Origin of the sequence: Pseudomonas sp. D4002 (assembly GCF_013385665.1) — a bacterium.
In the GTDB taxonomy this organism is placed as follows: domain Bacteria; phylum Pseudomonadota; class Gammaproteobacteria; order Pseudomonadales; family Pseudomonadaceae; genus Aquipseudomonas.
Genome location: NZ_JACAPN010000012.1, coordinates 77,466 through 131,710, shown reverse-complemented (window position 1 = coordinate 131,710; position 54,245 = coordinate 77,466). Strand labels below are relative to the sequence as shown.

At 60.9% G+C, this 54,245-nt stretch carries 58 protein-coding genes (1 of these 58 only partly in view); 27 read left to right on the top strand and 31 right to left on the bottom strand.

Annotated elements, in window-relative coordinates; translation table 11 throughout:
- Together HX824_RS05375 and HX824_RS05370 are read left to right on the top strand one after the other, a co-directional pair.
- On the top strand, positions 1-250 hold the final stretch of the coding sequence (locus HX824_RS05375; RefSeq protein WP_003212602.1) for an AzlC family ABC transporter permease. The gene continues 446 nt to the left of window position 1, outside the view; the window shows 250 of its 696 coding nt (coding positions 447-696); the start codon falls outside the window, past its left edge; the stop codon is at positions 248-250.
- Positions 247-558 carry an AzlD domain-containing protein gene (locus HX824_RS05370; RefSeq protein WP_008432487.1) on the top strand — a complete coding sequence of 104 codons (312 nt, stop codon included), beginning with the start codon at positions 247-249 and terminating at the stop codon, positions 556-558. The genes HX824_RS05375 and HX824_RS05370 overlap by 4 nt, the downstream gene beginning before the upstream one ends.
- 152 nt (positions 559-710) lie before the next feature.
- Here HX824_RS05370 and HX824_RS05365 read toward each other — a convergent pair whose 3' ends face one another.
- On the bottom strand, positions 711-971 hold the full coding sequence (locus HX824_RS05365; protein WP_003212600.1) for a hypothetical protein: 261 nt from the start codon (positions 969-971) through the stop codon (positions 711-713).
- A gap of 109 nt (positions 972-1,080) precedes the next feature.
- Between HX824_RS05365 and HX824_RS05360 the strand changes: the two genes are divergently transcribed.
- Entirely contained in the window at positions 1,081-1,434 is a 354-nt protein-coding gene (locus tag HX824_RS05360; RefSeq protein WP_087693907.1) for a hypothetical protein, read from the top strand.
- Positions 1,435-1,575: 141 nt separating this feature from the next.
- Here the strand turns inward: HX824_RS05360 and HX824_RS05355 are convergent, their stop codons facing one another.
- The 7 genes from HX824_RS05355 to HX824_RS05325 all read right to left on the bottom strand — a co-directional run bounded on the left by HX824_RS05355 (position 1,576) and on the right by HX824_RS05325 (position 8,182).
- Positions 1,576-2,280 carry a YoaK family protein gene (locus HX824_RS05355; RefSeq protein WP_087693906.1) on the bottom strand — a complete coding sequence of 235 codons (705 nt, stop codon included), beginning with the start codon at positions 2,278-2,280 and terminating at the stop codon, positions 1,576-1,578.
- Positions 2,281-2,357: 77 nt separating this feature from the next.
- Entirely contained in the window at positions 2,358-3,386 is a 1,029-nt protein-coding gene (locus tag HX824_RS05350; protein ID WP_003212597.1) for a DNA topoisomerase IB, read from the bottom strand.
- 91 nt (positions 3,387-3,477) lie between these two features.
- Entirely contained in the window at positions 3,478-4,557 is a 1,080-nt protein-coding gene (gene modC, locus HX824_RS05345) for a molybdenum ABC transporter ATP-binding protein (RefSeq protein WP_177054232.1), read from the bottom strand.
- A gap of 5 nt (positions 4,558-4,562) precedes the next feature.
- Positions 4,563-5,243, bottom strand: a complete 681-nt coding sequence (modB, locus tag HX824_RS05340; RefSeq protein ID WP_003212595.1) for a molybdate ABC transporter permease subunit — start codon at positions 5,241-5,243, stop codon at positions 4,563-4,565.
- Entirely contained in the window at positions 5,244-6,011 is a 768-nt protein-coding gene (gene modA / locus HX824_RS05335; protein ID WP_102604918.1) for a molybdate ABC transporter substrate-binding protein, read from the bottom strand.
- Positions 6,012-6,128: 117 nt separating this feature from the next.
- The gene (locus HX824_RS05330) at positions 6,129-7,193 is read right to left on the bottom strand and encodes a nitronate monooxygenase family protein (protein ID WP_177054231.1); all 1,065 of its coding nucleotides are present in this window, start codon (positions 7,191-7,193) and stop codon (positions 6,129-6,131) included.
- A gap of 110 nt (positions 7,194-7,303) precedes the next feature.
- Positions 7,304-8,182, bottom strand: coding sequence for an alpha/beta fold hydrolase (locus HX824_RS05325; protein WP_102604916.1), 879 nt, complete (start codon positions 8,180-8,182; stop codon positions 7,304-7,306).
- Positions 8,183-8,358: 176 nt separating this feature from the next.
- Between HX824_RS05325 and HX824_RS05320 the strand changes: the two genes are divergently transcribed.
- A complete protein-coding gene (locus HX824_RS05320) occupies positions 8,359-8,943 on the top strand; it encodes an ABATE domain-containing protein (protein WP_087693903.1) in 585 nt (194 codons plus the stop codon).
- Positions 8,944-8,949: 6 nt separating this feature from the next.
- Here the strand turns inward: HX824_RS05320 and ada are convergent, their stop codons facing one another.
- The 5 genes from ada to HX824_RS05295 form a co-directional block, all read right to left on the bottom strand.
- The gene (ada, locus tag HX824_RS05315; RefSeq protein WP_102604915.1) at positions 8,950-10,014 is read right to left on the bottom strand and encodes a bifunctional DNA-binding transcriptional regulator/O6-methylguanine-DNA methyltransferase Ada; all 1,065 of its coding nucleotides are present in this window, start codon (positions 10,012-10,014) and stop codon (positions 8,950-8,952) included.
- 76 nt (positions 10,015-10,090) lie between these two features.
- On the bottom strand, positions 10,091-10,771 hold the full coding sequence (gene alkB, locus HX824_RS05310; protein WP_008432502.1) for a DNA oxidative demethylase AlkB: 681 nt from the start codon (positions 10,769-10,771) through the stop codon (positions 10,091-10,093).
- Positions 10,761-11,477: a 2OG-Fe(II) oxygenase gene (locus HX824_RS05305; protein WP_177054230.1), complete on the bottom strand. Its 717-nt coding sequence runs from the start codon at positions 11,475-11,477 to the stop codon at positions 10,761-10,763. Before HX824_RS05305 ends, alkB begins: the two co-directional genes overlap by 11 nt.
- 82 nt (positions 11,478-11,559) lie before the next feature.
- A complete protein-coding gene (locus HX824_RS05300; RefSeq protein ID WP_166742130.1) occupies positions 11,560-11,724 on the bottom strand; it encodes a hypothetical protein in 165 nt (54 codons plus the stop codon).
- An 11-nt stretch (positions 11,725-11,735) separates the two neighbouring features.
- The gene (locus HX824_RS05295; RefSeq protein ID WP_003212586.1) at positions 11,736-12,038 is read right to left on the bottom strand and encodes a DUF1883 domain-containing protein; all 303 of its coding nucleotides are present in this window, start codon (positions 12,036-12,038) and stop codon (positions 11,736-11,738) included.
- Between the two features lie 212 nt (positions 12,039-12,250).
- On the opposite strand from HX824_RS05295, the gene HX824_RS05290 reads away from it, so the two are divergent.
- From HX824_RS05290 to HX824_RS05275, 4 genes are all read left to right on the top strand, one after another.
- Entirely contained in the window at positions 12,251-12,601 is a 351-nt protein-coding gene (locus tag HX824_RS05290) for a hypothetical protein (protein ID WP_003212585.1), read from the top strand.
- A gap of 195 nt (positions 12,602-12,796) precedes the next feature.
- Positions 12,797-13,447, top strand: coding sequence for a c-type cytochrome (locus tag HX824_RS05285; protein ID WP_250884653.1), 651 nt, complete (start codon positions 12,797-12,799; stop codon positions 13,445-13,447).
- Positions 13,444-14,367 (top strand): c-type cytochrome, encoded by a 924-nt coding sequence (locus tag HX824_RS05280; RefSeq protein WP_003212583.1) that lies wholly within the window; start codon positions 13,444-13,446, stop codon positions 14,365-14,367. Before HX824_RS05285 ends, HX824_RS05280 begins: the two co-directional genes overlap by 4 nt.
- 63 nt (positions 14,368-14,430) lie before the next feature.
- Positions 14,431-14,661, top strand: coding sequence for a hypothetical protein (locus HX824_RS05275; protein ID WP_003212582.1), 231 nt, complete (start codon positions 14,431-14,433; stop codon positions 14,659-14,661).
- Here HX824_RS05275 and HX824_RS05270 read toward each other — a convergent pair whose 3' ends face one another.
- Complete coding sequence (locus HX824_RS05270) at positions 14,662-14,946, bottom strand: hypothetical protein (RefSeq protein ID WP_003212581.1); 285 nt, start codon at positions 14,944-14,946, stop codon at positions 14,662-14,664.
- A 144-nt stretch (positions 14,947-15,090) separates the two neighbouring features.
- Positions 15,091-15,276, bottom strand: a complete 186-nt coding sequence (locus HX824_RS05265; RefSeq protein ID WP_003212580.1) for a hypothetical protein — start codon at positions 15,274-15,276, stop codon at positions 15,091-15,093.
- A 307-nt stretch (positions 15,277-15,583) separates the two neighbouring features.
- Here HX824_RS05265 and galU point away from each other — a divergent pair, with 307 nt between their 5' ends.
- Positions 15,584-16,423, top strand: coding sequence for a UTP--glucose-1-phosphate uridylyltransferase GalU (gene galU / locus HX824_RS05260; RefSeq protein WP_003212579.1), 840 nt, complete (start codon positions 15,584-15,586; stop codon positions 16,421-16,423).
- Positions 16,424-16,478: 55 nt separating this feature from the next.
- On the opposite strand, the gene HX824_RS05255 is transcribed toward galU, so the two are convergent.
- Entirely contained in the window at positions 16,479-17,246 is a 768-nt protein-coding gene (locus HX824_RS05255) for a helix-turn-helix domain-containing protein (RefSeq protein WP_102604912.1), read from the bottom strand.
- 133 nt (positions 17,247-17,379) lie between these two features.
- Between HX824_RS05255 and HX824_RS05250 the strand changes: the two genes are divergently transcribed.
- Both HX824_RS05250 and gorA read left to right on the top strand, forming a co-directional pair.
- Complete coding sequence (locus HX824_RS05250) at positions 17,380-19,518, top strand: TonB-dependent siderophore receptor (protein WP_102604911.1); 2,139 nt, start codon at positions 17,380-17,382, stop codon at positions 19,516-19,518.
- Between the two features lie 56 nt (positions 19,519-19,574).
- A complete protein-coding gene (gene gorA, locus HX824_RS05245) occupies positions 19,575-20,933 on the top strand; it encodes a glutathione-disulfide reductase (RefSeq protein WP_177049509.1) in 1,359 nt (452 codons plus the stop codon).
- Here gorA and HX824_RS05240 read toward each other — a convergent pair whose 3' ends face one another.
- Entirely contained in the window at positions 20,934-21,941 is a 1,008-nt protein-coding gene (locus HX824_RS05240) for a DNA-binding protein (protein WP_177054229.1), read from the bottom strand.
- Positions 21,942-22,102: 161 nt separating this feature from the next.
- Between HX824_RS05240 and HX824_RS05235 the strand changes: the two genes are divergently transcribed.
- From HX824_RS05235 to ahpF, 3 genes are all read left to right on the top strand, one after another.
- Positions 22,103-23,029 carry a site-specific integrase gene (locus HX824_RS05235; protein WP_102369017.1) on the top strand — a complete coding sequence of 309 codons (927 nt, stop codon included), beginning with the start codon at positions 22,103-22,105 and terminating at the stop codon, positions 23,027-23,029.
- Between the two features lie 149 nt (positions 23,030-23,178).
- Entirely contained in the window at positions 23,179-23,742 is a 564-nt protein-coding gene (gene ahpC / locus HX824_RS05230; RefSeq protein WP_003173835.1) for an alkyl hydroperoxide reductase subunit C, read from the top strand.
- 127 nt (positions 23,743-23,869) lie between these two features.
- Positions 23,870-25,435 (top strand): alkyl hydroperoxide reductase subunit F, encoded by a 1,566-nt coding sequence (gene ahpF / locus HX824_RS05225; protein ID WP_003212573.1) that lies wholly within the window; start codon positions 23,870-23,872, stop codon positions 25,433-25,435.
- A gap of 63 nt (positions 25,436-25,498) precedes the next feature.
- Here ahpF and gloA read toward each other — a convergent pair whose 3' ends face one another.
- On the bottom strand, positions 25,499-26,020 hold the full coding sequence (gene gloA / locus HX824_RS05220) for a lactoylglutathione lyase (protein WP_008432524.1): 522 nt from the start codon (positions 26,018-26,020) through the stop codon (positions 25,499-25,501).
- A gap of 193 nt (positions 26,021-26,213) precedes the next feature.
- Here gloA and HX824_RS05215 point away from each other — a divergent pair, with 193 nt between their 5' ends.
- Entirely contained in the window at positions 26,214-26,750 is a 537-nt protein-coding gene (locus HX824_RS05215; RefSeq protein ID WP_177054228.1) for a DUF4946 domain-containing protein, read from the top strand.
- A gap of 170 nt (positions 26,751-26,920) precedes the next feature.
- Here HX824_RS05215 and HX824_RS05210 read toward each other — a convergent pair whose 3' ends face one another.
- The 3 genes from HX824_RS05210 to HX824_RS05200 all read right to left on the bottom strand — a co-directional run bounded on the left by HX824_RS05210 (position 26,921) and on the right by HX824_RS05200 (position 30,024).
- Positions 26,921-27,286: a histone-like nucleoid-structuring protein, MvaT/MvaU family gene (locus tag HX824_RS05210; RefSeq protein WP_003212570.1), complete on the bottom strand. Its 366-nt coding sequence runs from the start codon at positions 27,284-27,286 to the stop codon at positions 26,921-26,923.
- Positions 27,287-27,482: 196 nt separating this feature from the next.
- Positions 27,483-29,027: an EAL domain-containing protein gene (locus tag HX824_RS05205; RefSeq protein ID WP_177054227.1), complete on the bottom strand. Its 1,545-nt coding sequence runs from the start codon at positions 29,025-29,027 to the stop codon at positions 27,483-27,485.
- A gap of 124 nt (positions 29,028-29,151) precedes the next feature.
- Positions 29,152-30,024, bottom strand: a complete 873-nt coding sequence (locus HX824_RS05200; protein WP_003212568.1) for a LysR family transcriptional regulator — start codon at positions 30,022-30,024, stop codon at positions 29,152-29,154.
- 77 nt (positions 30,025-30,101) lie between these two features.
- On the opposite strand from HX824_RS05200, the gene HX824_RS05195 reads away from it, so the two are divergent.
- The 3 genes from HX824_RS05195 (at position 30,102) to HX824_RS05185 (ending at position 33,742) form a co-directional block, all read left to right on the top strand.
- Entirely contained in the window at positions 30,102-31,025 is a 924-nt protein-coding gene (locus tag HX824_RS05195; protein ID WP_177054226.1) for a DMT family transporter, read from the top strand.
- Positions 31,026-31,274: 249 nt separating this feature from the next.
- Positions 31,275-32,351: a 4-hydroxyphenylpyruvate dioxygenase gene (gene hppD / locus HX824_RS05190; protein WP_003212566.1), complete on the top strand. Its 1,077-nt coding sequence runs from the start codon at positions 31,275-31,277 to the stop codon at positions 32,349-32,351.
- Positions 32,352-32,509: 158 nt separating this feature from the next.
- Complete coding sequence (locus HX824_RS05185; protein ID WP_256346920.1) at positions 32,510-33,742, top strand: dermonecrotic toxin domain-containing protein; 1,233 nt, start codon at positions 32,510-32,512, stop codon at positions 33,740-33,742.
- Here the strand turns inward: HX824_RS05185 and rarD are convergent.
- The 3 genes from rarD to HX824_RS05170 all read right to left on the bottom strand — a co-directional run bounded on the left by rarD (position 33,711) and on the right by HX824_RS05170 (position 36,719).
- Positions 33,711-34,592 (bottom strand): EamA family transporter RarD, encoded by an 882-nt coding sequence (rarD, locus tag HX824_RS05180; RefSeq protein WP_023658818.1) that lies wholly within the window; start codon positions 34,590-34,592, stop codon positions 33,711-33,713. The two genes, HX824_RS05185 and rarD, sit on opposite strands and share 32 nt — an antisense overlap.
- A gap of 137 nt (positions 34,593-34,729) precedes the next feature.
- Positions 34,730-35,740 carry an aldo/keto reductase gene (locus tag HX824_RS05175; RefSeq protein ID WP_008432538.1) on the bottom strand — a complete coding sequence of 337 codons (1,011 nt, stop codon included), beginning with the start codon at positions 35,738-35,740 and terminating at the stop codon, positions 34,730-34,732.
- Between the two features lie 76 nt (positions 35,741-35,816).
- Entirely contained in the window at positions 35,817-36,719 is a 903-nt protein-coding gene (locus HX824_RS05170; RefSeq protein WP_008432540.1) for a LysR family transcriptional regulator, read from the bottom strand.
- 100 nt (positions 36,720-36,819) lie between these two features.
- On the opposite strand from HX824_RS05170, the gene HX824_RS05165 reads away from it, so the two are divergent.
- Entirely contained in the window at positions 36,820-37,524 is a 705-nt protein-coding gene (locus HX824_RS05165; RefSeq protein ID WP_003212561.1) for an SDR family oxidoreductase, read from the top strand.
- A 65-nt stretch (positions 37,525-37,589) separates the two neighbouring features.
- Here the strand turns inward: HX824_RS05165 and HX824_RS05160 are convergent, their stop codons facing one another.
- The gene (locus tag HX824_RS05160) at positions 37,590-37,943 is read right to left on the bottom strand and encodes a hypothetical protein (RefSeq protein ID WP_023658819.1); all 354 of its coding nucleotides are present in this window, start codon (positions 37,941-37,943) and stop codon (positions 37,590-37,592) included.
- 254 nt (positions 37,944-38,197) lie between these two features.
- On the bottom strand, positions 38,198-39,508 hold the full coding sequence (locus HX824_RS05155; RefSeq protein WP_003212559.1) for an MFS transporter: 1,311 nt from the start codon (positions 39,506-39,508) through the stop codon (positions 38,198-38,200).
- Positions 39,509-39,669: 161 nt separating this feature from the next.
- Here HX824_RS05155 and HX824_RS05150 point away from each other — a divergent pair, with 161 nt between their 5' ends.
- The 3 genes from HX824_RS05150 (at position 39,670) to HX824_RS05140 (ending at position 42,604) form a co-directional block, all read left to right on the top strand.
- Positions 39,670-40,776 carry a sugar diacid recognition domain-containing protein gene (locus HX824_RS05150; protein ID WP_003212558.1) on the top strand — a complete coding sequence of 369 codons (1,107 nt, stop codon included), beginning with the start codon at positions 39,670-39,672 and terminating at the stop codon, positions 40,774-40,776.
- A 91-nt stretch (positions 40,777-40,867) separates the two neighbouring features.
- On the top strand, positions 40,868-42,013 hold the full coding sequence (locus HX824_RS05145) for a glycerate kinase (RefSeq protein ID WP_177054225.1): 1,146 nt from the start codon (positions 40,868-40,870) through the stop codon (positions 42,011-42,013).
- Positions 42,014-42,091: 78 nt separating this feature from the next.
- Positions 42,092-42,604, top strand: a complete 513-nt coding sequence (locus tag HX824_RS05140; RefSeq protein ID WP_177020103.1) for a GNAT family N-acetyltransferase — start codon at positions 42,092-42,094, stop codon at positions 42,602-42,604.
- Here the strand turns inward: HX824_RS05140 and HX824_RS05135 are convergent.
- Positions 42,601-43,296, bottom strand: a complete 696-nt coding sequence (locus HX824_RS05135; protein WP_008432548.1) for an aspartate/glutamate racemase family protein — start codon at positions 43,294-43,296, stop codon at positions 42,601-42,603. The genes HX824_RS05140 and HX824_RS05135 overlap by 4 nt on opposite strands.
- Positions 43,297-43,422: 126 nt before the next feature.
- On the opposite strand from HX824_RS05135, the gene HX824_RS05130 reads away from it, so the two are divergent.
- Entirely contained in the window at positions 43,423-43,917 is a 495-nt protein-coding gene (locus HX824_RS05130; RefSeq protein ID WP_003212554.1) for a hypothetical protein, read from the top strand.
- A gap of 110 nt (positions 43,918-44,027) precedes the next feature.
- Here the strand turns inward: HX824_RS05130 and HX824_RS05125 are convergent, their stop codons facing one another.
- Both HX824_RS05125 and ccoN read right to left on the bottom strand, forming a co-directional pair.
- A complete protein-coding gene (locus HX824_RS05125) occupies positions 44,028-44,249 on the bottom strand; it encodes a cbb3-type cytochrome c oxidase subunit 3 (protein WP_008432549.1) in 222 nt (73 codons plus the stop codon).
- Positions 44,249-45,676, bottom strand: coding sequence for a cytochrome-c oxidase, cbb3-type subunit I (gene ccoN / locus HX824_RS05120; RefSeq protein WP_003212552.1), 1,428 nt, complete (start codon positions 45,674-45,676; stop codon positions 44,249-44,251). The genes HX824_RS05125 and ccoN overlap by 1 nt, the downstream gene beginning before the upstream one ends.
- 208 nt (positions 45,677-45,884) lie before the next feature.
- Between ccoN and aldA the strand changes: the two genes are divergently transcribed.
- From aldA to HX824_RS05100, 4 genes are all read left to right on the top strand, one after another.
- Positions 45,885-47,309 carry an aldehyde dehydrogenase gene (gene aldA / locus HX824_RS05115; RefSeq protein ID WP_177054224.1) on the top strand — a complete coding sequence of 475 codons (1,425 nt, stop codon included), beginning with the start codon at positions 45,885-45,887 and terminating at the stop codon, positions 47,307-47,309.
- Positions 47,310-47,385: 76 nt separating this feature from the next.
- Positions 47,386-48,696 carry a nitrate/nitrite transporter gene (locus HX824_RS05110; RefSeq protein WP_008432552.1) on the top strand — a complete coding sequence of 437 codons (1,311 nt, stop codon included), beginning with the start codon at positions 47,386-47,388 and terminating at the stop codon, positions 48,694-48,696.
- Position 48,697: 1 nt separating this feature from the next.
- Positions 48,698-49,915 (top strand): mandelate racemase/muconate lactonizing enzyme family protein, encoded by a 1,218-nt coding sequence (locus tag HX824_RS05105; protein WP_177054223.1) that lies wholly within the window; start codon positions 48,698-48,700, stop codon positions 49,913-49,915.
- A 27-nt stretch (positions 49,916-49,942) separates the two neighbouring features.
- A complete protein-coding gene (locus HX824_RS05100) occupies positions 49,943-51,553 on the top strand; it encodes a GMC family oxidoreductase (protein WP_177054222.1) in 1,611 nt (536 codons plus the stop codon).
- A gap of 114 nt (positions 51,554-51,667) precedes the next feature.
- Here the strand turns inward: HX824_RS05100 and HX824_RS05095 are convergent, their stop codons facing one another.
- A complete protein-coding gene (locus HX824_RS05095; RefSeq protein WP_177054221.1) occupies positions 51,668-52,588 on the bottom strand; it encodes a pyridoxal-phosphate dependent enzyme in 921 nt (306 codons plus the stop codon).
- Between the two features lie 37 nt (positions 52,589-52,625).
- Entirely contained in the window at positions 52,626-54,029 is a 1,404-nt protein-coding gene (locus HX824_RS05090; RefSeq protein ID WP_177054220.1) for a sodium:solute symporter family protein, read from the bottom strand.
- Between the last annotated feature and the right edge of the window lie 216 nt (positions 54,030-54,245).

Genomic DNA, 54,245 nt, shown 5'->3' with positions numbered 1-54,245 from the left:
CGGCATCGTGCTCGGCAAAAGCATTCCCGGGCTGGATCAACTGGGCCTGGAATTCTCGATCGCAGCGACCTTTATCGCCCTGATCACCCCGGTAGTGCGCGACGTGCCGACCATCGTCTGCGTAGCCGTGTCGTTGCTGTGCTCGGTTTGGCTGAGCTACCTGCACTGGGAATCGGCGGTGGTGGTGTCCGGTGTGTTGGGGATGAGCGCAGGGTTTGCCTGCAAGCGGCTGGGAGTAGGGCAACAATGATCTTCGTGATGATTTTTGGCATGGGCCTGATCGTGTTTCTTAACCGCTACCTGTTTCTCGAGCCGCGCCTGCCGGTGCGCCTCAATCGCGGGGCGCGGGAGTTTCTCGGGTTTGCCGTACCGGGGATGCTCACCGCCATCTGCGGCCCGATCATTTTCCTGGCTGATCACAAGCTCAACCTGAGTGTGGGCAACCCCTACCTGCTGGCCGGAATCAGCGCCGTGGCGTTGATGTTCTGGACCCGCAGCGTGCTGATCACCGTGTTGCTGAGCATGGCGCTGTTCTATCTGTTCCGCTGGCTGCTCTGACCAACAAACTCCTGCTACGGGGGGAGCAAAACCAAGGCAAAAAAAAGCCTGCGGGAGGGCAGGCTGGAAGGGAGACTTCTTAAAAATGAGCCTGCCGACTATAGGCGGCGAGGTCTTCCTTCACAGTGAAACAAAGTTCATGAATCTGTCAGCTATTCGATAACCGGGGCGGCGGCTTTCTTGTTGGCTTTCGCCTCGGCCGCCAGGCATTCCAGGGCAAATTGCTCGGTGTAGGTCATCTGGATCGGGGTGCTTTCGCCCTTCACGGTGCGCTCGCCGTCAAGGATGTAGCGGATGCGCTTGTCGGTCACGCCGATGCGTTTGGCGATCCACGAAGGCGTCTGGCCGATGCGGCTGATCAGCTTGTCGGCGTAGTCGGTGGAGGGGTTGTAGCGCTCGGCATTGGGTGTCATGGGGTTTCCGGGTAAAAGCGGGTTCGTAAGTAGGCGGCAGGGTGACGCAATAATCCTTCGGTGTCGCCTGCTAATGGTACAGTCGCGTTTTTTCCAAGGAAGCTTCGGTATGCGGATGGTGGTAATTGGCGCTTTGGTCCTGGCATCGCTGGCCGGTTGCGCGGGCTCGAAGATGAAAGAGGCGCGTACCGGCGCGCCCTACAAAACCCTGGCCTCGGACAAGGCTCCGCTGGTGGTTGCCCAGTGCATCCAGTTCGGCTGGCAGGATGAAGCGGTGTTCGGGGTGGATGCCGGTGGTTTCATGGAGCCTGCACAGGCTGGTGGCTTCACCATCTACACCACGGCAGGTGACTATTTTGTCGACGTGCGCAGTGCCGGCGCCGGCGCCTCCGTCAACTATTACGCGGCCCAGGATGACTATCCGGCCAAGCGCCGCCTGGCGGCACTGGCGACCTGCCTGTAATCCATTCCGTTAGAAAAGTTCAGAAATGCCCTGCGGACAGTCCCGCAGGCATTGTTTTAGTATTTTCCCGCTCACCCGGCGTGACGGCTCTTTACCGGTACAGGGATGTCGAGGCCGGAGCGTCGGGAGGGCAACTGTTTTCTAGCGGGGCATGTACCCCAGGTGCCAGCGCCGCGGAATCTTCAGCGACACCAGCCCCAACAGCGCCGACAGCACCCCGCTGACCAGCAGCGCACGAATCCCCATGTGGTGCTCCAGCAACGCACCGATCACCGCACCCACAAACATCCCGGCCCACGGGATCAGTTGCACGCGCCAGCCGTTGCGGCGTTCACCGAGCATCCAGCGGCCCAGTCCGCGACCAAAGCGTGACAGCGCCCCGGTGACATAGGTAAGCCCCACGGGCAACCCGTTCACTTCTTCGACGGCGGCATTCAACATGCCCATGGCGATGATCGCTGCCAGCAACGCCGGCAATTGATCGGCAAACGGCCAGGCCGCAGCCCCGCACAGCAGGGTGGCGATGCACAGCAACAAGGGCAGGGCGTGGCGCCGGCTGACGCGGCTGACCATCACGCCCAGCGCATTCCCGGCGATAAACGTCGCCACCAGCAGTGTCAGGCGCGCGGTAAGGCCCAGGTCGCCTTCGCTGATCGCCACGGCGAGGCGCGTGGTGTTGCCGCTCATGAACGAGACAAAATCCCCGCTGGCCATGAAACCAATCGCATCGGTCATGCCCGCCAGCACGGAAAGGCTCGCCACCAGCAGCAACCCGACACGCCCGCGCCATTTGTGGCGATGCAGCAAGGCGGCGTTGGTGTAGGGCTTCAGGGATGAAGGCAGCATGGGGCCGGGTTCCTCGGTGAGATTATCCGGCCACTACCGTAGGGCGCTTCGTGCTCCGCTGCAATGACTTGGCGCACTTACAGGCGTTCGGCCAGTTGCTCCAGAAACATCGCCAGCCCGACTTCCTCGGCTTTCAAGCCTTTGCGCACTCGGGGCTTGGGCAGTTTCGCCAGTTCGCCCAGGCTGAAATGCTCCAGCACCGCCGGGTGGATGTAGCACTTGCGACACACCGCCGGGGTGTTGCCCAGTTGCTTGGCAACGTTCTTGACCATCTCCACCACATGTTTCTTGGCGTCGGATTCCGGCTGCCACTCAAGCTCGCGCAGCACTGCCAGCGCCAGGGCGCTGCCGGCCCAGGTGCGGTAGTCCTTGGCGGTAAAATCCGCGCCGGTCAGGGTGTGCAGGTAGGCATTCACATCGGTGGAACTGACGGTATGGCGCTCGCCGTTCTCGTCCAGGTACTGGAACAGGTTCTGCCCCGGCAACTCCAGGCAACGCTTGATCACCGTGGCCAGGCGCCGGTCCTTGACGCTGATCTGGTGCTCGATGCCGCTCTTGCCGCGAAACTGGAACAGGATCTCACTGCCCTTGATATCCACATGGCGGGTGCGCAGGGTGGTCAGGCCGTAGGAGCGGTTGTCGCGGGCATATTGGGTATTGCCGACGCGGATCAGGGTGGCGTCGAGCAGCAGCACCACCGTGGCCAGGACCTTTTCCCGATTGAACCCTGGCGCCTCGATCTGTGCTTCCAACTGTTTGCGCAGCTTGGGCAGCGCGCTGCCGAACTGTTGCAGCCGGGAGTATTTGTCGGTGTCGCGCACCTCGCGCCAGCGCGGGTGGTAGCGGTACTGCTTGCGCCCCCGGGCATCCCGCCCTGTGGCCTGCAGATGGCCGCGCGGGTCGGCGCAGATCCACACATCGGTATAGGCCGGCGGCACTGCCAGTGCGTTGATGCGTTTGATTTCGTCGGCATCGGTTATGCGTGTGCCGTCGGCCTTGAAGTATTGGAATTTGCCCCGCAGCTTTTTCCGGGACAGGCCGGGCTGGGTATCGTCGACGTAATGCAGGTCGCGGGGCAGGTCGGCAAGCAACGCAGGATCGGGCATGGCGCAAATTCCTTGGCAGGTATTTCTGATTGACCGCAGGGTTTTGCGGTCGTGCCAACAAGTTTGCTCCCCCGTAGCAGCTGTCGGGCAGTCAGGCCAGTACCGCCACCGCCTTGATTTGCGCCCACAGCGGCTGGCCGGGATGCAGCTGCAACTGGTCCCGCGAGTAACGGGTGATGCGCGCCAGCAGCGGCGTGCCGGCGGCGTCCAGGCTTACCAGCACATGGGCGGTGTTGTCGGCAGGGATTTCCTGGGTCACCGTCACCGGCAGGCGATTGAGGATGCTGCTGTGTTCCTCGGCCTGCAGGCTCAAGCTGACGTCCCGCGCCTGGATCTTGAAACGCAACGGTTTGCCCAGCGCCAATGGTGCATGGGCCACGCGCATCTGCAATTGGCTCGCGGGCAATTGCAGGGTGAGCAACTGGTAATGCTCGTCGTAGGCGCTGACGGTGCCGTTGATCACCACGCCGGCGTCGTCGCCCAGGGCCATGGGCAGGTCAAGCCGGGCCAGGGTTTCGCCGATGGGGCCGCTGGCCAGGGCCTTGCCGTCACTGAGCAACACGATGTGATCAGCCAGGCGCGCCACTTCGTCCTGGGCATGGCTGACGTACAGCACCGGAATCTCCAGTTCGTCATGCAGGCGTTCGAGATACGGCAGGATCTCGCTTTTGCGTTTGCTGTCCAGCGCGGCCAACGGTTCATCCATCAGCAACAGGCTCGGGCTGGTGAGCAGGGCGCGGGCGATGCCGATGCGCTGGCGCTCACCGCCGGAAAGGTGCTGCGGATGGCGGTCCAGCAGGTGACCGATGCCCAGCAACTCGGTGGCGTGGGCCATCTCCACCCGGCGTTGCTGGCGCGGGATGCGCTTGAGGCCGAACTCCAGGTTGGCCAGTACCGACAAATGCGGGAACAGGCTGGCTTCTTGAAACACGTAGCCCAGGGCGCGTTTGTGGGGTGGCACGAACAGTCCTTTGCGGCTGTCTTGCCAGACCTCGTCGTTGATCTGCACGAAACCCTCTTCAGCCCGCTCCAGCCCGGCGATGCAACGCAGGCAGGTGGTCTTGCCGGAGCCGGAGTGGCCGTACAGCGCCGTCACCCCGCGACCGGGCAGTTGCAGGTCGACATCCAGGGCAAACCCGGAATACTTCAGTTGCAGGCGTACCTCGATCATCGACATCAGCTCCAGCCCGCCTTGGTTTTACGGCTGGAGTAGAGCGCCAGCAACACCAGGAAAGAAAACACCACCATGGACCCGGCCAGCCAGTGGGCCTGGGCATATTCCATGGCTTCGACGTGGTCGTAGATCTGCACCGAGACGACCCGGGTCTTGTTGGGAATATTGCCGCCGATCATCAGTACCACGCCGAACTCGCCGACGGTGTGGGCAAAACCGAGAATCGACGCGGTGATAAACCCCGGGCGCGCCAGGGGCAGGATCACCGTGAAAAAGGTGTCCCAGGGATTGGCCCGCAAGGTCGCGGCCACTTCCAGCGGGCGAGTGCCAATGGCGGAGAAGGCGTTTTGCAACGGCTGCACCACAAACGGCATCGAATAGATCACCGAGCCAATCACCAGCCCGGCGAAGCTGAAGGTCAGGGTGCCCAGGCCCAGCCATTGGGTGAACTGGCCGAAGTAGCCGTTGGGGCCCATGGTCAGCAGCAGGTAGAAGCCGATCACCGTGGGTGGCAACACCAACGGCAAGGCCACCACCGCGCCAATGGGGCCGCGCCACCACGAGCGGGTGCGCGACAGCCAGAGGGCTATCGGAGTGCCGATGATCAGCAGGATGACCGTGGTCAGCGACGCCAGTTTCAGGGTCAACCAGATCGCGGAAAAATCGGCACTCGACAGCGGCATTTACAGCTCGTAACCGTAGGACTTGATCACCGCGGCGGCTTTCGGACCTTTCAGGTATTCAACCAGGGCCTTGGCGGCGGCGCTGTCCTTGCCCTTGTTGAGGATTACCGCGTCCTGCTTGATCGGGTCATGCATCGACGACGGCACGATCCAGGCCGAACCGCTGGTGACTTTGCCGTCCTTGTAGATCTGCGACAGTGCTACAAAACCCAGTTCGGCGTTGCCGGTGGAGACGAACTGATAGGCCTGGGTGATGTTCTGGCCTTCAACGAGCTTGTCCTTGACCTTCTCGGTCAGGCCTTCCTTAGCCAGCACCTGGGTGGCGGCCAGGCCATAAGGCGCGGCTTTCGGGTTGGCGATGGACAGGTGCTGGAACTGGTTTTTCTTCAGCACTTCGCCCTTGGCATCGACGTAGCCTTCCTTGGCCGACCACAGTGCCAGGGTGCCGACCGCGTAGGTGAAGCGCGAGCCCTTGACGGTGTCGCCTTCGGCTTCGAGCTTCTGCGGGGTGGTGTCGTCGGCGCTGAGGAACACTTCAAACGGCGCGCCGTTCTTGATCTGGGTGTAGAACTGGCCGGTAGCGCCGTAGGCAGCGACCAGTTTATGGCCGGTGTCTTTTTCAAAGTCGGCGGCAATCGCCTGGATCGGTGCGGTGAAGTTGGCAGCCACGGCCACCTGTACTTCATCGGCATTCGCCGAGGAGAAGGCAAACGCGGCGATCAGGGTAGCGAGGGCCGTGGGGGCCAGGCGTGAGGCGCGAATCATCATCAAGAAGCTCCTTGGGGTTTGCGGCTTGTTAGGCAGAGGGGGACTACCGCTATGTATGGGAATATATAGCGGTTGGCCACTGCCGGTACAGCGCAAAGTTGTCCCGGGAGTTCAGGTTCAGCGTCGGCCGAGTTTTTCCAGGGTTTGCGCGGACAGTTCGAGCGTCAGGTCATAGCTGGAGATGTCTTTGCCGAGGCGCAGCGCCTGGCCCGACCACAAGTTGCTGAAGCTGGCTTCGTCCTTGGCCTTGAGCGGCATCAACGCACCGCCGGACAGCGGGAACGCCGGCGCCGTGGGGTTGATCGCGCCCAACTCACGCATTACGCGGTTGATGATGCCCCGCGCCGGGCGCCCGGTGAACAGGTTGGTCAGCGCGGTTTCACTGGCCTGGGCAGTGCGCAAGGCGTGGTGGTGTGACTTCGAGACGGTGGCCTCGGGGGTAAACAGGTACGCGGTGCCAATCTGCACCGCTGACGCGCCAAGGGCGAAGGCCGCGACAATGCCCCTGGCATCCCCGATGCCGCCGGCCGCAATCACCGGCACGCGCACGGCATCGACAACCTGTGGCACCAGGGCCATGGTGCCGATCTGGCTATTCAGGTCGTCGCTGAGGAACATCCCGCGATGGCCACCGGCTTCGTTGCCCATGGCGATGATTGCATCGCAGCCGTGCTGTTCCAGCCAGATGGCTTCTTCGACGGTGGTAGCCGACGACAGCACTTTCGCCCCGGTGGCCTTGACCCGGTCCAGCAGGGATTTTTCCGGCAGGCCGAAGTGAAAGCTCACCACTTCGGGGCGGAATTCTTCCACCACTTCACAGGCGGCGTTGTTGAACGGTGCGCGGTTGGAGACGGGCGTCGGCGCGTCAAAATCGGCGCCCAGCTCGCGGTAGTAGGTTTCCAGCAGGTTCTTCCACTGAAGGTCGCGGTGAGCATCCGGCGTCGGTGGCTGATGGCAGAAGAAATTTACGTTCAGCGGCCGCGAACTGGCCTGGCGAATCGTGGTGAGTGCTTCGCGCAGTTGCTCGATGCTGAGCGCCGCCGCCGGCATTGAACCGAGGGCGCCGGCCTGATTGGCCGCAATCACCATGGCCGTGCTCGTGGCATTGGCCATGGGCGCCTGAATGATCGGTAAATCGATGCCCAGCAGGTCAAGAATTCGGGTGTCTGGCCAGGTGCTCATGGGACGCTTCTCCAACGGTGGAATGCTGTTCCGTCGTTTTAGCAGGGCCAGGCAGCACCAGGCCAGTCTGTATTATTCACTGGACGAATCCAGTGTTTCATGGGCGGTTATCAGTTGATGGCGTCGCCCAGTACTGCATGAATCCGTTGGGCAATGTGCGCGGCGTGGGTTTCCAGGGCGAAGTGGCCGGTGTCGAGTAATTCCACCACGGCGTTGGGGTTGTCGCCTTTGTAGGCATGGGCGCCCGGCGGGATGAAGAAGGGATCGTTCTGGCCCCAGATCACCAGCGCCGGCACTTGCGTGGCCTTGAAAAACGCCTGGAACGCCGGGTACAGCGTCAGGTTGTTGCGGTAGTCGAGGAACAGGTCCAACTGGATCTCGTCATTGCCGGGACGCTGCATCAGGAGCACGTCGAGCATATAGGACTCCGGCGCCACCAGCTCCGGTTGCGACACGCCATGCAGGTACTGATAGCGCGTGCCTTCCAGGCTGATGACCGCGTTGCGAATCACCTCGCGATTGGCCTGGCTCGGCTCGGCCCAGTAGGCCCGGATCGGATCCCAGGCGTCACCCAAACCTTCCAGGTAGGCATTGCCGTTTTGCGATATCAGCGCGCTGACCCGTTCCGGGTGGGCCACGGCCAGGCGCAGGCCCACCGGTGCGCCATAGTCGAACACATAGAGGGCATAGCGACTGAGGTTCAGGGCGTCGACGAAGTGGCCAACGGTGATCGCCAGGTTATCGAAGCTGTAGTGGTAATTGCGTTCGGCGGGGACTTCGGTGAAGCCGAAGCCTGGCAAGTCCGGGGCGATGATCCGGTAACGGGTGGCAAGCAGCGGGATCAGGTCACGGTACATATGGGACGAACTGGGAAAGCCATGCAGCAGCAACAACACCGGCGCGGAGGGGTCGCCGGCTTCACGGTAGAAAATGCGCACACCATCGGCATCAACGTGCTGATAGCGAACAACCGGGGCTGAAATCGACATGATCGGAGTCCTCTGCGTAACTGGTTAAATTGATTTGTCGGGTTACTCGTTTTGCAGGCTGCGCTTGAAAATGTAACCTGTCAAATTAATTTAATGGGTTACTGATTGACGAATTTAGTAACTATTCAAAAGCGAAATCAGCGGTTACGATGGCGCGGACTTGAAGAGGATTTGCCATGCCCGCCATCACCCCATCCCCATTGGAACCCTACGTCCTGGCTGATCATCCCGTGCTGGACATGCTCAATACCCGGGCGAATGTCGACGGTGTGCCCTTTGAATTCTGGCAAGGCGATGCCGATGTCGAGCGCTGGCTGGTGCGGCTTGGCTGGGCCGAGGAGGGCGCAGTACCGGTATTTGAGGAGGGGGCACTGCTGGGCGCGGCGCGGGGATTGCGGGAAGTGATCCGCGTGTTACTGGAACAGCGCAAGGCCGGCCAGCAGGGCGATCCCGGCGCGCTGAATGCGTTCCTGCGCAAGGCGGTCAGTCACCCGCAACTGGCTTGGCCGGCGCCTGGCGAGTTGCGGCTGGAGCGCCAGCGCAAGGTGCAGACTGCCGAGCAGTTCCTGGCGCCGATTGCCGAAGCCGCCGCGACGTTACTGGTGGAAGGGGATTTCGGCCTGGTCCGCACCTGCGAACATCCCGAGTGCGTGCTGTGGTTCTACGACCGCACCAAGGGCCACAAGCGCCGCTGGTGCAGCATGGCGCTGTGTGGCAATCGGCATAAGGTGGCCGAGTTTCGCAAGCGCAAACTGGTGTAGACGTCCTCAGGATTCTGCCGGGCTTTCGCGCTCCAGCAACTGCCGCTTGCGCTCGACACCCCAGCGGTAGCCCGACAGATTGCCGTCGGCGCGCACCACGCGATGGCAGGGAATCGCCACCGCCAGGCTGTTGGCACCACATGCCTGGGCCACGGCGCGATAGGCGGTCGGCGCGCCGATGCGCTGGGCGATCTCGGCGTAGCTGGCGGTGCGCCCCACCGGGATTTCCCGCAAGGCTTGCCACACGCGTTCCTGAAACGCAGTGCCGCGCAAGTCCAGGGGCAAGTCCAGGCCCAGGGCCGGCGCTTCGATAAAGCCCACCACCTGGGCGATCAATTGTTCGAAGTCGTGATCGGCACCCAGCAGATTGGCGTGGGGAAACTGGTCCTGCAGGTCGCGCACCAGTTTGTCCGGGTCATCCCCCAGCAGGATCGCGCACACACCGCGATTGCTCTGGGCCACCAGAATGGCGCCCAATGAGCATTGGCCAACGGCAAAGCGAATATCCGTGTTGGTGCCGCCGGCTTTGTAGTCGCGGGGCTTCATGCCGAGCAATTGGTCGGCAGCCTCATAAAAGCGGCTGTTGGAATTGAAGCCGGCGTCGTACAGCGCATCGGTCACCGAGTGCTGGTCCTTGAGGCCGTCCCGTACCTTGCGCGAGCGATGAGCACTGCCGTAGCGCTTGGGCGTCAGGCCGGTCACCGCCTTGAACACCCGATGAAAATGGAACGGGCTCAAGCCGGCGAGGGCGGCCAGATCTTCAAGGGGCGGCAGGGTTTCGGCCTGTTCGATGTGCCGACAGGCCGCTGCCACCAGTTGCGCATGGCGTGCGGCCACCTGGGTCTGGTCCCCCGACGCGCGCTTGTTGGGCCGGTAGCCCGCCGCTTCAGCCTGTTGCGGGGTGTCGAAGAACTCGACGTTCTCCGGGCGCGGCCGCCGCGCGGAACTGCTGGGGCGGCAGTACACACCGGTGGTTTTCACACCATAGACGAAGGTCAAGTCGGCCTTGGCGTCACGGGCGACAATCGCGGCCCAGCGGGGGTCTTGTTCGGTGGCGTGGCGCGCGGTCATGGTGGTGGCTCCTGGTTGAAGAATGCCAGGTTAGTCCCGTGGGGCATTCCCATCACTCCGATGCTTGCGGTCAAATTCATCCGGCCGTGCGAAACGTCAGGTTGATGCGCTGCGGCCCCATGACCGGATGCGTGCCGGGCTTGATCGGCATCACGCCGTGAAAGCGCAGGCGGTCCACGCCGCCCCACACCACTACGTCGCCATGGAACAACGAGACTTTTTGCGTCTTGTCGCTGCGCTCATGGCCGCCGAACAGGAAGATCGCCGGTAAACCCAATGACACGGAGACCACCGGGGCGGCATAGCGCCGCTCGTTCTTGTCCTGGTGCAGGGACATTTTCGCGCCTGGCACATAGCGGTTGATCAAGCAGGCATCCGGCTCGAAATCGTCGAAACCTGCATCTGCTGCGGCCATCACGGCCAGTTCGCGCAATGCGGCCGGCAGGGCTGGCCAGGGTTGTTGGTTATTCGGGTCAATCGGGGAGTAGCGATAACCGGTGGAGTCGGTCGTCCAGCCCAATTCACCGCAACTGCTTAACGCCGCCGACATGGTAAAACCACCGGGCGTGACCATTTGCCGGAAGGGCGATTGAGCCAATACCCGTCGCAGTTCCGGTAGCAAACGCTCGACCCAGGGCAGGGCATAGCCCCTGAGGACGTAGGATTGTTCACCGATTTGCTCGCGCCCCGGGGGCTGTTGCAGCGCCTCATCGGCGAACAAATCGGCGGTTGATCCGGGAAGGGTCTTACTGCGCATCGTGAAAAATCACTCCCAAGGTATGCCGAGTACCACTGTGCAGAACACTGACCCCATGGCGCAAGGTCACCCGATGAAACCCCCTCACACTCGGCATGGGTCGCTGATTGACCGCGAAGATTACCGCGTCACCCTGATTAAGAGGGACGACCTGGGCCCGGGATTGCATTCTTGGCCGCTGCTCCGTCAGCACCAACTCCCCGCCACGAAAGTCCTCTCCCGGCTGCGACAACAGGATGGCAACTTGTAGGGGAAACACATGTTCCCCGTACAGATCCTGATGCAGGCAGTTGTAGTCGCCTGGGCCGTATTGCAGCAATAACGGGGTAGGGCGTTGCTGCCCGGCAGCGTGGCAGCGGGCAATGAAGTCGGCATGGTGCACCGGATAGGTGATCGGCAGGTTCATCTGTTCGTTCCAGCGATTGGCCTGGGGCGCCAGGAACCCATACAGCTGTTCACGCAGCGCGCAGATCGGCGCTGGCAGCGGGTAGCGGAAATATTTGTATTCGCCCCGGCCAAAGCCGTGCCTGGCCATCACCACATGGGAGCGAAACAATTCGGGTCGGGGGTAGTGGCCGCTCAGTTCAGCGCATTCCTGCTGATCCAGCAGGGCCGGAATCAGCGCGTTACCCTGTTCATCAAGGGCTTGCTCGATGGCGGCCCAGTCCAGCTTGGCCAGGCGTTCATGCAGTGGAGTGGAAGGCATCGACAAGTTCCTGTGGCAGCGCATTAGGGCTGCCAGTCTAGAAAGTCGTCAGCGTCAGAACACTCCGATGCTTGCGCTCGAATTACAGCGCCTTGCTCACATTGATGTCAGTAATCTCATCGCTGGCATCGTGGATTTTCGCCAGGGCTTCCTTGGCTTCCTCCACGCTGCCTGCTTGCAGTTGGGCGAACTCGAAGCGGCGCTCACCGTTGAGTTTGTACTTGATCACATATTTGGTGGTAGTCACGGGCATTCCTGTCAGCTCAGTTTCGAATTGGTGCGGCGCACAATGCGGATCTTGTGGGACAACGTCGGCTTTTTGGTCACGCTGATGGCGCGGCGGGTCACGACGTCCAGGGTGATGTTCCAGAACCCGGTGCTGGGCGCAGTGATTTTTGCCGGGAACTTGTCGAACGCGCCGCCGTGGTAAGTATGGCGGCCGCCGTTCTTGAAGCTGCGAAAGTTGGCATCGCTCATCAGGCGGATGTTGCAGGTTTGCGAGCATTCAATGACGACAATATCTCCTTCATTGAGGTGCTCACGCTGGTGGATGAATTTCATAAGGTGTCTCCAGAAGGGCTTTTTCTGAAAAATCAGAACGATACGTAGGTTAAGATGGAGTTTATCAGCCCCAGCACGTTTATTATCGGACCGTCGTCGACGACTTCGACAATTTAAAACAGTTATTTACCGAGTTATCAGGGATAAATCCTACGTGGGCGGGAGAAAAATACCTTCTTCGCTGTCGTAGGGTCTTTATCGGAGGTTTTTATATGAAGTGGAGTGTGTTGGTTCTGGCCCTGGCGTTGGGTGGATGTGCTTCGGTGGCGGATATCAAGCAGACCCCACCAACGCTGGCAGTGATCTCCGGGAAAAAACCACAGGAATACGCGGCGTGCGTTGTCCAGAAATTGTCTAAAACCCGCAGGCCTTCGCAGATCGAGCCTCACAAGGATGGTGTTCAAGTTATCGTACCGCAGAAGTTTTCTGCCGACCCGTCGGCCATTTTTGAAATTGAAGAGCGCTCCAGCGGGAGCAGTATCAAGCTCTACGAGAGCATGTCCAATGTGCCTATTCGTCCAGGTGACGTGAAGGCTGCGGGGGAAGCGTGCATTTCCGGCTGAGTCTGTAGCCGCCCACCTCGAATCCGATCAAGAAGCCCGTCCCTGCTGCCGCAGCGTCGGGCTTTTTTGTGCGCGATGTTCAGTACACCGTCCATTTGCTCGCGGATGAGTGTTGTCGCGATCGGGCCATTGCCCTACCATTTGTAGGCTTATGCCTAATTCGCCTAAGCATATAACTATAAAAATGGAGTCGTGATGATGTCTCTGGAACGAGTTCTGATGGGTAGCGCGTTGTTGCTGATGTTGGGCAATGCCCACGCGCTGGAGGGGAAAAACGTTTATATGCAGGGCGGCTCGCAGCCGGGAGCTGCGCCGTGCGTGGCCTGCCACGGGGCTGATGGCCTGGGGCTGGCAGCCGCGGGTTTTCCGCGTTTGGCCGGTTTATCGGCGGTGTATTTGCGTAAGCAGCTGCAGGATTTTAAAAGTGGCGCCCGGAACAGCCCGGTGATGCAGCCACTGGCCAACGCCCTGACGGAAGAGGAAGTCAGCGCTGTAACCCGGCAGCTGGCGGCAATGCCTGCGCCCGCACCTGTGCCGGTGCACCGCAGCGAGATGCCTACTGACGCTGCGCAAAAGATTGCCCTGCAAGGTGCGTGGGAGCGCCAGATTCCGGCCTGTGTCAGCTGTCATGGCCCGGCCGGCGTGGGCGTCGGCGACGGGTTTCCACCCCTGGCCGGACAATCTGCGGCCTACCTCGCGGCGCAGTTGAACGCCTGGCGCAGCGGCACGCGCCATAACGATCCGAATGATCTGATGGGCCATATCGCCAAATCCCTCAGCGCTGAAGAAGTGCAGGCCGTGGCCGCCTATTTTGCCTCGTTGAGCGGCCAGGAGGCCAAGCCATGAAGCGCTTCTTGTTTGCTCCGCTGCTGGGAAGCCTGATCGGCGTACCCGTCCATGCCGCCCCTATTGCCATGGAAGACCAGTCACAGTTGCAGCCAGCCGGCGCTCATGGGGCTGCCGTGCAGTTCCAGCCGCCCAAAGAAAGCGAGCTGCCGGACAACGCCTACGGCAAGCTGGTGAAACAGGGCTACGCGCTGTTTGTCGACACCAAGCGCCTGGCGCCGCAATTTGTCGGTAATGGCCTCAATTGCAGCAATTGCCACCTGGACCAGGGTCGCCTGGCCAATTCGGCGCCGCTGTGGGGTGCCTACCCGATGTACCCGGCGTATCGAAAAAAGAACGACAAGGTCAACACCTTCGCCGAGCGTTTGCAGGGCTGTTTCCAGTTCAGCATGAATGGCGGCACGCCACCGGCTGCAGACAGCCCGGAGATTACCGCGCTGTCGGTATATGCCTACTGGCTGGCGAGCAAGGCTCCCTTGGGCGTCGAACTGCCGGGCCGTGGCTACCCGGACGTGCCGGCACCCGCCAAGGGTTACGACCTGGCCCAGGGCGCAGAGGTCTACAAGGGCCAGTGCGCGGTGTGCCATGGCGCCGAAGGCCAGGGCCAGAAAGTGGGCGACAACTACGTGATGCCGCCGCTCTGGGGTAAAGACTCCTACAACTGGGGCGCCGGGATGCATCGAATCAATACGGCAGCGTCCTTCATCAAGCACAACATGCCCCTGGGCCAGGGCGGCAGCCTGACCGACCAGCAAGCCTGGGACGTGGCGGCCTACGTCAACCGTCACGAGCGTCCTCAGGACCCGCGCCTCGTGGACGGCTCCGTGGAGAAAACCCGGGTGAAGTTCCACGCCAATGACGGCGTCAATCTTTACGGGCAGACGGTCGATGGCGTACTGATTGGCCAAGGCATCCGTTAAACTGTCGATAACCCATAAAAAATGCCGCTGAATCAGCGGCATTGTCTTTTCGGAAACTCAGTCATGAAACGTGAGCAAGTCAGGGAACAGCATGCAGGGGGGCATATTTCTGCGACCCATGTGATTCAAAATCCCGCGGATACGGGCGAGTGGATCGTGTTCTTCAAGAAGAGCGGCGGTCGCAGTTACTTCCTGGTGGATGACCAGGATGAAGTCGAATCCTTCTCCCGCCTGGACGACTTGATCGAGACCATTCGCGGCCTGGGCATCAAGTTCGCCGAAATTCACATGTAATTATTTGCAGACCACCGTCACGCTGCGGGTCTTGTAGTTGCCGACATCCTTGCCCAGGGTCTTGTCGCTTTCTTTCAGGGCCGGTGTGCCTTCGGTGCCGACAATCCGGTAGCCGGTGCCCGCGCAGGACGCATCAGCCTTTTCATAACAGCTGGCCCAGGAGTTGGCTTCGCCGGAGCAGTCGATGGCCAGTCCTTGTTCGCCGTTCTTCAGGACCGTGTCGGAAGTGGTGGTGCAGCCACCGGTAAGCGCCAGTACCGCAATCAGTGCCAGGATCTTGTTCATGTAGGAGTCGTCATCAGGGTGTTGGAGGGGAGCGCTGACACTGTCGTGGGGCGTTACAGGCGAGATTATAGCGAACCGCCATCAACGTACAGACAAACACAAAAAAGCCCCGTCAAACGAGGCTTGATTGGCGTTACCGCGGTGTTACTTGGTTTTCGGACGCTTGCTCGACGCGTGGCCGGCCTCATCCACAAACACTTCGGCCACGGCACAGGCTTGAGCTTCGGTCGCGAATGCGCCGGCAACGCTGTCGCCATGGAAGTTGATCAAGTGCCAGCCGTCCGCTCGCTTGGTGATCAGGTAGCCGTTCACGCCTTTTGGTTCTGACATCTATCAATCTCGTTGTCTGGTTCAAGGGCGTAATGATAGCGCCAAACGGCGTGGGGCGGCGCAAGTTGTTGCAGGTCAGTGCCGATCGCCATAAAGCATGCTAAAAAGGTTGGAGCCCTTTGAATGACGGGCACAAGCCGACGATTTCTAACAGCGGCGAAGGTACTTGATTGAATGCCGGCGGAACTTACGCCGACATTTTTTCTCTATGTTGACATCGCAACGCCAGCAGGACCCATTGTAAGGTGACTGCGGCCTGATTAGACTGCGCCGAATTTCGTACGCACAGCCCTTTGTAAGGACTCATATGATCAAGAAATGCTTGTTCCCAGCAGCCGGTTACGGCACTCGCTTCCTGCCAGCGACCAAGGCCATGCCCAAAGAAATGCTGCCGGTGGTGAACAAGCCACTGATCCAGTATGGCGTGGAAGAAGCACTGGATGCCGGCCTGAACGAAATCTCGATCGTGACCGGCCGTGGCAAACGCGCCCTGGAAGACCACTTCGACATCAGCTACGAGCTGGAAAACCAGATCAAGGGCACCGACAAGGAAAAATACCTGGTCGGCATCCGTAAGCTGCTCGACGAGTGCTCGTTCTCCTACACCCGCCAGACCCAAATGAAAGGCCTGGGTCACGCGATCCTGACCGGTCGTCCGCTGATCGGTGACGAACCGTTCGCCGTGGTACTGGCCGATGACCTGTGTGTAAACCTGGAAGGCGACGGCGTCCTGACCCAGATGGTCAAGCTGTACCAGAAGTACCGTTGCACCATCGTCGCGGTTCAAGAGGTCGATCCTCAGGAAACCAACAAGTACGGCGTGATTGCCGGCGACGATATCGGTGATGGCCTGATCCGCGTACGCGACATGGTTGAAAAGCCAGCGCCGGAAGATGCTCCGTCGAACCTGGCGATCATCGGCCGCTACATCCTGACCCCGGACATCTTCAAGCTGATCGAAGAAACCGAGCCGGGCAAGGGTGGCGAGATCCAGATCACCGACGCCCTGCTGAAGCAGGCAAAAGACGGTTGCGTGATTGCCTACAAGTTCAAGGGTCGTCGTTTTGACTGCGGTGGCGCTGAAGGCTACATCGAAGCGACCAACTTCTGCTACGAGCACTTCTACAAGACTGGCAAGGCTTACTGATTTATCGTTGCCAGCCCGTTGAAAAAGCCTGCGAGTCGAAAGACCGCAGGTTTTTTTATGCCTTGCCCAAATAGCGGCTGGGGGCTTCGCCCAGTACCCGCTTGAACATTGCACCAAACGCATTGCCGTTGGCATAGCCCATGTCCCGTGCAATAGCCCCCAATGGTCGGCCCTGGGCTAACTGGCAAACGGCTTCGGCAATCCGTAGCTGCTGGCGCCATTGGTTGAAGCTCAGCCCGGTTTCATCCCGAAACCGCCGGCGCAGGGTGCGCACGCTGGCGCCGATGGATTCACTCCAGTCTTCCAGGGTGGCCGGGTTCGCCGGGTCTTCCAGAAGCATTTCACACACACTGAGCAGGCGTTTGTCCCGGGGCAATGGCAGGCTGCAGCCTTCGGTTTCAGTCGCGGATATCAACTGGTGCAGCAGCAATGGCGTGAGCAGGGCAGTGTGGGCGTCGGGTGCGAGCATGCCCAGAATCAGCTCCCGCAGCAGCGGCTCCACCCTGATCAATCGGCAGGATTGCCACGCCGTGGGTAATTGATCGCTTTCCACGTACAGTGCGCGCATCGCAACCTCACCGACCATGTGCAATTCATGGTCGACACCCGGCGCAATCCAAAAGCCGTATGCCGGCGGGACGGTCCAGGCGCCCATGCGGGTCAGCACCCGGATCACGCCTTGGGTGGCGTGCACCAGTTGGCCATATTCATGGCTGTGCCAAATCTCCCGTGCGCCATCGACATAGTCATGGGCCCGAACCCGCAATTCCTCGCTGGTGCTGCGAGCGGGCGCCCCAAAGCGTTTACGCCAGATGTTGTCCAATCAAGAATGATTCCTGAGATGTAGGTTGGAACGGTCATTAATTGACCCGTGCGCGTAGAAGAATGACCGGATCTTTAACGCGATTCAATATTAAATAAGAACGATTAACAAAAAGACTTTTCAAGGAATCGTCATGTCCGGTGCGTTGTCTTCTCCTCCGTTTTACCTTTCCAGGCTGGCGCTGGTGGTGTTGGCGCTTGCTCCTGTTGTGTGGGCCGATGACGCGCCCATCGTGTTGAAGGACACCGCGGTGACAGCCGCCGAGGCCGAGCCGGCAGAGGGCGTGGTGCCAGGCTATGTGGCGCGCAACACCACCGTGGGCACCAAAACCGGCGCGCCGATCGTGGAGACGCCGCAATCGATCTCGGTGGTCAGCCGCCAGCAGATGGATGACCAGGCGGCGCAAACCGTCGACCAGGCATTGCGCTACACACCAGGGGTTTACTCCCAGGATAACGACCTGCGGTTTGACCAGTTGAGCATTCGCGGCTTCGATGCCGACTCCTACCTCGACGGGCTCAAGCTCAATCGCACGACCTGGTTCGCTACGCCTCGGGTCGACCCTTGGTTTCTGGAGCGCATCGACGTGCTGCGCGGGCCAGCTTCCGTGCTGTACGGCCAGAGCGGGCCGGGCGGCCTGGTGGACATGCAGAGCAAGCGGCCGACGGATGAGCCACTGCACGTGTTGCAAATGAGCGTGGGCAATGACAACCGCTATCAGGCCGGCTTCGATTTTGGCGGGCGCCTGGACGAGCAGGGCGATGTGACCTATCGGCTGACCGGGCTGGGCCGCATGGCCGATACCCAGACCGATCACATCAAGGACCAGCGCATCGCCATCGCGCCGGCCATCACCTGGAACATCGACGACGACACCAGCCTGACCCTGCTGGCCAACTATCAATACGACCCGGAAGGTGGGCTGTTCAACCCGGTACCCGCGTATGGCACCGCGCTGCACAACCCGAATGGGCGCTTGCGCCCCGATGATTACCTGGGCGACCCGGACCGCGATCGCTTCAAGCGCAATCAGTTTTCCCTGGGCTACGCGTTCAGCCACCGGTTCAACGACACCTGGAGCTTTCGCCAGCACCTGCGCTATATGCATGATGACGTCGACTACTACCAGACTTCCCTCACCGGGCCGCTGGACGCCAACCTTGCCACCGCGCCGCTCTGGGCCAACGTCAATCATGAGCACCTTGGCCAGTTCGCCCTTGATAACCAGTTGCAGTCCGACTTCAGCACCGGCCCGGTCAAGCACACTGTGCTGATGGGGGCGGACTTCCAGCGGCTGTTGCAGACCATCAACCGGGGCGGTCAGTATTTCCCGAGTGCGATCAATATCTACAACCCCGACTTCAGCGCCTTGCCGAGGGTGCCGGTGTCCATCAACCAATACACCACCCAGAGCCAGTTTGGCGTGTACCTGCAGGACCAGCTCAGCTTCGACCATTGGCGCTGGCTGATCGGTGTGCGGCAAGACTGGGCGCGTACCTACGACAATCAGGACAGCGCGTTGACCGGCGCCAACCTGAGCAACACGCGCCAGCACGACGAGAAACTCACCTGGCGTTCGGGCCTGAGCTACGTGTTTGATAACGGCGTTGCGCCGTATGTCAGCTACAGCGAATCGTTCCAGCCGCAACTGGGCACTGACCGGCTGGGCGCGACATTTGTGCCGACCACCGGCAAGCAGTACGAAGCCGGCGTTAAATACCAGCCTGTGGGCTCCCGCAGCCTGTACAGCGCGGCAGTGTTCGACCTGCGTCAGCAAAACGTCCTGACCACCGACGATGTCGACCCCAATTTTGCCACCCAGAAAGGCGAAATCCGCTCCCGCGGCATCGAGCTGGAAGCCCATGCCGAGGTCACCTCGAACCTCAGCCTGATCGGTTTTTACACCTGGATGGACCAGCGCATCCTCAAATCCAATGACGGCGACCAGGGCGAACACCCGACCGGCATCCCGGGCAAGAGTGCCTCGCTGTGGGCGGACTACACCTTCCACGACGGCCCGCTGCAGGGCGTCGGTTTCGCGGCGGGTGCGCGCTATTTCGGGCCGAGCTACGGCAGCGCCGACAACACGCTGGAGGTGTCATCGCGCACGCTGTTTGATGCCGCGGCGCACTATGACGTGCAGAACTGGCGCCTGGCCCTCAACGCCAGCAACCTGTTCAACAAGGAATACCTGGCCTACTGCAGCAACGGTTTCCTTTGCTACTGGGGCGCAACCCGTTCGTTGCAGGCCAGCGCGACGTATCGCTGGTAAGGCGCTGACCTCTGGCGCGGCAGCAGGTATGCTGTTGTCCTGCCGAGGAGAGTGAAATGGCCTACGATTTTGACCTTTATGTAATTGGTGCCGGTTCCGGCGGTGTGCGCGCTGCACGATTCGCTGCGGGTTTTGGCGCCAAAGTGGCAGTGGCTGAAAGCCGCTACCTGGGCGGTACCTGCGTGAATGTGGGCTGCGTGCCGAAGAAACTGTTGGTATACGGCGCGCATTTCGCCGAAGACTTCGAGCAGGCCAGCGGTTTTGGCTGGTCCCTGGGTGAGGCGAATTTCGATTGGGCGACCCTGATCGCCAACAAGGATCGTGAAATCAACCGCCTCAATGGCATCTACCGCAACCTGCTGGTCAACAGCGGCGTGGCCCTGCACGAAGGGCATGCGCGGCTGGTGGACCCGCACCAGGTAGAAATCAACGGCGAGCGTTTTACCGCCAAGCACATTCTGGTGGCCACCGGTGGCTGGCCGCAGATCCCGGACATCCCGGGGCGCGAGCACGCCATTGGCTCCAATGAGGCGTTCTTCCTCAAGGAGCTGCCCAAGCGTGTGCTGGTAGTCGGCGGTGGCTATATCGCCGTCGAGTTCGCCGGGATTTTCCATGGCCTGGGCGCACAGACTTCGCTGCTGTATCGCGGCGACCTGTTCCTGCGCGGTTTTGACGGCTCGGTGCGCACGCACTTGAAGGAGGAGCTGACCAAGCGCGGCCTGGACCTGCAGTTCAACGCCGACATCGAGCGTATCGACAAGCAGGCCGATGGCAGCCTCAAGGCCACCTTGAAAGATGGCCGCGTGCTGGAAGCCGATTGCGTGTTCTACGCCACCGGCCGACGCCCGATGCTCGATAACCTGGGGCTGGAAAACACTGGCGTCAAGTTGGACAAGCGCGGCTTTGTCGAAGTGGATGAGCTGTACCAGACCGCCGAACCGTCGATCCTGGCGATTGGTGATGTGATCGGCCGCGTGCAACTGACGCCAGTGGCCCTGGCTGAAGGCATGGCCGTGGCACGTCGCTTGTTCAAGCCTGAGCAATATCGTCCGGTGGACTACGCGATGATCCCGACGGCGGTGTTCAGCCTGCCGAATATCGGCACCGTGGGCCTCAGCGAAGAGCAGGCCCGTGAAGACGGGCACAAGGTGCAGGTGTTCGAAAGCCGCTTCCGGCCGATGAAACTGACCCTGACCGACTGCCAGGAAAAGACCCTGATGAAGCTGGTGGTCGACGCCGAGACCGACAAGGTCCTGGGTTGCCACATGGTCGGCCCCGACGCTGGCGAGATCGTGCAGGGCCTGGCGATCGCGCTCAAGGCGGGCGCGACCAAGCAGCATTTCGATGAAACCATCGGCGTGCACCCAACGGCGGCGGAAGAGTTCGTCACCATGCGCACGCCAGTGGCGCAGTAATCAGCCCTCGTTAGTTGCTTCCGGCGCCGTCGCAACGGCGGCTGCCAGGCGCAGCGCATCAATACTGGCCTGGGCCTTGACCAGGTCCAGTTCCAGGGTTTTGTTGGCCTTCTGATGCTCGGCCAGCGCTTCCTGGCGCGCCTGATTCTCCAGTTGGGCAACCCGCAAGCGCTCCTGCAACAGGGTACGCTCGCTGTCGATCACGCTCACTTGCTCGCTCAATTGACGCTGCTGTTCGCGGTCCTGGCGAGCCTGTTCCTGCAGTGCGCTCAATTCCTTCACGGTCACCCGATGCTCGATCAGCAGGCGCTCGTTATCGCGGTGCAACTGAGTGATTTCATCCTGGCGCACCATCGCGCTCTGCTGGGCCTGGCGCAGCTCTGCCTGGACCTGCTGCAACTGGCCTTCATGGCGACGCTGTTCCTGCTCACGCTGGTCCTTGATCGCATTGCGGTAATGCTCCAGGGCGTCCCGGGCATGCAGGTGCTTCTCTTCCAGTGAGCGAATCTGCTCGTCCTTGTCGTTGATCCGCAACTCGTAATCGCTGCACGCCTGGCTCAGCCCGGCGTTGCGGGTTTGCTCGGTTTGCAGGCTGGAGCGAGTGCTTTGCAAGGCCGCGCTTTCATCGGCCAGGGCGGCGGACTGGATATCGAACTGCTGCTTGAGCTGGGAGTGGGCCGCTTCCAGCTCCTCAACCTGGGCGAGCAGGGCGGTTTTCTGTTGCTGGAACTGCGCCAGGGCCAGGTCGATAGGCTCCTGGGCCTTCTCCTTCAGGCGCTGGGCCAGTCGCGCCACCAGTTCACCCAGTTCGTCGTCAATGGGCGCTTCGGTGATGGTCTGACGGGTTTCGCTTTCGTCCAGCTCCTTCAGATAGCGATGAATCGTGGTTTTCGAGCCGGTATTGCCCATCTCGATGCGTACTGCATCGATGCTCGGGTTTTCGCCACGGGCAAGGATCGCCAGGCGTGCCGTTTGAACTACTGCTTTATTGATGCCGCCGCGAGCCATGGAGTCTCCGTCGATTTGGTACTGTGGTACGTAGTATGTATATACGTACTATATCACGATTGTTTTAAAGCCGAAATTGATGATTTATCAGATGGGATATTGGCGTATTATCCCGTGTGATACAGGTTTTGAAATGGACAACAGCCAATGGCAGTACGGGCATGAGTGAGCTGGACCGTTATCTGAATGCGGCCACCCGCGATAACACCCGCCGCAGCTATCGAGCGGCAATCGAGCATTTCGAGGTGAATTGGGGTGGATTCCTGCCGGCGACCAGCGACAGCGTGGCGCGCTATCTGGTGGCGCATGCGGGCGTGCTGTCGGTCAACACGTTGAAGCTGCGTTTATCGGCGCTGGCCCAGTGGCACACCAGCCAGGGGTTTCCTGATCCGACCAAGGCGCCAGTGGTGCGCAAAGTCCTGAAAGGCATTCGCGCCCTGCACCCGGCTCAGGAAAAACAGGCGGAGCCATTACAGCTGCAGCACCTGGAGCAGGTCATCCAGTTCCTCGAACAGGAAGGCCACGACGCCCGAGGCGCAGAAGACCATCCCCGATGGCTGCGGGCCAAGCGTGACGCAGCGTTGATCCTGCTGGGTTTCTGGCGTGGCTTTCGCAGTGATGAGTTATGCCGGTTGAATATCGAGCACGTGCAGGCGGTGCCCGGTTCGGGCATCACCCTGTATCTACCGCGCAGCAAAAGCGATCGGGAAAATATCGGCCGCACCTACCAGACGCCGGCGCTGTTGCGGCTGTGCCCGGTGCAGGCCTATAGCGAATGGCTCAGCGCTTCAGCGCTGGTGCGCGGCCCGGTGTTTCGCGGCATTGATCGCTGGGGCAACCTGGGCGAGGAGGGCTTGCACGCCAACAGCGTGATCCCGCTGTTGCGCCAGGCGCTGGAGCGTGCCGGGATTGCGGCCGATCAGTACACCAGCCACTCCCTGCGCCGGGGCTTCGCTACCTGGGCTCATCGCAGTGGCTGGGACTTGAAGTCGTTGATGACTTACGTCGGCTGGAAAGACATGAAATCGGCCATGCGCTATGTTGAAGCGACGCCCTTTCTCGGCATGACCCGGGCATCCCTCGAGTGATTCAAGGTTTCTTCTATTAATACAGTCTCTTGATAGTGAAAACCAATCGTCAGCATCAGGTTTGCCAATGAGCCATCGGCCGGGAGAGTGGGTAGGATTCACCTCATCAACTTACTAAGCCCTTCTACAAACCTGACGGAGAGTCAACGATGCCTATCATCAACAGCCAAGTAAAACCGTTCAAAGCTACCGCCTACAAAAACGGCAACTTCGTAGACGTGACTGATGCTGACCTGAAAGGCAAATGGTCTGTCGTCTTCTTCTACCCAGCCGACTTCACCTTCGTCTGCCCAACCGAACTGGAAGACCTGGCTGACAACTACGCCGAATTCCAGAAACTGGGCGTCGAAATCTACAGCGTTTCCACCGACACCCACTTTGCCCACGCTGCCTGGCACAACACCTCGCCAGCCATCGGCAAAATCCAGTACACCATGATCGGCGACCCGACCCTGACCATCTCCCGCAACTTCGACGTGCTGATCGAAGAAGCTGGCCTGGCAGACCGTGGCACCTTCGTGATCAACCCTGAAGGCCAGATCAAAATCGTTGAACTGAACGATGGCGGCGTTGGCCGTGACGCTTCCGAGCTGCTGCGCAAAATCAAGGCGGCCCAGTACGTTGCTGCTCACCCGGGCGAAGTCTGCCCAGCCAAGTGGAAAGAAGGCGAGGCCACCCTGGCTCCGTCCCTGGACCTGGTCGGCAAGATCTAAGTCTGTGAAATGCCAAGGGCGGGTTACCGCACCTAAGTAAGCTGCATCCGCCCTCGAAACGCCCGGGCGAGATTCGCTCGGGCGTTTTTTTGTCTGCAATAAACCGAATTAATAGGAAATCGCCCGTATGTTGGACGCCAATCTTAAAGCTCAGTTGAAGTCATACCTGGAACGGGTCACCCAGCCGATCGAGATCGTCGCCTCCCTCGATGACGGTGCGAAATCCCAGGAAATGCTTGCCCTCTTGCAGGATGTAGCCAGCCTTTCGACGCTGATTACCCTGAAAAGCGATGGCAATGATGCGCGCAAGCCATCGTTCTCCATCAACCGCCCGGGTGCCGATATCAGCCTGCGTTTTGCCGGCATCCCAATGGGCCATGAATTCACTTCGCTGGTGTTGGCGCTGCTGCAAGTCGGCGGCCACCCCTCGAAGGCCAGTGTCGAAGTGATTGAACAGATTCGCGCCCTTAAAGGCGAGTTCAGCTTCGAGACTTACTTCTCGCTGTCGTGCCAGAACTGCCCGGACGTGGTCCAGGCGCTGAACCTGATGGCAGTACTGAACCCGAACATCCGCCACGTCGCCATCGACGGTGCGCTGTTCCAGGCTGAAGTCGATGATCGTCAGATCATGGCCGTGCCCAGCGTTTACTTGAATGGTGTGAACTTCGGCCAGGGCCGCATGGGCCTGGAAGAAATCCTCGCCAAGCTCGACACCAGCGGTATCGAAAAAGCCGCCGAGAAAATCAGCGCCAAAGATGCGTTCGACGTACTTGTCGTCGGCGGTGGCCCAGCGGGTTCGGCAGCGGCTATCTACGCTGCACGTAAAGGCATCCGTACCGGTGTTGCAGCCGAGCGATTCGGCGGGCAGGTGCTGGACACCATGTCGATCGAGAACTTTATCTCGGTACAGGAAACCGAAGGGCCGAAACTCGCCAGCGCCCTGGAGGCCCACGTGCGTCAGTACGACGTGGACATCATGAACCTGCAGCGTGCTACTGCGCTGATCCCGGCGAAAAACAACGGTGAGCTGCACGAAATCCGTTTCGAAAGCGGTGCGACCCTCAAGTCCAAGACCGTGATCCTGGCCACCGGTGCCCGCTGGCGTGAAATGGGTGTACCGGGCGAGCAGGAATACAAGGCCAAAGGCGTGTGCTTCTGCCCGCACTGCGACGGCCCGCTGTTCAAGGGCAAGCGCGTGGCGGTGATCGGCGGCGGTAACTCCGGCGTTGAAGCAGCCATCGACCTGGCCGGTATCGTCAGCCACGTGACCTTGCTTGAGTTTGACAGCAAGTTGCGCGCCGACGCCGTGTTGCAGCGCAAGCTGTACAGCCTGCCGAACGTTGACGTGATTACGAGCGCGCTGACCAGTGAGGTCAAGGGGGATGGCCAGAAAGTTACCGGCCTGGCCTACAAGGATCGCGACAGTGGCGAATTCAAGACTATCGACCTGGAAGGCATCTTTGTACAGATCGGTTTGCTGCCCAACACCGACTGGCTCAAAGGCACTGTGGAGTTGACTCCACGTGGCGAGATCATTGTCGATGCACGTGGTGAGACTTCGCTGCCAGGCGTTTTTGCCGCCGGCGACGTAACGACTGTGCCGTACAAGCAGATCGTGATTGCAGTAGGCGAGGGCGCCAAGGCTTCCCTGAGTGCTTTCGATCACCTGATCCGCACTTCCGCCCCGGCGTAAATTCCGACCCGGAAATGAAAAACCCCATGAGTGATCATGGGGTTTTTTATTGCCGGCGGAACCTTACAGCGGCGTTGGCTGAATGATTTCAACCCAGTACGCATCCGGGTCTTTCACGAAGGCCAGGCTTTTCATGCGGCCGTCACTCAGGCGCTTCTGGAAGTCGCAGCCCAGTTCTTCAAAGCGCGCGCAGGCAGCAACGATGTCCGGCACCGAGATGCAGATATGGCCAAAGCCACGCGGGTCGGTGTTGCCGTTGTGGTAGGCAAAGTCCGCGTCGTTTTCGGTGCCGTGGTTGTGGGTCAGTTCGAGGATGCCCGGGATCGACTTCATCCACTGGGTGCGGGCGGCAGCGTCGGCCGGGATCTGGGCCTTGTCGACCAGGGCCAGGAAGTACAGGCTGAATTCGGCTTCCGGGAAGTCACGTTTTTCAACCAGGGAAAAACCCAGTACGCGGGTGTAGAAATCCAGCGACTTGGTGATGTCCTTGACCCGCAGCATGGTGTGGTTGAATACGAAGTTCGTGGTGGCGGCGTCAGGCTGGGCGGTGACGCCCGGGAAAGTGTTCAGTTCGTGCAGGCTCATGGGCCCTCCAGAGAAAAATGGGGCAAACGTGGCTCCGGTTGGAGCATCCCTTGGCTTGCGGCTGGCATCCGTGCAGCCGGTCCATGATACGCAGCCCTGCCGGTTGCGCCAAATGAAAAAGGTCACGCAACCCTTGCGGCCAGCGGGTGCAGGGGCCCAAACTTTGTCGCTTGAACCTTGAGTGTTTTTCGTAATGACCGGATTTCGCGCACCGTTGTTGAGTACCCTGGGCCTGTTGCTGGGCAGCACCGCTGCATGGGCGGCTGACCCGGAAATTCATTGGCCCAGCGGCTGGCAGGTAGAGGAAGTGGCGCCCGACGACCAGGCCCCGGCGCAACCGTCGGCGGTGTCCCGCCAGCGGGCCATAAAGAATGATGAGAATGGCGCGACCTTGATGGTCATGGAGTTGACGGGCACGCCAATCGAAGCGGGGCATACGGTCAACCTGCAAGGCGTGCTGCTGGAAATGCGCAAATCCATCCAGAAGGACTTTGCCCAGGGTGGTTATCAAAGTGTGTGCACCAAGACGCACCCCACAACATTGAGCCGGCTTGAGGCATTGGAAACTACCTGTGTAATCACCGAGAACGGTCGGCATGTGCTGTCGCAAACGTTGGTGGGGGCTGTCGATACCGATAAGGCCTATGTTTTTTCATACGCAGGCCAGGCCGACGCTTACGAATCAAGCAAGGATGAAGTCAGTTCGGTGCGTGACAGCCTTAAACTTTGAGCGTTGTAGGCATAGGGACAAATAAGTCGATTTGAACAAAGTGAAATGTTTTTTAAAGTTCGTTTTTGAAAGTGCCAGCGTCCTGATTTGTTTCACTATCGATGCCTGTAAACAAAAAAGCCCTGCATGTGCAGGGCTTTTCTTAGTGCGTTTGTACTAGCCGCAAAGCATTAGCCGCGAAGCCAGGAGTCTACTGTGGCTGCGCCGTACTGTTCTTTCCACGCCTTCAGGCCGCGATGGTTGCCGCCCTTGGTTTCGATCAGTTCACCCGTGTGCGGGTTGTGGTAAACCTTGACGACGCGGGCACGGCGCTGTTTGGGTGCGGCAGCGACGGAAGCGCCGGACTTGCCCGGGTTAGGATCCAGGATGGAGATGATGTCGCGCAGGCTTTTGCCGTAGGTCTTCATCAGCCCTTGCAGCTTTTCTTCGAATTCGATTTCTTTCTTCAAACCAGCATCGTTCTTCAGGGATTCCAGCTGGGCAAGCTGCTCTTGAAGGGCTTTTTCTGCTGCGCGAAATTCGGCGAGTCTGGACAAAATCTATACTCCAATAGTGTATTTGGCTGATATCTACTGCAAACAAAGCGATAAGCCAAGAGCCTTAAGGCGACTCAATGAAAGTGGCCTTCCTGCCAATTCAGCACAGGCAGGAAAAATTGTAGTAGTTAATCAGTCATGAGTAAATCATGTCTTTTGTATAAATAACAATATTTCCGTTGAAGTGGCTGGCTATTCAATGGCTGTTCAGGAATCTAATGAACTCGTCGCAAGGTACAGGCTTGCCAAACAGGTAGCCTTGCAAGAAATCAACGCCTTGGGCCGCCAGATAGTCGCATTGTTCTTGTGTTTCGACGCCTTCGGCAACGATGCCCAGGTCCAGCTTGGCAGACAGTTCAATGATGCTGTCGAGTATATGCCGCGAGAGTGCATCAACACCGATCATTGCCACGAAGCTTTGATCTATCTTCAAGTAATCGACATTGAAGTTGCGCAAATAACCCAGGCTGGAGTGGCCGGTGCCAAAGTCGTCGATCGCGATCATTACCCCCATTTCATGCAGCGCCTGGAACAGCTGGCGGGTGATATCCGTGGGCTCGATCAACTCGCGCTCGGTCAACTCAAGGACCAGGATCACCTTGCCCGGCGGGAAGGCAGCGAGGAACTCCCGGCAGTCCTCCACCAGCCCCAGGTCGTGACAATGGCGAGCGGTAATGTTGATGCCCACGTGAAAATTGTCGGCAAACTGCGCGGTGTGGGGCGCCAACTGTGCGGCGGTCTGGCGCATCAGGGCGCGGGTCATCGGTACGATCAGGCCCGAATGTTCGGCCAGGGGAATGAACAGGTCCGGGCGCACCAGGCCTTCCCTGGGATGATTCCAGCGCATCAGCACTTCACAGCCGGCCCACTGCCGGATGTTGTCGCCACGCACCACTGGCTGGTAATAGGGCACAAATTCATTGGCGCCCAGGGCCCGTTGCAGTTCCAGGGTCGGTGCCGATGAGCGCTTTTGCAGCCAGTGGGCGAGGATGCCTGCCAGCACGCCGAAAAACACCACCAGAACGAACAGTGCAGGATACCGCGCCTGCATGTAGCGCCAGGTTTCACCCTCCGGCATCCCGGCTTCCACGCTGTAGGTATACCGTGTGGAGTCGAGATGATGATGCGCGACGGAAAATGTCGGCAGCGCTGTGCTGTGCACCTTGCCATCCGCCGCCAGCCAGTTAGGCCCCACCTGCAACACCAGGTCGGTATATCGGCTGATCAGGCGCAACGCGTTGGTCAAGTGGTAGCCATCAATGGAGGCGAAGGCCCCCCGGTCTCCCTCGGTGAGGCGATACACCAGCAATGCGGTGTCGGGTGTCACCGGGTTGCCTTTCATCAGCCAGAGACGACCGCCGACGTAGTCCTCAGGGTTGACCGGTGACTGGTAGTTGCCACCAAACAACGAGCTGCAATAGATGTTGCGCTGCCAGGACAAGGTGGTGGCGCGCACGAAAGGCCGGCGGGTGACCTGTTCCCGCAGCTTCAGTTGAGTCGGGTTATCACATTCATGGCCGGCCAGTGGCAGCAGGTCCTGGGCGGCGAGGGCGGTGTTGTCGAGCATCAGGTCAAACTGGCGCACGGCCTCCTGGGCGGTTTGCGCGGTGCTGTGCTCGAGGGTGCGCCCGGCTTGCCAATACAGGATAAGCACACCCAGCAAAATGGGCAGCGCGCCACTGAGCAGGGTGATCAGGTGGCGAGTGGAGGCCTTTCGGGGGCCTTTGACGGTCAGTGGCATTTGCGCAGCCTGTAGCGAAAGAGGGCAATAGGACGCTCAAATGCGGTCGGGACAACCTCGGTGGCCTTCCAACAAAGCGTATCGGTATTGGCCATGATAGATGGCGGCAGGCGTCTGTGCATGTTCAATAAAGCTTCAACCGTGTGGCCAGTTGAATAAATGCCAGGGTTGCCGGTGAGGACTGCCGACGGTCCAGTACCGCCAGCCCCACCTGGCGTTTGACGGCAGGCTTGAGCGGTTTGATCAGGTAATCCGCCTGCGTGGATTCAGGCAGCGACAACTCGGCGACAATGGTCACGCCGTCGCCCCGGCGCACGGTGTCCAGGGTGCTGAGCAGCTGTGAGCAGCGGTAACGCACATCCGGCTGCAACCCTGCACCGACGAACAGCCTTGAGACCAGTTCGGCCGAACCGGCCTGGGTCAGGATAAAAGGTTCACCACACAGCGCTTTCAGGCTGACACTTGGCTGCGCGCCCAAGTGATGCCCCAAGGGCAGCAGCGCGACCAGTTGGTCCTCAATCAACGGGAACGTATCGAAGCGCTCTTCAGGCAGCACCACAAACCCAACGTCGACGCGCCGCTCTTCCAGCCACTGCGTCACCTGGCGATCGGGGCCTTCGTCGACATGCACCTCGATGCCCGGATGCTGCTCGCGAAAATGCTGCAGGATCGCGGGCAACAAGCGAATCGATGAGGTCGGCCCGAACGAGCCGATGCGCAGCGTGCCGCGCTTCATCCCGCGGGCATCGGCGGCTTCCTGTTGCAGCGTGTTGGCCAACCCGAGCATGGCCCGGGCGCGCAACAGCAGTTGTTGGCCGATATCGCTGAGTTCGACCTGGGACTGATGACGTCGGATCAACTCCACACCCAGTTCCTGCTCCAGGGATTTGATCGCATGGGACACCGCCGATTGGCTGATGCCCAGGCGATTGGCGGCGCTGGTGAAACCTTGCAGTTCGGCCACCAGGGAAAAGATTTCCAGTTGGGTAAGGGTCATGAGTATTTACTCATTTTACGATGATCGGGGATTAGCCAAACAATAAGCCAATCCCGTGTCTTGTGAGTAGAAATCTGATGAACCCGAGCCCTGACCGTCTGACGTATCTGAAGCTGGCGGCCGTGACCATGATCTGGGGCGGCACCTTCGTTGCCGGGCGCTATCTGGCGGCAGGCCTGGACCCACTGTTGGCGGCGACCGTGCGCTTTGCACTGGCCAGCCTGGCGCTGCTGGCCTTCCTGGGCGCCGCGCGTATTCGCCTGGTGCGTCCGACCACCGCGCAATGGGTGCAATTAATGGTGCTGGGCTTTTTCGGGATATTTTTCTACAACCTGTGTTTTTTCTACGGCCTGCATTACATCAATGCGTCCCGGGCGTCGTTGATCGTGGCGCTGAACCCGGCAGTGATTGGCCTGGTCTCGTGGCTGCTGTTCAAGGAACGCCTGGGCTGCTTCAAGCTGGTGGGGATCGCGCTGTGCCTGGGTGGCGCAGGGCTGGTGATCGTCAGTCGCAACCCGCAGTTGCTGCAGGGCACGGCAGATGCGTGGGTAGGCGACTTGCTGATTTTCGGCTGCGTGGTGGGGTGGGGCGTGTACTCGCTGTTTTCCCGGGGTCTCAACCAGCGCCTGGGGCCATTGCAAACCGTGACCTGGTCGATCCTGCTGGGCACGCTGATGCTGACGATCACCACGCTGGTGGCGGGTCGGCTAACGATGGCAGCATTGGGCCGGATTGATCTGCCCCAACTGATGAGTTTGCTGTACCTGGGCGTGCTGGGTTCGGCACTGGCCTACATCGGCTACTACGATGGCCTGCGCCGCATCGGCGCCACCCGTGCGGGTGTATTTATCGCCCTCAATCCGCTGACGGCAGTGATCTGCGGCGCATTGCTGCTTGGCGAGCAACTGACCGTGCCGATGCTGCTGGGTGGGGCGGTCATCCTGCTGGGCATCTATCTGTGCAACAAACCCCTTGCGCGGGCCAGGGCAATGGGGATTTGATAAGAGTACGGACAAATCTGTTTACGCTGTGTAGAATCGATTTACGCATACAAGAATAAGGACTTGCGCTAACGCAAGCCTCGCCCGTCAGAGACTGATGTAACCATGAAGCTACTCGGGTCCCCCCTCATCTTTGGTGACTTCCTCGCCCGCAGCGTGCGGGGTATCTCCTGTGCGCCACCCGCTGACCTCATCCTTGCTCGCAAATAAACATTTGTTAATTACAAGAATGATGATGAGGCACCGAAAATGGCAGACCTGTACGAAAACCCAATGGGCCTGATGGGCTTTGAGTTCATCGAATTCGCATCGCCAACCCCGGGCACCCTGGAGCCGATCTTCGAGATCATGGGCTTCACCAAGGTCGCGACCCACCGTTCCAAGAACGTACACCTGTACCGGCAGGGCGAGATCAACCTGATCCTCAACAACGAACCCAACAGCATCGCCTCCTACTTTGCGGCCGAGCACGGCCCGTCGGTGTGCGGCATGGCGTTTCGCGTCAAGGACTCGCAACAGGCCTACAACCGGGCCCTGGAACTGGGCGCCCAGCCTATCCATATCGAAACCGGCCCGATGGAGCTGAACCTGCCGGCGATCAAGGGCATTGGCGGCGCGCCGCTGTACCTGATCGACCGCTTTGGTGAAGGCAGCTCGATCTATGACATCGACTTCGTGTACCTCGAAGGTGTCGAGCGCAACCCGGTGGGCGCGGGCCTCAAGGTCATCGACCACTTGACCCACAACGTGTACCGCGGCCGCATGGCCTACTGGGCGAACTTCTACGAGAAGCTGTTCAATTTCCGTGAGGCGCGCTATTTCGACATCAAGGGCGAATACACCGGCCTGACCTCCAAGGCCATGAGCGCCCCGGACGGCATGATCCGCATCCCGCTGAACGAAGAATCGTCCAAGGGTGCCGGGCAGATCGAAGAGTTCCTGATGCAGTTCAACGGCGAGGGCATCCAGCACGTTGCCTTCCTCACCGATGACCTGGTCAAGACCTGGGATGCGTTGAAGAAGATCGGCATGCGCTTCATGACCGCGCCGCCAGACACCTATTATGAGATGCTCGAAGGCCGCCTGCCGAACCACGGCGAGCCGGTGGATCAACTGCAGGCACGGGGCATCCTGCTGGACGGCTCGTCAGTGGCGGGGGACAAGCGCCTGCTGCTGCAGATATTCTCGGAAACCCTGATGGGCCCGGTGTTCTTCGAGTTCATCCAGCGTAAGGGTGACGACGGCTTTGGTGAAGGCAACTTCAAGGCGCTGTTCGAATCCATCGAGCGCGACCAAGTGCGTCGTGGTGTGTTGACCGCTGACTGATCGCCTGGGCGATACACAAAAAAGCCCGACCGGGATTGCACCCGGCCGGGCTTTTTGTTGCCCGGCAGAAACATCGGGACATAGGCGGTTGCTAGCGGCCAGGAACGGAATTCACTGCCAGCGTTACTCAGTGTCATATGCCCAGTTGAGGTTCATGTATGACAGTCATTGCGCACACCGGTAGTCCACCTCCAGGTTTGAATCAGGCAGCAGCCGTCAACGACGAACCGGCCATCAGTCCCTTGGCCCCAACTGTTCCCTCCCCATTAAGTCCTGCCACTGTCGCCCGCGTGACGTTTTCCTCGAACGTGGAATGGAGCAGTGCGCAGGGCGAGCTGACCGCCGCAGGCGTCGAACTGGCCAATGCCGTATTGGCCCCGGGTACCTCATCAACCGTCGGTGCGCAGGTCTGCACGTTCGCGGTGGACGGGATCCAGTCGAGCGACATTCTGGTGGTCAAACGCGTACCCGCCTCTGAAACCGGAACGAATGTCCTGTTGTACATTCCTGACGTGGAGGGCAATTCGTTCTTCGAATTCAATAACCTTGAAGAAATGAACGCCTGGCTCAAAGAGGTCGCCACCGACCCTGACAAGTTGGATGTATTTGCCGGGCATTTTTCCCGCAATGCACCTGCCGATCAGACAAAGCGGGTAAAAGACACGATGACGCGCTTCGCAGCAGGCGATACCAATGCCGTGGTCGGGCCTTTTGGCTACGAAAAGGGCGATATCTTCAATCGCCTGGACAAGCACACAAGCGTCCCGCCGGTACCGGTCAACGGGCTGACGGGGACCTACCTGAAAGTTGAGACCCGTGATGGCCGGGTGACTTTCGCAGGCACACGTCCGGACGGAGAAACCGTACTCTATCAGTACGATGCCTACGGCAACTTCCATGGAGGAGGTAACAAGGGCAACTTCTACTTTGTGAAAAACGGCCTGAACAATGACCAGCCGCTGTCGCCTGTTTCGCGAGAGCAATACTTGAAAACGGTCGTCAGTGTCAGCCTGGATAATGTGGGTGCCAACGATTTATGGGGGCTGTTCGACGAGTTCATCCGCCAACTGAAGAATCCGGGTTCAGGCATTGGGACGGCCTTGATCGCACTGGGCGTGCCTGAGGATGTGGCGCAGTCCATCGAAAAAATCGTCAAAAACCCCGTCACCGGCACCTTGCTTGAACTCAACCATGGCAACCGGCTCGGTAAGCTGTTTGGCGTTGAAAAGGCGCAAATGGACGCCGCACTGACGCAAATAGGCGACGAAATCCAAGGCAGGATTCCGTATTACGGGGCCATCCGAGGGGGGTTGTCGCAAACGGCTGTAATGCTCGAAATGGCAGCAAAAAAAAGCGCTGTCAGGCCTTCTGCTGACGCACCAAATGCTTGAAGCCTTCAAACACCAGCACCATCACCGCGAGCCAGATCGGAAGATACGTCAGCCATTCCCCCGCCTTGATGCTTTCGCCCAACAACAAGGCCACGCCGAGCAGCAGCACCGGTTCTACATAGCTGAGCAGCCCGAACAGGCTGAAGGCCAACAAGCGGCTGGCGACGACGTAGCACACCAGCGCCGACGCACTGATCAAGCCCAGCATCGGGATCAAGGCGTACAAGCCCTTGTGGGCGTCGAGCACGGCAAAACCCTGTTCGCCGCTTTGCACGAACCACAGTGCCACCGGCAACATCAGCGCCATATCGAGCCACAGCCCGCCGAGGTGGTCGGTCTTCAGGCGTTTGCGCAGTACGAAGTAAACCGGGTAGCCGATGATCACTACCAGGGTTGCCCAGGAGAATCCGCCCACCTGATACAACTCGTTCAGCACACCAGCACCGGCGAAGAACACCGCAATCTTTTGCAGGCGTGACAATTGTTCGCCATACACCAGCCGACCGGTCAGCACCATCGTCAATGGCAGCAGGAAATAGCCCAACGATACATCCAGGCTGCGACCGTTGAGCGGCGCCCACATGAACAGCCACAACTGCACCCCCAGCAAGGCCGAAGACACCACGACCCCGCCGATCAGCGCGGGTTTGGCCGCAACCAGCCGAACCAGTTCCCACACCCGTCGCCACTCGCCGCTGACAATCATGAACACGGTCATGCAGGGCACCGTCAACAACATGCGCCAGCCGAAGATCTCCAGGCCGCTCAAGGGCGTAAGCAGCGACGTGAAGTAATACATCACGGCAAACAACACCGAGGCCAAGACCGATAACACAACACCTTTAGACACACTGTCCTCACGAAAGCCGATTGATACAAAAGAAGGGGGGATTTCAGGGAGGGAATATAGTGCTTTTGAGGTGAGATGTTTGCTCTGTTTTGGAGCGGTTTATGGGAGGATTTCTCAGGTCCCCCCATAAAAGGGACTTATGGCCGGGCAACTCGCCCCGACACAAAGTGGCTCACATCATTGAACCCTGGCGTCGACGCATGCCCTGGCGTGACCAGCGAGTCGATGAATGCTTCGTCCTCCGCCGTGATCTTCACCTCCAGCGCGCCGGTGTAGGCATCCCACTGCGCCTCGGTGCGCGGCCCGACAATCGCCGAACTGACCGCCGAGTTGTTCAGGACCCAGGCAATCGCGAACTCGACAATCCCCACGCCACGGCCCTGGGTGTATTGCTGGATCTGCTGGGCGATGCGCAGGGATTCAACGCGCCATTCGGTTTCCAGGATGCGCTTGTCCTGGCGCCCGGCACGGCTGCCGGCTTCAGGCGTTACGTCCGGCGCATATTTGCCGCTGAGCACGCCACGGGCCAGCGGGCTGTAAGGCACCACGCCCAGGCCATATGCGGCGGCGGCGGTGATCTGCTCCACCTCGGCCTGACGGTTGACGATGTTGTACAGCGGCTGGCTGATGATCGGTTTGTCCACCCCGAGGCGCTCGGCCACGCGGATCACTTCGGCGATCCGCCAGCCGCGGTAGTTGGAAAGGCCCCAGTGGCGGATCTTGCCCTCGCGGATCAAGTCGCCAATCGCTGAAATCGTGACTTCCAGTGGCGTGTTGTGGTCTTCGCGGTGCAGGTAATAGATGTCCAGGTAATCGGTGTCGAGGCGCGTCAGGCTGGCTTCCAGCGCATTGAAAATCCGCTTGCGACTCAGGCCGCTGCGGTTCGGCAGGCCATCCGCCGGGCCGATGCCGACCTTCGAGGCCAGCACCCAATCCTGGCGCTGGCGGGCGATGGCTTCGCCGACGATTTCCTCGGAGCGCCCGCCGGTGTAGACGTCGGCGGTGTCGATAAAGTTGATGCCTTGATCCCAGGCCTTGTCGATGATGCGCAGCGAGTCCTCGGTGTTGGTCTGCTCGCCAAACATCATGCTGCCCAGGGTCAGTGCGCTGACCTTCAACCCGGACTGGCCCAGTGTGCGGTAAATCATCGTGAACACCTCAAAAGGGGGAGACAGGCCCTATCCAATACCAGAGAGCAAGGCTCTGGAACAAGCCCCGCGACGGTTATTGCGGTAATAGTTCGGCGCAGCGAAGTTGCAGGAAGCGGTGCAGTACCTTGACCCGCTCCGACACCTGCAACCGATGGGGACACATCAGATTGAACGGGGTCGGTTCGCCTTGCCAATCGGTGAGCAACGGCACCAGGCGCCCGGCCTTGATATCGCGGGCTACATCCAGCCGCGCTTTATAGGCGATGCCGTGACCGGCCAACGCCCAGCGCCGCACGATCTCGCCGTCATCACTCAGGTAGTCGCCGCCGACCTCGACTTCCTGCAGCACCTCGCCCTGGCGAAAGTACCAGGTGTTGTTCGCCCGACCCTGGCGCATATAGCGCAGCGTGCTGTGTTGTGCCAGGTCCTGGGGGAGGCGTGGCGTACCGTGGCGCGCGAGGTAGTCGGGGCTGGCGCACGCCACCCGCGTGTGGTCGGGCACCACCGGCAACGCGACCAGGCTGGAGTCCCGTGGTACGCCGAAACGCAGGGCGATGTCGACGGTTTCGCGGAACAGGTCGGCATTGCTGTCGTTGAGCAGCAACTGAAGGCGCACGTTCGGGTGTTCGAGCTTGAACTCATCCAGCCAGCCCAGCAGCACATTGCGCCCGAAATCCGAGGGCGCGGCCAATTGCAGTAATCCGCTGAGGCTCTGGCCTTGCTGCTTGACCGCCTGTTCGCCTTCCGACAGCGCCTCCAGGGCCACGCGCACACTGTCGAGGTAGCGCCGGCCTTCTTCGGTCAGGCGCATGCTGCGGGTGGAACGCGCCAGCAGCCGGATGCCCAGGCGGGTTTCCAGGCGCTTGAGGGCAATGCTCGCTGCGGCCGGGGTCAGGCTGAGGCTGCGGGCGGCTGCCGACAGGCTGCCGGTGTCGGCGGTGCGTACGAACACTTCAAGGTCGAGGATTGAGCTCATTTGTAAAAATCCTTTAAAGATCTTGTCGTTTTACCGGGATTTTTCAACGATTGCCAAGCTGGGAAGATGAAAGCTCATTTTCTCAGCCAGGTATTTCCCCATGACATCTCCCCTCAACGGCACAACCATCATCGTCATTGGCGGCAGCAGCGGCATTGGTGCCGCGGTGGCCAAGCAGGCCGTGGCACGCGGTGCCCATGTGGTGCTGGCCGGGCGGCGCTTGTCTTCAACCGTGGAGAACGGGGTGCGCAGCGAGCAGGTGGACGTGACCGACGCAGCCTCATTACAGCGCTTGTTCGAAACCGTGGGGCCGTTTGACCATCTGGTCTACACCGCAGGGCCTGCGGTGCAGGCCAAGGCCCTGATCGAGACCGACCTGAACCTGGCGCAAGACAACTTCAACGTGAAGCTCTGGGGTTCGCTGCGGGCGATCCAGTCGGCGCTGCCATTTCTCGCCGAGCGCGGCAGCATCACCCTGACGTCGGGGCAGTTGGGGCGCAAAACGGTTGCGGGGCAATTCATCAAGACCGGCATCAATGCGGCGACCGAAGCGCTGGGCAAGCAACTGGCCAAGGAACTGGCGCCACGGCGGGTCAATGTGGTCAGCCCGGGGGTGATCGACACCGAGGCGTATGCCGGATTGTCCGATGAGCAGCGACTGGCAATGTTTGCCAAGGCGGGCGGGGCGTTGCCGGTGGGGCGCGTGGGGCAGGCCGAAGAAGTGGCTGCCGGGTACGTGTTGGCGATGGAGAACGGGTTTATCACCGGTAGCGTGATTGATGTCGACGGCGGCGGATTACTCTAAAGGCAGCTGAATAAAAAAGGTCCCGCTTTCAGGCGGGACCTGCATTATCAGTAATAGGGCCGTGCTTAATAACGTGGCACCGGAACCGGTTGTGGCGGGTAGTAATAGCCTGGAGGCGGCGCCTGGTAATAGACCGGCGGCGGCTGTTGGATGTACACCGGCTGCGGTTGCACGTAAACCGGTTGCTGCTGCACATAGACCGGAGGCTGGGAGTTGGCGACCACCGAACCCACTACGAGACCGCCGACAACCGCACCCAGCAAAGCCGGGCCACCCCAGCCCCAACCACCGCCATGCCCGTACCCATAACCGTGACCCCAGCCATAGCCATATCCTCCACGGGCTTCTGCTTGCCCTGCGATGGCGAGGGTGGCAATGAGCAACATGGCTACTTTCATTTTTGAGAGTCGACTGATCATGATAAGTCCTCTACGTATGCACCGAACCGGTCTTGATAATATCCCCGGGCATAGGCTTCAGACAGCGGTTTCGGACGGGATGATGGGGTACGAAAGTAAAGGCTGGGTAAAGGTTGTAGCCTATTTGTTACCTGGAATGGGCGTAGAGGTTAATACGGCTGTCAGGCAGTTGTTTGCCTATAAAAACACGCCTTTATATGAGCAGATAGATGACCGGCGCCGCCCTCGATATCGCGGCACCGGTCAGCGCTGATTCAAGCCTTGAGTGTGCGCGTCATGCGCAACGCCAACACACTGCCCGCGACGATCACCGCCGCCAGCAGGTACAGCGCCAGGTCCGTAGACCCGGTGGCATCTTTCACAAACCCGACGATATACGGGCTGAGGAACCCCGCCATCTGGCCCATGGAGTTGATCAACGCCAGACCACCCGCTGCCGCACCTGCGCTGAGCATCGCGGTTGGCACCGGCCAGAACATCGGCAGGCCGGTGAGGGCACCCATGGTGGCGATGGTCAGGCCGAGGATCGCAATGGCCGGCGTGGTTGCAAAGTTCACCGCAATCACCAGCCCGATCGCGCCCATCAGCATCGGCACCACCAGGTGCCAGCGACGCTCCTTGCGCAAGTCGGCAGAGCGGCCCACCAGCAGCATGAACACCGCCGCCAGCAGGTACGGGATCGCACTCAACCAGCCAATCACCAGGTTATCGCTGAAGCCCATGTTCTTGATGATCGATGGCAGCCAGAAGTTGATGGCGTACACACCGCTCTGGATGCAGAAGTAGATCAGGCCGAACGCCCAGATCGCCGGGTTCTTGAACACTTCCAGCAGCGAGTCGCTGGTGGTCTTCGGCTTGTTGGCCAGGTCGGTCGCCTGGTCGGCTTCCAGCACCGCGCGCTCATGGGGCGTGAGCCACTTGGCGTTGGCAAAGCTGTCGCTGAGCAGGAAGTAGGCGAGGGCGCCGAGGATCACCGTCGGCACGCCTTGCAGCAGGAACATCCACTGCCAGCCCGCAAGCCCGCCCTGGCCGGCGGCGAAGTGGTTGAGGATCCAGCCGGAGAACGGGCTGCCGAGCAGGCCGGATACCGGAATCGCCGACATGAACAGCGCCATGATCCGCCCACGGCGGAAGGTCGGGAACCACTGCGAGAGGTACAGCACCACGCCCGGGAAGAACCCGGCTTCAGCGGCGCCGGTCAGCAGGCGCAAGCCGTAGAAGTGCGTCGGTGTGGTAACGAACAACAGGCAGGTGGACAGGGCGCCCCAGACGATCATCATCAGCGCAATCCAGCGCCGTGGACCGAATTTGGTCAACGCCAGGTTGCTCGGCACGCCGCACAGCACGTAGCCGATAAAGAAGATCCCGGCACCGAGGCCGTACACGGTCTCGCTGAATTTCAGGTCGTCGAGCATCTGCAACTTGGCAAAGCCGACGTTGACGCGGTCGAGGTAGTTGAACAGGTAGCAGATGAAAATGAAGGGGATCAGGCGCAGGGTGATGCGCTTGTATACGGCGTTTTTATCGTCATCGGTGGCCTGGGTAACAGCGGCGCTCTGTGACATGGCAGTCTCTCTTTATTATGATTTTTCGCGATGCGAGGGTAACGTTGATCGCCCAACGAGTCTCGGCCACCTCAAGGGGTGCTGTCTTTGTGCTCGCGCACAGTGAAGCATGGTTTGCGCTGTGCCTATGAACAACCGGTTTTTTTCAGGAATTTAGCCCCATGTTCGAGCTGGATCATGACCTGGCGCAGGATATCGTCAATCGCACGATGGCGATCCTGCCCTATAACGTCAACGTCATGGACAGCCAGGGCCTGATACTGGGCAGCGGCGAACCCGAGCGGATCAACACCCGCCACGAAGGCGCGCAGTTGGTGCTGGCCAACGGGCGGGTGGTGGAGATCGACGGCCAGACCGCCAAGCACCTCAAGGGCGTGCAACCCGGGATCAACCTGCCGCTGCTGCACGACCAGCGCCTGATCGGCGTGCTGGGCATTACCGGTGAGCCGGAATTGCTGCGCACCTATGCCGAACTGGTGCGCATGACCGCCGAAATGCTGGTCAGCCAGCGTCACCAGCAAGCCGAGCAGCAATGGCGGCGCCAGCGCTGCGATGATCTGCTGGCACTGCTGCTGGCCGAGACCGGTGATTCACCGCGCCTGGTGGATGAAGCCCAGCAACTGGGCCTCAAGCCGCAGCTGGCGCGCACGCCGTACCTGTTCGAGCTGGGCAGCGGCCAGTCGGCCGAGGCCTTGAGCGCCTGGCTGACCTCGCGCTACCCCGACAGCTGGTGCGTCAGCTCCGCGCAGTTTTCCCTGCTGTGGTGCCGGCCTGCGTCGGTGCAAGTCGATAACCCGCGCCTGCTGGAAAAGCTCGACGGCCTGGGCTGGAACATCCTGCGGGTCGCCGTCGGCGGGCAAGCGGACGGGCTGGCCGGCCTGCGCCGTTGTTACCGGCGGGTCGGCGACCTGCTCGCCTATGGCCGTGATGTGCTGCCCGAATCGCGGTTGCTGACCCTCAATCGGTACCGCCTGCCGGTCATGCTCTGGCGCCACCGCAACGACGACGCCCTCGATGAATTGCTCAACCCGCTGCGCAAGGTACTGGCCAAGGACAGCAACGGCCAGTTGCTGGCGACCCTGCGCAGCTGGTGCGACCACGACGGCCAAAGCCAGGCCTGCGCCGATGCCCTGGGGATCCACCGCAACAGCCTGCGCTACCGCATGGAACGCATCGCCGAGCTGAGCGGCGTCGACCCGCTGACCCTCGACGGCATGCTCGCGTTGTACCTCGGCGTGCAGCTATTGCCGCAAGCTTTGTCCAAATGAACAACAAACCCCAGCCACTCTTGTGCAATGGACCGGCGTTATTGCCGGTGCCAACTGGCAGCATGGGCGTTATAAAAACCGGAGAAAGCCCATGAAAATCATCATCGCCCCCGACTCGTTCAAGGACAGCCTGAGTGCTGAAGGCGTGGCGAATGCCATTGCCGAGGGGTTGGCCAGCGTGTGGCCCGACGCCGAGCTGATCAAGTGCCCGATGGCGGACGGTGGTGAGGGCACGGTGGAATCGGTACTCGCCGCCTGCCAGGGCGAGCTGCGCACCAGCCGTGTGCAAGGGCCATTGGGCGGCAGTGTCGACGCGCATTGGGGCTGGTTGGCCGAGAGCCACACCGCAATCATCGAAATGGCCGAAGCCAGCGGCCTGCAACTCGTGCCACCGGGTCAGCGAGATGCGTGTTCCAGCAGCACCTTCGGCACCGGCGAACTGATCCGCGCCGCCCTGGATGCCGGCGCCCAGCGCATCATCCTGGCCATTGGCGGCAGCGCCACCAACGACGGCGGCGCCGGGGCGATGCTAGCCCTGGGTGTGCAGTTGTTTGATGCCGAGGGAGCAGCGCTGCCCCTTGGCGGCCTGGCGCTGGGCAAGCTGTCGCGCATCAGCCTTGAGCAACTGGACCCCCGCCTGAACGAAGTGCGCTTCGAAATCGCCGCCGACGTGAACAACCCTTTATGCGGTCCTCACGGGGCCTCGGCGATTTTTGGCCCGCAAAAGGGCGCCAATCCCCAGCAAGTCGAACAACTGGATGCGGCCCTCGGCCATTTTGCCGATCACTGCGCCAGGGTATTGCCCAAAGACGTACGCGACGAACCCGGCAGCGGCGCCGCCGGTGGCTTGGGTTTCGCCGCCAAGGCGTTCCTTGGCGCGCAGTTTCGCGCGGGTGTTGAAGTGGTCGCAGAGCTTGTTGGGCTTGAGCAAGCCGTGCGTGGCGCCGACCTGGTGATCACCGGCGAAGGCAGGTTTGATGCCCAGACCCTGCGCGGCAAGACCCCGTTTGGCGTGGCGCGGATCGCCAGGCAGCACAACGTGCCGGTGATCGTGATCGCCGGCACCCTGGGGGATGGCTACGAGCAAATGTACGCCCACGGCGTGGATGCCGCGTTCGCCTTGCCGTCCGGCCCGACTACCCTGGAACAGGCCTGCAGCGAGGCACCGCGCCTGTTGCGCGAGCGCGCCTCGGACATTGCCCGGGTCTGGAAATTGGTGGCTTCGCGTTCCCGATGAGTGCAGTGCAGGGCTCGCCATTCTGAGGCTTTGCCGCCTACACTGGTCGGCCACGTGTTTTTCAAAGGACGAAACACCATGCACACACCTGAACCCAAAATCGTGATCACGCGCTTCACCGAGGCCCACCTTGAAGGCGTCGCTGCGCTCTACAACGACCCGGCTGTCTGCCGTCAGGTGCTGCAAATGCCTTTCCAGTCGGTTGAGGCGTGGCGCAAACGCCTGGTGCAGGACAACGAGCGGCGGCTACAGCTGGTGGCGCTGCATGCCGGTGAAGTGATCGGCCAGCTGGGTTTGGAACAGTATTTGCGCGTGCGCCAAAGCCACGTCGGTTCATTCGGCATGGGCGTCGCCACCGCCTGGCAGGGCAAGGGCGTGGGCTCCCGGCTGCTGGGCGCGGCGCTGGAGGTGGCGGATAACTGGATGAACCTGCACCGGGTGGAACTCACGGTGTACGCCGACAACGAAGCCGCCCACCGGCTGTACCACAAGTTCGGCTTCGAGACCGAAGGCCGGCTGCGCGATTACGCCGTGCGTGACGGCGCGTTCGTCGACACGCTGACCATGGCGCGCATCCGCAAGCCGGCCTAGTCGTCCTGCAACGCAAACGCCACCGCAGCCTGCGCATGCAGCTCGGTGGTGTCCAGCAAGGGCAGGTCGCTGTGCTGCGGCTTGATCAACAGGCTGATTTCCGTACAGCCGAGGATGATGGCCTGGGCGCCACGGGCGGCCAAAGACTCGATCACCCGCTGGTACACCTCGCGCGATGCGTCGCTGATCACCCCGACGCACAACTCTTCGTAAATGATCCGGTGCACGGCCTGGCGCTCTTCAGCGTCCGGCACCAGCACGGTCAGCCCCTGCGCCGCCAGGCGTGACTTGAGAAACTCCTGCTCCATGGTAAATGCGGTACCCAGCAGGCCAACGCTCAGGGTGCCAGCTTCCACGGCCGCCGCGCCGGCAGCGTCTGCAATATGCAGAAACGGTATCGACACCGCCGCTTCAATCTGCGGCGCTACCAGGTGCATGGTGTTGGTACACAGCACGATGCACTCGGCGCCCCCGGCTTGCAGGCGGCGGGCGGCGTCTTCGAGGATCAGCGCCGCGTCGTCCCAGCGCCCGGCGTGCTGGGCCTGCTCCACCGGGCCGAAGTCGACGCTGTACATCAACAGTTGTGCCGAGCGCAGCGGCCCGAGCTGGTCGCGCACGTTCTGGTTGATGATGCGGTAATACTCGGCGCTGGACTCCCAGCTCATGCCGCCGATAAGGCCGATGGTGCGCATGCGATGCTCCTGAATTGGACGGGCGAGGGCACCACATTACCCGCGCGCTGCGCTTTAGTCATACGCCGGTGTGCGGCATCTGCCATGATCAAGGCTCGCAACATGGGTCACCCAAGGAACACGGCAATGGACGATGTACAACAACTGGGCGAGATGCTGCGTCATTACGCCGACAGCGAAGCCCACAAGAAACAGCAGTTCGAAGTGCAGTCGGCTCATTGGGCGCAGAAGATCGGCGAGTTGTTCGGCCAGATCGAGCAGTGGCTTGCGCCTGTGAAGACGGTCGGTTTGCTGGAAGTGCAGCGCGAGGCGTACGTGGCTTCCGGCCCCAGCGTGCCGGTGGAGACCTCCACCTTCAAGACCGAGAAACTGACCATCCATATCGCCGGCAAACCGGTGGAGTTCGTGCCGGATGTGATGGGCGCCGGCGGTTTGATTTCGCTGTCGGTGATGGGCTTGACCGCCGCCCGCTACGGCAGCATTTCCCTGGTATTGCTGCCGGGGAAAAACGACTGGCTGTGGAAGAAAACCAACGGTTTGAAAGACCCGGATACGTTCGGCTTCGATGCCAACTTCCTGGCGTTGCAGTTGCAGAGCCTGATTCCCCGCGAACGCGGCTAGTCGCTCAATGTGGTGCTTGTGTGGGAGCGGGCTTGCTCGCGAAAGCGGTGTGTCAGTCGCTGTATATGTTGACTGAACCACCGCACTCGCGAGCAAGCCCGCTCCCACAATTAGATCTCTATATTGCCCCAGTCCTGCTTTGTTTCCTCAGGCGCCACCGCGTTGACCCGCTTGCCCGTGGCCCGCTCCACCCGCCGCGCCACTTCCGGGTCATCGGCGAACGGCATCAGGCTGGCCTCATCCAGGCTCTCCTTCGACTGGCCCCGCAGGCAATACTCCACCGCGCCATACAGACTGATCACCGCCGCCAGGTTCAGCGCTATCTCCCACATCAGGCGATCTGCGCGTCAAGCTGCGCCACCTTCAAATCCGCCACTCGCACCGTGCGCCAGGTGTTGTACGCCATCAGCAACATGCCGCTGAGGAAGAACACCCCGCCGACGAATCGCACCACAAATCCCGGATGGCTGGCCTGTAACGCTTCCACAAACGAGTAGGTGAGGGTGCCGTCATCGTTCACCGCCCGCCACATCAGGCCCTGGGTGATGCCGTTGACCCACATCGACGCGATGTACAGCACCGTGCCAATGGTCGCCAGCCAGAAGTGCATATTGATCAGCCCCACACTGTGCATCTGCGCGCGCCCGAAGATTTTCGGGATCATGTGGTACAGCGAGCCAAACGTGATCATCGCCACCCAGCCCAGGGCGCCGGCGTGGACGTGGCCGATGGTCCAGTCGGTGTAATGGGAGAGGGCGTTGACGGTCTTGATCGCCATCATCGGCCCTTCAAAGGTCGACATCCCGTAGAACGCCAGCGACAGCACCAGGAAGCGCAGGATCGGGTCGGTGCGCAATTTATGCCAGGCCCCGGAAAGCGTCATCATGCCGTTGATCATCCCGCCCCAGCTCGGCGCCAGCAGGATCAGCGACATCGCCATCCCCAGCGACTGCGCCCAGTCCGGCAGCGCGGTGTAGTGCAGGTGGTGCGGACCGGCCCAGATGTACAGGGTGATCAGCGCCCAGAAGTGCACGATGGACAGGCGATAGGAATACACCGGCCGCCCGACCTGCTTCGGCACGAAGTAGTACATCATCCCCAGGAAACCGGTGGTCAGGAAGAACCCCACGGCGTTGTGCCCGTACCACCACTGCACCATAGCGTCGGTGGCCCCGGAATACACCGGGTAGGACTTGAACCAGTCCACCGGGATCGACAGGTGATTGACCACGTGCAGCATGGCGATCACCACGATGAACGCACCGAAGAACCAGTTGCCGACGTAGATGTGCCGGGTCTTGCGCTGCACCACAGTGGTGAAAAACACGATCGCATAGGCCACCCACACCACGGTCATCCACACCGCGCCGCTGAACTCGATCTCGGCGTATTCCTTGGTGGTGGTGTAACCCAGTGGCAGGCTGACCAGCATGATCACGATCACCGACTGCCAGCCCCAAAAGGTAAAGGCAGCGAGCTTGTCCGAGTACAGCCGTACCTGGCAGGTGCGCTGTACTGCGTAGTAGCTGGCGGCGAATTGCGCGCTGCCGGCAAAGCCGAAAATCACCAGGCTGGTGTGCAGCGGGCGCAGGCGGCCGAAGGTGGTCCACGGCAGGTCGAGGTTCATCTCGGGCCACACCAGTTGCGAGGCGATCCACACGCCCATGGCCATGCCGACCACGCCCCAGACGATGGTTGCAATGACGAATTGACGCACGACCTTGTAGTTGTAGGCCTGTGCGGTTGATGGTGGTTGCATGCTTAGTCCTCCCACGGTTCCAAGTGGGCGGCACTGTAGGAAGTATGGGTAGAACAATACAGACTCAGACCCGGGTCATTAATACGGATCAGCCACTAACCTGCATTTTTCGCACGTTACCCCCGTCAATAAATCGTTTGTCCAACCCCCGCCCAATGACAAAACTGCAAGTCACTCGCAAAACAACAACGATTGGGCAAAAAACCATATGCAAATCGAGCGCAACTTTTACAACGGCCACTTCGCCGAACCTGCCAGCACCGCCCAAATCGCGGTCTACAACCCCGCGACCGAGGCCCAGGTAGGCCGGGTGTCCGCCGCCACCCCTGATGAAGCCATTGCGGCCGTCGATGCCGCCGCCAGCGCACAGAAAACCTGGGGCAAGCTCACCAGCATCCAGCGCGCCGAACACCTGCGGGCTTTCGCCGCCGCCCTCGAAACCTGCGCTGAAAGCATAGGCCGGGCGCTGGCCAGCGAATCCGGCAAAAGCCTCGACGACGCCAGCAACGAAGCGCGCTACGCCGCCCAGGTCACCCGCTACCACGCCGAATGGGCACGCCGCATCGAAGGCGAAATCATCCCCAGCGACACCCCGGACGAAAACCTGTTCCTGCAACGCGAGCCGATTGGCGTCGTGGCTTGCCTGATTCCGTTCAACTACCCGGTCTATACCCTGCTGCGCAAAATCGCCCCGGCGCTGATTGCCGGCAACACCGTGGTGGTGCGCCCGAGCAACAACACGCCGTTGTCCGCCTTTGAAATCGCCCGTGCCGTCGAGCAGTCGGGCATGCCGGCCGGCGTGATCAACATCCTGACCATGGACCACGCCACCGCCGCCGCCCTGTGCACCCACAAGGCCGTGGGCCTGATCACCCTGACCGGCAGCGTCAACGCCGGGCGCATCGTGCTCGACTACTGCAAGGCCAACATCGCCAAGCCGTCCCTGGAGCTGGGCGGCAAGACCCCGGCGATCATCGAGGCCGACGCCGACCTGGAAAAAGCCGCCAGCGACATCATCGCTTCCAAGACCACCCACTGCGGCCAACTGTGCACGGCCGTCGAGCGGGTGTATGTGCAGGAAAGCGTCTATGACCGATTCCTGGCCCTGCTCAAGGCCAAGATCGGCGCCGTCAAATTCGGTGACCGTGCCACGGATGCGGGCCTGATGGGCCCACTGGTCAACGCCAGCTCCCGGCAGAATATTCACGCCATGGTCGAGCGCGCCATCGCCGACGGTGCTGTACTGGAAACAGGCGGCGTACTCCCCGAAGGACCGGGCCATTTCTACCCGCCGACGCTGCTCAGCGCCTGCCGCCAAGACATGGAAATCATCCAGGAAGAAATCTTCGGCCCGGTGCTGCCGGTGCTCAAGTACCGCGATATCGACGAAGCGCTGGCCATGGCCAACGATCACCAGTTCGGCCTGTCGTCGGTGCTCTATACCGAGAACTACCGCACGGCCATGAAAGTCGCCAACGCCATCGAGGCCGGCGAGTTGTACGTCAATCGCACCCCGGCCGACCCTTACCAGGGTTTCCACGCCGGCTGGAAACGCTCAGGGCTGGGCGGCGATGACGGCAAGCACGGGATGCTTGAATTCACCCAGACCCGTTTGGTGGTCATGAAGTACTGATTCACCGACCACCGGCTTCACCTCAATAAAAACAATTATCGGGGCACCTGCACAGTGGGTGCCCGAGGTCTACAAGATGTCCAAGCCTGCACCCGTTGCCCAGGGTTTCGATGCCGTGTCCGCGGCTAAAAGCGACAAGGCCAGTCGCTACTTCCAATTGATGTTGCTGGTATTGGCTGCCGGGGCGATCTACCCGATCCTCTACCTGCGCCAGGTCTACCAGACCACCATGCTCGAGGTGTTCCAGATCAACCACAGCCAGCTGGGTTATCTGTACTCGATGCTCGGTACGATCTTCCTGCTCAGCTACCTGCCGAGCGGCTGGTTGGCCGATCGCCTGCCGCCACGCTTCCTGATCTTCTTTTCGTTGGTGGCCACCGGGGCCCTGGGTATCTGGTACTCCACTGTGCCGTCGATGACCGGCCTGATGATCATCTTCGGCTGCTGGGGCCTGACCACCGGCCTGACCTTCTGGGCTTCGGTGCTCAAGCGGGTGAAGATGATCGCCCATCACAGTGAGCAGGGCCGTTTCTTCGGCATCCTCGACGGCGGCCGTGGCCTGGTGGAAGCCTTGCTGGCGACCGTGGCCCTGGGGCTGTTCGCCTACGCCACCGAGACCCGCAGCCAAACTGCGGCCGAAGGCTTCAAGCACGTGGTCTACCTGTATTCGTTCGTGTGTATCGCCATTGGTTGTGTGCTGGTGCTGCTCAAGGACCCCAAGTCCATGGCCGAAACTGCGGCGGTGGAGAAGGGCAAGTTCAACCTGATCGCCGACCTCACCACCCTGGTGAAAATCCCCGAGCTGTGGCTGGTGACCGCCATCGTGTTCTGCGGTTACCACATGTTCTGGGCCACCTACAGCTTCTCCGATTACCTGCAAGGCAGCGGCATGACCGCCGTGATGGCCGGCACCATCACCACCATCAAGTTGTGGATGCGACCCATCGGCGGGATCGGCGGCGGCTGGCTGGGGGACAAGTTTTCGAACATCTCGGTGCTGATCGTCGCGCTGATGCTGGTGACCCTGGCGATGGTCGGCCTGATCGTGTTCCCGGCCATTGGCAGCCTCGGCTTGCTGATCGGCACGGTGATCTTTATCGGCCTGATGACCTACGCGATTCGCGGCCTGTACTGGGCGATCCTCGACAGCTGCGACATCCCGCTGCGCATCACCGGCCTGGCCATCGGCATCGTCTCGGTGGTGGGTTACCTGCCGGACACCTTTATCCCGCTGATCAATGGCTACCTCACCGACACATACCCGGGGCAGGTCGGCTACAACCTGTACTTCGGCTACATCGCCTTCATCGGCGTGCTCGGGACCCTCGCGGCCCTGACCTTGCGCGCCCGGATCAATCGTAAAAAATTCAACCAGACAGGTGCCTGAGATGAAAATCGTCGCCCTTGAAACCCATATTGTCGCCGTACCGCCACCGCACATCGGCGGCATGTACTGGCTGTTCGTCAAACTGAAAACCGACTGCGGCATCGAAGGCGTGGGCGAGATCTACGCCGCCACCTTCGGCCCCAAGGCCATGCTGCCGATCATCGAGGACGTGTTCGAGCGCTACCTGCTCAACCAAGACCCGCACCACATCGAGCGCTTCTTCCGCCAGGCGTACTCCAGCGGCTTCACCCAGCGTCCCGACCTGACCATGATGGGCGTGGTCAGCGGCCTGGAAATGGCCTGCTGGGACATCATCGGCAAGGCCGCCAACAAGCCGGTCTATGAGTTGCTGGGGGGCAAGGTCAACGAGCGCCTGCGTTCCTACACCTACCTGTACCCGGTCAACAGCAAGGGCGAGTACGACTATGACGACCCGGACCTGGCCGCCGAATGCGCGATCGAGAACATGAACAAGGGCTTCACCGCCGTGAAGTTCGACCCGGCAGGCCCGTACACCGCGTACTCCGGCCACCAGATCTCCCTGGAAGTGCTGGAACGCTGCGAAACCTTCTGCCGCAAGATTCGCGAGGCGGTGGGCGACAAGTGCGACCTGCTGTTCGGCACCCACGGGCAGATGGTGCCGTCGTCGGCGATTCGCCTGGCCAAGCGCCTGGAGAAATACGACCCGCTGTGGTTCGAAGAACCGGTGCCACCAGGCCAGGAAGAGGCCATGGCCCAGGTCGCGGCCAAGACCAGCATTCCCATCGCCACCGGCGAGCGCCTGACCACCAAGTACGAGTTCTTCAAGCTCTTGCAGGCCGGTGGTGCATCGATCCTGCAAATGAACGTGGCGCGCTGCGGCGGCCTGCTGGAAGCCAAGAAAATCGCGAGCATGGCCGAGGCCTACTACGCGCAGATCGCCCCGCACCTGTACAACGGACCGATCGGCGCAGCGGCGAGTTTCCAGTTGGCCACGTGCACGCCGAACTTCCTGATCCAGGAAAGCATCATGACCTGGGGCGGCTTCCATGCCGAAGTGCTGACCAAGCCGCTGCAATGGGAGGACGGCTACATCATCCCGTCCACCGAGCCGGGCCTTGGGGTGGAGCTGAACATGGACGTGGTGCGCAAGCACACGCCGTACACCGGCGAGCGGCTGCACCTGCAAATGGCGCCCACGCCTGCTGACGTGAAAGACACTTCGCCCGCCAAGGGCTAAAAAAAACGACTTATGCGGTAACCGTGAATGACATACGACTACATCATCGCCGGCGCCGGCGCCGCAGGTTGCGTCCTGGCCAACCGACTCTCCGCCTCGGGCGAGCATTCGGTATTGCTGCTGGAAGCCGGCGGCAAGGACAGCTCCTGGTGGTTCAAGATCCCGGTCGGTTTCGCCAAGATGTACTACAACCCGACCTTCAACTGGATGTACTACAGCCAGCCGCAAAAACAGCTGGCCGACCGTGCCATCTATGCCCCGCGGGGCAAGGTGCAGGGCGGTTCCGGCTCGATCAACGCCATGATCTACGTGCGCGGCCAGGCCCATGATTTCGATGACTGGGCGGCTAATGGCAACGACGGCTGGGGCTTCAAGGACGTGCTGCCGTACTTCCGCAAGCTGGAAAATCACCCCCTGGGCGACACCGAATACCACGGCAGCAGCGGCCCCATCAGCATCACCCCGATGAAGGGCCAGACCCATGCCATCTGCGATGTATTTCTCAAGGGCTGCGAGCAATTGGGCTATGGCCTGAGCGATGACTTCAACGGGCCGAACTTCGAAGGTGCGGGCCTCTACGACGTCAACACCCGCAACGGTGAGCGCTGCTCCAGCAGCTTTGCGCACCTGCACCCGGCGTTGGGTAGGCCGAACCTGACCGTGGAGTTGCATGCGCTGGTAGACCGCGTGCTGTTCGACGATCAACAACGCGCCACCGGCATCAGCGTGACCCAGCACGGCGTGGTTCGCACCTTCAGCGCGCGCAAGGAAGTGATCCTGTGCGCCGGGGCGGTGGATACGCCGAAGATCCTGCAACTGTCGGGTGTGGCGGACAAGCAATTGCTCGCCGAACACAACATCCCGCTGGTCAAGGACCTGCCTGCAGTGGGGCAGAACCTGCAGGACCACCTCTGCGCCAGTTATTACTACAAGGCCAATATCCCGACCCTGAACGACCAGCTCAGTTCGCTGTTTGGCCAGTTCAAACTCGGCCTCAAATACCTGCTGACCCGCAAGGGCGCGCTGGCCATGAGCGTCAACCAGGCCGGCGGGTTCTTTCGCGGCAACGAAGGGCAGGCGCACCCCAATCTGCAGCTGTACTTCAACCCGCTGTCGTACCAGATCCCGAAAAACAACAAGGCCAGCCTCAAGCCCGAGCCGTATTCAGGCTTCCTGCTGTGCTTCAACCCGTGCCGGCCTACCAGCCGCGGGACGATCCGCATCGCCTCGAAAAACCCACGGGACGCGGCCTTGATCGACCCCAACTACCTGAGTACCCGGAAGGACATCGACGAGGTGATCCAGGGCAGCCGGCTGATGCGCAAGATCATGCAGGCGCCGGCGCTCAAGGGCGTGACGGTGGCCGAGGTATTGCCGGGGCCGGCGGTGCAAACCGATGAGCAGATGCTGCAGTACTTCCGCGAGAACAGTGGCTCGATCTATCACCTGTGTGGCTCTTGCGCCATGGGCTCGGACCCGCTGGTGTCGGTGGTGGACAAGCGCCTGAAGGTGCACGGGATGCAAGGGCTGCGGATTGTCGATGCGTCGATTTTCCCCAACGTGACCTCGGGCAATACCCATGCGGCGGTGTTGATGGTGGCGGAGAAGGGCGCGGATCTGATCCTGCAGGATGCCTGAATTGATCGTTCCCACGCTCTGCGTGGGAATGCATCCTGTGACGCTCCGCGTCACGACTTCAAGAGCAGACGCGGAGCGTCCAGGGCGGCGTTCCCACGCGGAGCGTGGGAACGATCATAGAGAGACCGTGTTTTGCCACTGGGCAACCGTTTCGGCACTGATGCTTACCCCACCACACACAATCACCACCACATCCTCAATCCCGGCAATCGCCCCATGCTCCAGATACGCCACGGCCAACGAAACCCCACATGCCGGTTCCACCAACTGGCGTAAATCATCGGCGTACCGCGCCACACCCATCATCGCGTCGGCATCACTCAACACCACGCATTGATGGGCAAACCTGCCGATATGCTGCACCGGCCACGTCGCCACCTGGGTCGCGGCCAACGACTTGGCCACGGTATCGATCTTCGCCAGCCGCACGGGCTTTCCAGCCTCTACGGCAGCAGCAAACGAAGCCGCGCCCGCCGTTTCACACGCAATCACCTTGCAGCCGAACCGCCCATGACGCTCCAGGCCCGTCAGAACGCCCGCGAGCAGTCCACCGCCGCCCACCGAGGTCACGATGGCGCCCACCTGAGGGCAGTCCTCAAGAATCTCATCGATCATGCTGCTGTGGCCTTCCCACAACAGCGGGTGATCAAAGGCCGGCACATACAGTGCCTCAGGTGCTTTGGAGAGTTGCAGCGCCAGCTCATTGGATTGATCCCACAGATCACCGTGCACCACCACCTCGGCCCCGGCCTGGCGGATGCGTGCGCAGGTGGCTTCGGGGGTGGTGGTCGGCACCACGATCCGCGCCTGTAACCCCAGGCCGCGCGCCGCGAAGGCCGTGGCCAGCCCGGCATTGCCGCCGGAGGGGCATACCACCGTGGTCTTGCCCTGGCTCGCCGCGTAGGCGCACAGCGTGGTCATGCCGCGCAACTTGAACGAGCCACAGGGTTGCAGGTTCTCGAGCTTCAGCCAGACCCGCCGGGTAGCGGTAGACAAGCCGGGGTGCAGGATCAACGGGGTGCGAATCGGCAGCATTTCACAAGTTCCTTTTGGGTGAGGCTGCCATCCTACCTCAGCTCGTGGCTGCCAACAGGGGTTCGGCCGGTGTCCTGCGGCGCGTCACATGGCTGATGCCCATGATGATCAATGGCGTGAACAGGGCGATGTAGGCGTTGTCGATGCCCCACGGATTACCGGCGAGGAACCAGCCCACGGTCGCGAGCAACGAGGCAATGATGCTCAGGAATGCCCCGGCCGCCGTGCCGAATTTCGGCGCGTAGAACACCATCAACACCAGCACGGCCAGGGAGGCGCGTAACGCCTTGCCGAGGAAGGCGATCATCAGCACCTTGTCCGAGGTCAGTGCCAGGGCAATCGGCAACAGGCCGACAGCGATGGTCGCCAGGCGCACGAAGCGCAGGGACTTGGCGTCGCTTTTTTCCGGGTTGAACCATGGCTCGTAGAAGTCCCGCAGCAACAACGTCGCCGAGCCCATGCTCACCGCCGAAATGGTGCCGAACAGCGAGCCGGCAAGGCCTGCCACCACCAGCCCGGCCGTCAGTTGGTCCATGCTGGCGATCAGGGTGGGGAAGGCTTGCAGGGAGTCGACATGGGGGAACAGCACCGCGCTGCACATACCGATCAGTGCTGCGCCGATGCCGAACGGCACCATCAGCACCGCCACGTAGAAACAGGCGCGCTGGGCCTTGCCTGCATGGCTGACGGTGTTCACCGCCTGGATTACGTATTGGGTGGAGAAGATCGAACCGATCCCGGCGATCATCCAGGCGATGATCTGGCCCCAACCCACGGCGGTCCAGTCAAACATGCTGGCGGGCAATTGCGCTTGCAGCTGGCCGATGCCGCCCACCTGCTTCAAGCCGAACCACAAGGCCAGGCCGACGCCCAGGTATTTCAGGGCGGCGTGGACGAAGTTGGTGTAGATCACTGAGCGCATGCCGCCGATGCTGACGTATGCCACCGAGACTACGCCGACGATCACGATCGCCAGGGTTCGGTCTACTTGCATCACGCTGGCCAATACGGCGCCGCCGCTGGCGTAGATCGAGACGGCGACGATCTCCAGGGCAAAGATGGTGATGATCGACGTGGCGAAGCGGGTGCGTTGGCCGTAGTTGCGCGCGAGTACGCCGGAGATGGTGTTGTCGCCCAGGTCCTTGTATTTGCGCGCCAGTAGCCAGGCGAAGAGTACGAAGCCCAGGGCCAGGGCGAACAGGTTCCATGCGGCGGAGATGCCGACCTTGAAGCCGGTTTGGGCGGTGCCGATGCTGACTGCGGTGCCGATAAATTCCGAGAGCATCAGGAAGCCGATCAGGAACGCCGGGAAGTGGCCGCCGCCGGTGGTGTAGTTGTTGGCGCTGCGGGAGTGGCGGCGCACGCCGTAGCTGATCAGTGCCAGGCTGAGCATGTACAGGCCGGTGATGGACAGTACGATCCATGAGGAGTGGGTGGGCATTTTTTTATACTCTTTAGGTATTTTTGTAATTGTGGGTAGTTTCCTCTGCTGGTTTTGCTTTCGTCTAATATCGGGTTGGTATGGTTTGATACTCTTTTGGTATGGGTGTATATCCGTTATCTGGGTAACGGCTACCTATGGTTTCGCTCTTACAGCGAGGGCCGCTGCGCAATACCTGCGTTCGGCCTCGAGCTTATTGGGGCAGTCAGATCAAGA

Excerpts from the sequence above, each read along its gene's own strand:
- HX824_RS05370 (WP_008432487.1), top strand. The coding sequence starts at position 247 with ATGATCTTCGTGATGATTTTTGGCATGGGCCTGATCGTGTTTCTTAAC.
- HX824_RS05365 (WP_003212600.1), bottom strand. The coding sequence starts at position 971 with ATGACACCCAATGCCGAGCGCTACAACCCCTCCACCGACTACGCCGAC.
- HX824_RS05360 (WP_087693907.1), top strand. The coding sequence starts at position 1,081 with ATGCGGATGGTGGTAATTGGCGCTTTGGTCCTGGCATCGCTGGCCGGT.
- HX824_RS05355 (WP_087693906.1), bottom strand. The coding sequence starts at position 2,280 with ATGCTGCCTTCATCCCTGAAGCCCTACACCAACGCCGCCTTGCTGCAT.
- HX824_RS05350 (WP_003212597.1), bottom strand. The coding sequence starts at position 3,386 with ATGCCCGATCCTGCGTTGCTTGCCGACCTGCCCCGCGACCTGCATTAC.
- modC (WP_177054232.1), bottom strand. The coding sequence starts at position 4,557 with ATGATCGAGGTACGCCTGCAACTGAAGTATTCCGGGTTTGCCCTGGAT.
- modB (WP_003212595.1), bottom strand. The coding sequence starts at position 5,243 with ATGCCGCTGTCGAGTGCCGATTTTTCCGCGATCTGGTTGACCCTGAAA.
- modA (WP_102604918.1), bottom strand. The coding sequence starts at position 6,011 with ATGATGATTCGCGCCTCACGCCTGGCCCCCACGGCCCTCGCTACCCTG.
- HX824_RS05330 (WP_177054231.1), bottom strand. The coding sequence starts at position 7,193 with ATGAGCACCTGGCCAGACACCCGAATTCTTGACCTGCTGGGCATCGAT.
- HX824_RS05325 (WP_102604916.1), bottom strand. The coding sequence starts at position 8,182 with ATGTCGATTTCAGCCCCGGTTGTTCGCTATCAGCACGTTGATGCCGAT.
- HX824_RS05320 (WP_087693903.1), top strand. The coding sequence starts at position 8,359 with ATGCCCGCCATCACCCCATCCCCATTGGAACCCTACGTCCTGGCTGAT.
- ada (WP_102604915.1), bottom strand. The coding sequence starts at position 10,014 with ATGACCGCGCGCCACGCCACCGAACAAGACCCCCGCTGGGCCGCGATT.
- alkB (WP_008432502.1), bottom strand. The coding sequence starts at position 10,771 with ATGCGCAGTAAGACCCTTCCCGGATCAACCGCCGATTTGTTCGCCGAT.
- HX824_RS05305 (WP_177054230.1), bottom strand. The coding sequence starts at position 11,477 with ATGCCTTCCACTCCACTGCATGAACGCCTGGCCAAGCTGGACTGGGCC.
- HX824_RS05295 (WP_003212586.1), bottom strand. The coding sequence starts at position 12,038 with ATGAAATTCATCCACCAGCGTGAGCACCTCAATGAAGGAGATATTGTC.
- HX824_RS05290 (WP_003212585.1), top strand. The coding sequence starts at position 12,251 with ATGAAGTGGAGTGTGTTGGTTCTGGCCCTGGCGTTGGGTGGATGTGCT.
- HX824_RS05285 (WP_250884653.1), top strand. The coding sequence starts at position 12,797 with ATGATGTCTCTGGAACGAGTTCTGATGGGTAGCGCGTTGTTGCTGATG.
- HX824_RS05280 (WP_003212583.1), top strand. The coding sequence starts at position 13,444 with ATGAAGCGCTTCTTGTTTGCTCCGCTGCTGGGAAGCCTGATCGGCGTA.
- HX824_RS05275 (WP_003212582.1), top strand. The coding sequence starts at position 14,431 with ATGAAACGTGAGCAAGTCAGGGAACAGCATGCAGGGGGGCATATTTCT.
- HX824_RS05270 (WP_003212581.1), bottom strand. The coding sequence starts at position 14,946 with ATGAACAAGATCCTGGCACTGATTGCGGTACTGGCGCTTACCGGTGGC.
- HX824_RS05265 (WP_003212580.1), bottom strand. The coding sequence starts at position 15,276 with ATGTCAGAACCAAAAGGCGTGAACGGCTACCTGATCACCAAGCGAGCG.
- galU (WP_003212579.1), top strand. The coding sequence starts at position 15,584 with ATGATCAAGAAATGCTTGTTCCCAGCAGCCGGTTACGGCACTCGCTTC.
- HX824_RS05250 (WP_102604911.1), top strand. The coding sequence starts at position 17,380 with ATGTCCGGTGCGTTGTCTTCTCCTCCGTTTTACCTTTCCAGGCTGGCG.
- gorA (WP_177049509.1), top strand. The coding sequence starts at position 19,575 with ATGGCCTACGATTTTGACCTTTATGTAATTGGTGCCGGTTCCGGCGGT.
- HX824_RS05240 (WP_177054229.1), bottom strand. The coding sequence starts at position 21,941 with ATGGCTCGCGGCGGCATCAATAAAGCAGTAGTTCAAACGGCACGCCTG.
- HX824_RS05235 (WP_102369017.1), top strand. The coding sequence starts at position 22,103 with ATGAGTGAGCTGGACCGTTATCTGAATGCGGCCACCCGCGATAACACC.
- ahpC (WP_003173835.1), top strand. The coding sequence starts at position 23,179 with ATGCCTATCATCAACAGCCAAGTAAAACCGTTCAAAGCTACCGCCTAC.
- ahpF (WP_003212573.1), top strand. The coding sequence starts at position 23,870 with ATGTTGGACGCCAATCTTAAAGCTCAGTTGAAGTCATACCTGGAACGG.
- gloA (WP_008432524.1), bottom strand. The coding sequence starts at position 26,020 with ATGAGCCTGCACGAACTGAACACTTTCCCGGGCGTCACCGCCCAGCCT.
- HX824_RS05215 (WP_177054228.1), top strand. The coding sequence starts at position 26,214 with ATGACCGGATTTCGCGCACCGTTGTTGAGTACCCTGGGCCTGTTGCTG.
- HX824_RS05205 (WP_177054227.1), bottom strand. The coding sequence starts at position 29,027 with ATGCCACTGACCGTCAAAGGCCCCCGAAAGGCCTCCACTCGCCACCTG.
- HX824_RS05200 (WP_003212568.1), bottom strand. The coding sequence starts at position 30,024 with ATGACCCTTACCCAACTGGAAATCTTTTCCCTGGTGGCCGAACTGCAA.
- HX824_RS05195 (WP_177054226.1), top strand. The coding sequence starts at position 30,102 with ATGAACCCGAGCCCTGACCGTCTGACGTATCTGAAGCTGGCGGCCGTG.
- hppD (WP_003212566.1), top strand. The coding sequence starts at position 31,275 with ATGGCAGACCTGTACGAAAACCCAATGGGCCTGATGGGCTTTGAGTTC.
- HX824_RS05185 (WP_256346920.1), top strand. The coding sequence starts at position 32,510 with ATGACAGTCATTGCGCACACCGGTAGTCCACCTCCAGGTTTGAATCAG.
- HX824_RS05175 (WP_008432538.1), bottom strand. The coding sequence starts at position 35,740 with ATGATTTACCGCACACTGGGCCAGTCCGGGTTGAAGGTCAGCGCACTG.
- HX824_RS05170 (WP_008432540.1), bottom strand. The coding sequence starts at position 36,719 with ATGAGCTCAATCCTCGACCTTGAAGTGTTCGTACGCACCGCCGACACC.
- HX824_RS05165 (WP_003212561.1), top strand. The coding sequence starts at position 36,820 with ATGACATCTCCCCTCAACGGCACAACCATCATCGTCATTGGCGGCAGC.
- HX824_RS05160 (WP_023658819.1), bottom strand. The coding sequence starts at position 37,943 with ATGATCAGTCGACTCTCAAAAATGAAAGTAGCCATGTTGCTCATTGCC.
- HX824_RS05155 (WP_003212559.1), bottom strand. The coding sequence starts at position 39,508 with ATGTCACAGAGCGCCGCTGTTACCCAGGCCACCGATGACGATAAAAAC.
- HX824_RS05150 (WP_003212558.1), top strand. The coding sequence starts at position 39,670 with ATGTTCGAGCTGGATCATGACCTGGCGCAGGATATCGTCAATCGCACG.
- HX824_RS05145 (WP_177054225.1), top strand. The coding sequence starts at position 40,868 with ATGAAAATCATCATCGCCCCCGACTCGTTCAAGGACAGCCTGAGTGCT.
- HX824_RS05140 (WP_177020103.1), top strand. The coding sequence starts at position 42,092 with ATGCACACACCTGAACCCAAAATCGTGATCACGCGCTTCACCGAGGCC.
- HX824_RS05135 (WP_008432548.1), bottom strand. The coding sequence starts at position 43,296 with ATGCGCACCATCGGCCTTATCGGCGGCATGAGCTGGGAGTCCAGCGCC.
- HX824_RS05130 (WP_003212554.1), top strand. The coding sequence starts at position 43,423 with ATGGACGATGTACAACAACTGGGCGAGATGCTGCGTCATTACGCCGAC.
- HX824_RS05125 (WP_008432549.1), bottom strand. The coding sequence starts at position 44,249 with ATGTGGGAGATAGCGCTGAACCTGGCGGCGGTGATCAGTCTGTATGGC.
- ccoN (WP_003212552.1), bottom strand. The coding sequence starts at position 45,676 with ATGCAACCACCATCAACCGCACAGGCCTACAACTACAAGGTCGTGCGT.
- aldA (WP_177054224.1), top strand. The coding sequence starts at position 45,885 with ATGCAAATCGAGCGCAACTTTTACAACGGCCACTTCGCCGAACCTGCC.
- HX824_RS05110 (WP_008432552.1), top strand. The coding sequence starts at position 47,386 with ATGTCCAAGCCTGCACCCGTTGCCCAGGGTTTCGATGCCGTGTCCGCG.
- HX824_RS05105 (WP_177054223.1), top strand. The coding sequence starts at position 48,698 with ATGAAAATCGTCGCCCTTGAAACCCATATTGTCGCCGTACCGCCACCG.
- HX824_RS05100 (WP_177054222.1), top strand. The coding sequence starts at position 49,943 with ATGACATACGACTACATCATCGCCGGCGCCGGCGCCGCAGGTTGCGTC.
- HX824_RS05095 (WP_177054221.1), bottom strand. The coding sequence starts at position 52,588 with ATGCTGCCGATTCGCACCCCGTTGATCCTGCACCCCGGCTTGTCTACC.
- HX824_RS05090 (WP_177054220.1), bottom strand. The coding sequence starts at position 54,029 with ATGCCCACCCACTCCTCATGGATCGTACTGTCCATCACCGGCCTGTAC.